The sequence below is a fragment of the Thermoanaerobacterium sp. R66 genome (assembly GCF_028895185.1).
Taxonomy (GTDB): Bacteria; Bacillota; Thermoanaerobacteria; order Thermoanaerobacterales; family Thermoanaerobacteraceae; genus Thermoanaerobacterium.
This window is the reverse complement of the sequence record NZ_JAEUWW010000001.1, coordinates 1-57,671: the sequence shown is the minus strand read 5'-3', so window position 1 is coordinate 57,671 and position 57,671 is coordinate 1. Positions and strand designations below refer to the sequence as shown.

50 protein-coding genes, 1 tRNA gene and 1 riboswitch (1 of these 52 running past the window's edge) are annotated in these 57,671 nt (G+C 36.6%); of the genes, 17 read left to right on the top strand and 34 right to left on the bottom strand.

Annotation, left to right across the window (positions count from 1 at the left end; translation table 11 throughout):
- From JJQ93_RS00255 to hprK, 7 genes are all read right to left on the bottom strand, one after another.
- On the bottom strand, positions 1–14 hold the 5' portion of the coding sequence (locus JJQ93_RS00255; RefSeq protein ID WP_274892331.1) for a sugar phosphate isomerase/epimerase family protein. 721 nt of this gene lie to the left of the window's left edge; 14 of the gene's 735 nt are visible here — the first part of the coding sequence; its start codon is at positions 12–14; its stop codon lies beyond the left edge, outside the window.
- Between the two features lie 5 nt (positions 15–19).
- On the bottom strand, positions 20–1,111 hold the full coding sequence (locus tag JJQ93_RS00250) for a Gfo/Idh/MocA family protein (protein ID WP_274892330.1): 1,092 nt from the start codon (positions 1,109–1,111) through the stop codon (positions 20–22).
- Positions 1,112–1,125: 14 nt separating this feature from the next.
- The gene (locus JJQ93_RS00245; RefSeq protein ID WP_085112283.1) at positions 1,126–2,118 is read right to left on the bottom strand and encodes a LacI family DNA-binding transcriptional regulator; all 993 of its coding nucleotides are present in this window, start codon (positions 2,116–2,118) and stop codon (positions 1,126–1,128) included.
- 270 nt (positions 2,119–2,388) lie between these two features.
- Positions 2,389–3,861: a long-chain-fatty-acid--CoA ligase gene (locus tag JJQ93_RS00240; RefSeq protein WP_274892329.1), complete on the bottom strand. Its 1,473-nt coding sequence runs from the start codon at positions 3,859–3,861 to the stop codon at positions 2,389–2,391.
- Between the two features lie 16 nt (positions 3,862–3,877).
- Positions 3,878–4,813, bottom strand: coding sequence for an ROK family protein (locus JJQ93_RS00235; RefSeq protein WP_085112296.1), 936 nt, complete (start codon positions 4,811–4,813; stop codon positions 3,878–3,880).
- An 18-nt stretch (positions 4,814–4,831) separates the two neighbouring features.
- On the bottom strand, positions 4,832–5,554 hold the full coding sequence (locus JJQ93_RS00230; RefSeq protein ID WP_274892328.1) for a phosphatase: 723 nt from the start codon (positions 5,552–5,554) through the stop codon (positions 4,832–4,834).
- Positions 5,555–5,612: 58 nt separating this feature from the next.
- Positions 5,613–6,527: an HPr(Ser) kinase/phosphatase gene (gene hprK, locus JJQ93_RS00225; RefSeq protein ID WP_085112298.1), complete on the bottom strand. Its 915-nt coding sequence runs from the start codon at positions 6,525–6,527 to the stop codon at positions 5,613–5,615.
- A 154-nt stretch (positions 6,528–6,681) separates the two neighbouring features.
- Between hprK and JJQ93_RS00220 the strand changes: the two genes are divergently transcribed.
- Together JJQ93_RS00220 and JJQ93_RS00215 are read left to right on the top strand one after the other, a co-directional pair.
- A complete protein-coding gene (locus JJQ93_RS00220; protein ID WP_274892327.1) occupies positions 6,682–7,662 on the top strand; it encodes a biotin--[acetyl-CoA-carboxylase] ligase in 981 nt (326 codons plus the stop codon).
- A gap of 240 nt (positions 7,663–7,902) precedes the next feature.
- Positions 7,903–9,234 (top strand): RNA-guided endonuclease TnpB family protein, encoded by a 1,332-nt coding sequence (locus tag JJQ93_RS00215; RefSeq protein WP_274892326.1) that lies wholly within the window; start codon positions 7,903–7,905, stop codon positions 9,232–9,234.
- A gap of 209 nt (positions 9,235–9,443) precedes the next feature.
- Here JJQ93_RS00215 and uvrC read toward each other — a convergent pair whose 3' ends face one another.
- The 13 genes from uvrC to JJQ93_RS00150 all read right to left on the bottom strand — a co-directional run bounded on the left by uvrC (position 9,444) and on the right by JJQ93_RS00150 (position 26,399).
- Positions 9,444–11,294, bottom strand: a complete 1,851-nt coding sequence (gene uvrC / locus JJQ93_RS00210) for an excinuclease ABC subunit UvrC (protein ID WP_274894016.1) — start codon at positions 11,292–11,294, stop codon at positions 9,444–9,446.
- Between the two features lie 35 nt (positions 11,295–11,329).
- Positions 11,330–12,757, bottom strand: a complete 1,428-nt coding sequence (locus JJQ93_RS00205) for a peptidoglycan D,D-transpeptidase FtsI family protein (protein ID WP_274892325.1) — start codon at positions 12,755–12,757, stop codon at positions 11,330–11,332.
- Positions 12,729–13,973: an FtsW/RodA/SpoVE family cell cycle protein gene (locus JJQ93_RS00200; RefSeq protein WP_274892324.1), complete on the bottom strand. Its 1,245-nt coding sequence runs from the start codon at positions 13,971–13,973 to the stop codon at positions 12,729–12,731. Before JJQ93_RS00200 ends, JJQ93_RS00205 begins: the two co-directional genes overlap by 29 nt.
- Positions 13,974–13,984: 11 nt before the next feature.
- Entirely contained in the window at positions 13,985–14,386 is a 402-nt protein-coding gene (locus JJQ93_RS00195; protein WP_014758136.1) for an FHA domain-containing protein, read from the bottom strand.
- 12 nt (positions 14,387–14,398) lie between these two features.
- A complete protein-coding gene (gene uvrA, locus JJQ93_RS00190; RefSeq protein ID WP_274892323.1) occupies positions 14,399–17,179 on the bottom strand; it encodes an excinuclease ABC subunit UvrA in 2,781 nt (926 codons plus the stop codon).
- 42 nt (positions 17,180–17,221) lie between these two features.
- Complete coding sequence (uvrB, locus tag JJQ93_RS00185) at positions 17,222–19,207, bottom strand: excinuclease ABC subunit UvrB (protein WP_274892322.1); 1,986 nt, start codon at positions 19,205–19,207, stop codon at positions 17,222–17,224.
- A 100-nt stretch (positions 19,208–19,307) separates the two neighbouring features.
- Positions 19,308–20,024, bottom strand: coding sequence for a 2-phosphosulfolactate phosphatase family protein (locus tag JJQ93_RS00180; RefSeq protein WP_274892321.1), 717 nt, complete (start codon positions 20,022–20,024; stop codon positions 19,308–19,310).
- Between the two features lie 12 nt (positions 20,025–20,036).
- The gene (locus tag JJQ93_RS00175; protein ID WP_274892320.1) at positions 20,037–21,269 is read right to left on the bottom strand and encodes a PDZ domain-containing protein; all 1,233 of its coding nucleotides are present in this window, start codon (positions 21,267–21,269) and stop codon (positions 20,037–20,039) included.
- A gap of 9 nt (positions 21,270–21,278) precedes the next feature.
- The gene (locus JJQ93_RS00170) at positions 21,279–22,478 is read right to left on the bottom strand and encodes a S41 family peptidase (protein ID WP_014758131.1); all 1,200 of its coding nucleotides are present in this window, start codon (positions 22,476–22,478) and stop codon (positions 21,279–21,281) included.
- Positions 22,479–22,601: 123 nt separating this feature from the next.
- On the bottom strand, positions 22,602–23,741 hold the full coding sequence (locus tag JJQ93_RS00165) for a murein hydrolase activator EnvC family protein (protein ID WP_014758130.1): 1,140 nt from the start codon (positions 23,739–23,741) through the stop codon (positions 22,602–22,604).
- A gap of 12 nt (positions 23,742–23,753) precedes the next feature.
- Complete coding sequence (gene ftsX, locus JJQ93_RS00160) at positions 23,754–24,641, bottom strand: permease-like cell division protein FtsX (protein WP_274892319.1); 888 nt, start codon at positions 24,639–24,641, stop codon at positions 23,754–23,756.
- A complete protein-coding gene (gene ftsE, locus JJQ93_RS00155) occupies positions 24,631–25,317 on the bottom strand; it encodes a cell division ATP-binding protein FtsE (RefSeq protein ID WP_013787318.1) in 687 nt (228 codons plus the stop codon). The genes ftsX and ftsE overlap by 11 nt, the downstream gene beginning before the upstream one ends.
- 32 nt (positions 25,318–25,349) lie before the next feature.
- Entirely contained in the window at positions 25,350–26,399 is a 1,050-nt protein-coding gene (locus tag JJQ93_RS00150) for a PucR family transcriptional regulator (RefSeq protein ID WP_085112311.1), read from the bottom strand.
- A gap of 312 nt (positions 26,400–26,711) precedes the next feature.
- Between JJQ93_RS00150 and JJQ93_RS00145 the strand changes: the two genes are divergently transcribed.
- The 5 genes from JJQ93_RS00145 (at position 26,712) to JJQ93_RS00125 (ending at position 31,841) form a co-directional block, all read left to right on the top strand.
- Positions 26,712–27,836, top strand: coding sequence for a class II glutamine amidotransferase (locus JJQ93_RS00145; RefSeq protein WP_014758127.1), 1,125 nt, complete (start codon positions 26,712–26,714; stop codon positions 27,834–27,836).
- Positions 27,833–29,338: a glutamate synthase-related protein gene (locus tag JJQ93_RS00140; RefSeq protein WP_274892318.1), complete on the top strand. Its 1,506-nt coding sequence runs from the start codon at positions 27,833–27,835 to the stop codon at positions 29,336–29,338. Before JJQ93_RS00145 ends, JJQ93_RS00140 begins: the two co-directional genes overlap by 4 nt.
- A 63-nt stretch (positions 29,339–29,401) precedes the next feature.
- Positions 29,402–29,842 (top strand): 4Fe-4S dicluster domain-containing protein, encoded by a 441-nt coding sequence (locus JJQ93_RS00135; protein ID WP_274892317.1) that lies wholly within the window; start codon positions 29,402–29,404, stop codon positions 29,840–29,842.
- Entirely contained in the window at positions 29,843–31,108 is a 1,266-nt protein-coding gene (locus tag JJQ93_RS00130; protein WP_274892316.1) for an NAD(P)/FAD-dependent oxidoreductase, read from the top strand.
- A gap of 1 nt (position 31,109) precedes the next feature.
- Positions 31,110–31,841, top strand: a complete 732-nt coding sequence (locus tag JJQ93_RS00125) for a GltB/FmdC/FwdC-like GXGXG domain-containing protein (protein WP_274892315.1) — start codon at positions 31,110–31,112, stop codon at positions 31,839–31,841.
- A gap of 45 nt (positions 31,842–31,886) precedes the next feature.
- Here JJQ93_RS00125 and JJQ93_RS00120 read toward each other — a convergent pair whose 3' ends face one another.
- Complete coding sequence (locus JJQ93_RS00120; RefSeq protein WP_013787311.1) at positions 31,887–33,002, bottom strand: ABC transporter ATP-binding protein; 1,116 nt, start codon at positions 33,000–33,002, stop codon at positions 31,887–31,889.
- 223 nt (positions 33,003–33,225) lie between these two features.
- Complete coding sequence (locus tag JJQ93_RS00115; protein ID WP_014758122.1) at positions 33,226–33,681, bottom strand: CBO0543 family protein; 456 nt, start codon at positions 33,679–33,681, stop codon at positions 33,226–33,228.
- A gap of 123 nt (positions 33,682–33,804) precedes the next feature.
- Positions 33,805–33,997: riboswitch (Lysine riboswitch) on the top strand.
- Positions 33,998–34,128: 131 nt separating this feature from the next.
- Here JJQ93_RS00115 and lysA point away from each other — a divergent pair.
- A complete protein-coding gene (gene lysA / locus JJQ93_RS00110; protein WP_274894015.1) occupies positions 34,129–35,451 on the top strand; it encodes a diaminopimelate decarboxylase in 1,323 nt (440 codons plus the stop codon).
- Between the two features lie 46 nt (positions 35,452–35,497).
- Here the strand turns inward: lysA and JJQ93_RS00105 are convergent, their stop codons facing one another.
- Positions 35,498–36,097 carry a 50S ribosomal protein L25/general stress protein Ctc gene (locus JJQ93_RS00105; RefSeq protein ID WP_274892314.1) on the bottom strand — a complete coding sequence of 200 codons (600 nt, stop codon included), beginning with the start codon at positions 36,095–36,097 and terminating at the stop codon, positions 35,498–35,500.
- A gap of 137 nt (positions 36,098–36,234) precedes the next feature.
- Here JJQ93_RS00105 and JJQ93_RS00100 point away from each other — a divergent pair.
- The 8 genes from JJQ93_RS00100 (at position 36,235) to JJQ93_RS00065 (ending at position 43,345) form a co-directional block, all read left to right on the top strand.
- Positions 36,235–36,310 (top strand) — tRNA-Arg (locus JJQ93_RS00100).
- A gap of 183 nt (positions 36,311–36,493) precedes the next feature.
- Positions 36,494–36,883 (top strand): YmaF family protein, encoded by a 390-nt coding sequence (locus JJQ93_RS00095; RefSeq protein ID WP_014758119.1) that lies wholly within the window; start codon positions 36,494–36,496, stop codon positions 36,881–36,883.
- 96 nt (positions 36,884–36,979) lie between these two features.
- On the top strand, positions 36,980–37,336 hold the full coding sequence (locus tag JJQ93_RS00090) for a hypothetical protein (protein WP_274892313.1): 357 nt from the start codon (positions 36,980–36,982) through the stop codon (positions 37,334–37,336).
- Between the two features lie 118 nt (positions 37,337–37,454).
- The gene (locus tag JJQ93_RS00085; RefSeq protein WP_274892312.1) at positions 37,455–38,438 is read left to right on the top strand and encodes an ABC transporter ATP-binding protein; all 984 of its coding nucleotides are present in this window, start codon (positions 37,455–37,457) and stop codon (positions 38,436–38,438) included.
- On the top strand, positions 38,404–39,111 hold the full coding sequence (locus JJQ93_RS00080; protein WP_274892311.1) for an ABC transporter permease: 708 nt from the start codon (positions 38,404–38,406) through the stop codon (positions 39,109–39,111). Before JJQ93_RS00085 ends, JJQ93_RS00080 begins: the two co-directional genes overlap by 35 nt.
- Before the next feature lie 12 nt (positions 39,112–39,123).
- The gene (locus JJQ93_RS00075) at positions 39,124–40,506 is read left to right on the top strand and encodes a GldG family protein (protein ID WP_274892310.1); all 1,383 of its coding nucleotides are present in this window, start codon (positions 39,124–39,126) and stop codon (positions 40,504–40,506) included.
- Positions 40,503–41,396 (top strand): DUF4340 domain-containing protein, encoded by an 894-nt coding sequence (locus JJQ93_RS00070; protein ID WP_274892309.1) that lies wholly within the window; start codon positions 40,503–40,505, stop codon positions 41,394–41,396. Before JJQ93_RS00075 ends, JJQ93_RS00070 begins: the two co-directional genes overlap by 4 nt.
- Before the next feature lie 194 nt (positions 41,397–41,590).
- Complete coding sequence (locus JJQ93_RS00065; RefSeq protein WP_274892308.1) at positions 41,591–43,345, top strand: cell division FtsA domain-containing protein; 1,755 nt, start codon at positions 41,591–41,593, stop codon at positions 43,343–43,345.
- A 39-nt stretch (positions 43,346–43,384) separates the two neighbouring features.
- Here the strand turns inward: JJQ93_RS00065 and JJQ93_RS00060 are convergent, their stop codons facing one another.
- Positions 43,385–44,371, bottom strand: a complete 987-nt coding sequence (locus JJQ93_RS00060) for an acyl-CoA dehydratase activase (RefSeq protein WP_274892307.1) — start codon at positions 44,369–44,371, stop codon at positions 43,385–43,387.
- 129 nt (positions 44,372–44,500) lie between these two features.
- Between JJQ93_RS00060 and JJQ93_RS00055 the strand changes: the two genes are divergently transcribed.
- Positions 44,501–46,021, top strand: a complete 1,521-nt coding sequence (locus tag JJQ93_RS00055) for an ATP-dependent metallopeptidase FtsH/Yme1/Tma family protein (protein ID WP_045409132.1) — start codon at positions 44,501–44,503, stop codon at positions 46,019–46,021.
- Between the two features lie 12 nt (positions 46,022–46,033).
- Here the strand turns inward: JJQ93_RS00055 and JJQ93_RS00050 are convergent, their stop codons facing one another.
- From JJQ93_RS00050 to JJQ93_RS00005, 10 genes are all read right to left on the bottom strand, one after another.
- Entirely contained in the window at positions 46,034–46,714 is a 681-nt protein-coding gene (locus tag JJQ93_RS00050) for a TIGR01906 family membrane protein (RefSeq protein ID WP_274892306.1), read from the bottom strand.
- 3 nt (positions 46,715–46,717) lie between these two features.
- Positions 46,718–48,208, bottom strand: coding sequence for a hypothetical protein (locus tag JJQ93_RS00045; protein ID WP_274892305.1), 1,491 nt, complete (start codon positions 48,206–48,208; stop codon positions 46,718–46,720).
- Positions 48,209–48,223: 15 nt separating this feature from the next.
- On the bottom strand, positions 48,224–49,204 hold the full coding sequence (locus JJQ93_RS00040; protein ID WP_274892304.1) for a coiled-coil domain-containing protein: 981 nt from the start codon (positions 49,202–49,204) through the stop codon (positions 48,224–48,226).
- The gene (locus JJQ93_RS00035) at positions 49,201–50,781 is read right to left on the bottom strand and encodes a HEAT repeat domain-containing protein (RefSeq protein ID WP_274892303.1); all 1,581 of its coding nucleotides are present in this window, start codon (positions 50,779–50,781) and stop codon (positions 49,201–49,203) included. Before JJQ93_RS00035 ends, JJQ93_RS00040 begins: the two co-directional genes overlap by 4 nt.
- Entirely contained in the window at positions 50,768–52,387 is a 1,620-nt protein-coding gene (locus JJQ93_RS00030; protein ID WP_274892302.1) for an Hsp70 family protein, read from the bottom strand. The genes JJQ93_RS00035 and JJQ93_RS00030 overlap by 14 nt, the downstream gene beginning before the upstream one ends.
- Positions 52,388–52,430: 43 nt before the next feature.
- The gene (locus tag JJQ93_RS00025) at positions 52,431–54,374 is read right to left on the bottom strand and encodes an MBL fold metallo-hydrolase (protein WP_274892301.1); all 1,944 of its coding nucleotides are present in this window, start codon (positions 54,372–54,374) and stop codon (positions 52,431–52,433) included.
- 80 nt (positions 54,375–54,454) lie between these two features.
- Positions 54,455–54,847, bottom strand: a complete 393-nt coding sequence (gene dhaM / locus JJQ93_RS00020) for a dihydroxyacetone kinase phosphoryl donor subunit DhaM (RefSeq protein ID WP_085112333.1) — start codon at positions 54,845–54,847, stop codon at positions 54,455–54,457.
- 17 nt (positions 54,848–54,864) lie between these two features.
- A complete protein-coding gene (gene dhaL / locus JJQ93_RS00015) occupies positions 54,865–55,506 on the bottom strand; it encodes a dihydroxyacetone kinase subunit DhaL (RefSeq protein WP_350494231.1) in 642 nt (213 codons plus the stop codon).
- A gap of 26 nt (positions 55,507–55,532) precedes the next feature.
- Positions 55,533–56,531 carry a dihydroxyacetone kinase subunit DhaK gene (dhaK, locus tag JJQ93_RS00010; RefSeq protein ID WP_274892300.1) on the bottom strand — a complete coding sequence of 333 codons (999 nt, stop codon included), beginning with the start codon at positions 56,529–56,531 and terminating at the stop codon, positions 55,533–55,535.
- 161 nt (positions 56,532–56,692) lie between these two features.
- Positions 56,693–57,671: sigma-54 interaction domain-containing protein (locus JJQ93_RS00005; RefSeq protein ID WP_274892299.1), on the bottom strand; the 979-nt coding region annotated here is incomplete at its 5' end.

Sequence of the window (57,671 nt, the reverse complement as noted above, 5' to 3'; positions counted from 1 at the left end):
AACGGCAAATCCATATAAATCACCCGATTTCATTAAAATATACTGGCTTACCAGTTTTTGAAGATGTATATATCGCCTCTAATATCTGTGATACTACGTATGCTTCCTCTGGCTTTACAACAGGTTCCGTATTGTTGATGATACTTTCTATCCACAACCTTGCCTCTAAGTCAGCAGCATCTTCTGCCTTTCCTTCGTAAAATGCCACACCACCTGAACTTAAATCGATTTTTGTAGTGTACAATCGTCCATTCATCTCTCCATTGATCCTAAGCCCATCTTTCATGTCTGCTCCACCTTCTGTCCCGCACAATGTGGTCTTTGCTTCATCCACATCGAGAGAATTTAAGGCCCAACTGGTTTCAAGAATGATCGTTGCACCATTTTCCATTGTTATAAAGCCAAAAGCCGAATCTTCCACCGTAAATTTATCAGGATCCCATGGTCCCCAAGCATTCGCTGCATTTCTTCTTTCAGCTAATTTGCGGTATGTATTTCCGACAACGTATTTAGGCTTATAGTTGTTCATCATCCAAAGGGTTAAATCAAGGGCATGTGTGCCAATATCTATAAGAGGCCCTCCGCCTTGCTCTTCTTCGTTTAAAAATACTCCCCATGTAGGAACAGCGCGACGCCTTATAGCATGTGCCTTTGCAAAGTATATCTCGCCTAAGACACCATCTTGACACAATTTGTGCAAATACTGAGAGTCCGGTCTAAAGCGGTTTTGATACCCTATGGTCAACTTCTTCCCAGTTCTTTTTGCAGCATCCAGCATCCTTTTAGCGTCATTAGCAGTCTTCGCCATAGGTTTTTCGCACATGACGTGCTTACCAGCTTCTAATGCATCAACTGTTATATCTGAATGTGATTTGTTTGGTGTACACACGTGCACTACATCGATGCTTTTATCCTCTAAAAGCTTTCTGTAGTCATTATATGTCTTAGCTCCATCTACGCCGTAATCTTTTGCAGCCTTTAATGCCTTCTCCTCTTTTACATCGCAAAAAGCAACAATTTCTACGTTGTCAAGCTTTGATAGGGACGGCATGTGCTTGCCATTTGCTATGCCTCCACATCCTATTATTCCAACTCTTATTTTCTCTCCCATAAAAATTTCCTCCTTCATTTTACAGTAGAATGCCTTATTATCAATTCATGTTCTAAAACTATGTTTTCTTTATTACCTCCTTTATTTTCTATTTGCTTTATGAGTAGCTCCATCGCAGTACAACCTATATCGTACTTTGGCTGAGACACCGTTGTAAGAGACGGATTGTACATGGGAGCAAAACTTATATTGTCAAATCCAACAATGCCAATGTCGTCAGGTACCTTCAAACCGTTTTCATAGCATGATTTAATTGCCCCAATAGCCATTATGTCTGATATGGCAAATATCGCTGTAATCTCTTTGTGATCATTTAAGAGACTTTGTGCTGCCCTGAAGCCGCTTTTAAATGAATAATCGCCATACCTTATGTAATCCGGATTAAATGAGATTCCTGAATCTTCTAAAGCACTTTTATATCCTTCTTCTCTGTGCTTTGTGGACAAAAAATTATTTTTGCAGCTAATAAGTCCTATGTGCTTATGCCCTAATCCAATCAGATGCTTTACCGCCTTGTACGATGCTTTGTAGTTGTCTATAGAGACGTGTGAAACATTTGCGCCTTCTTTGTACTCGCAGCACTGCACAACGGCATATTTTTCTCCTATCTCGTTTAGCTCATCCTTATCCATCTCAGGCGCCATAAAAATCACGCCGTCAGACAACCTGTTCTTTAAAAGCTCCAGGTACATCTTTTCTCTTTCAATGTTAGAATCTGTGTTGCAAAGCATCACGCCATACCCATTCTTTTGCGCCACATCCTCTATGCCTTTTACTATTCTTGCGTAAAATGGATTTGATATTGTTGGAAGCAACACCAGCACCATCTTAGTCTCCATCCTGCGAAGATTGCGCCCTAAAAGATTAGGATTGTAATTTAGCCTTTTTATGACAGATAAAACTCTTTCTCTCGTCTCATCCGAGACTCCAGGACTGTTATTCAAAACCCGAGATATTGTAGCAACAGATACGCCAGCTTCTTTAGCAACATCTTTTATCGTTATCATAGCAGCTCCTTCGTAATTGATTACTATAATTTTAAGTGAAATTTCCTTGATTTTAACCTATCAATAACCCTTACTAAAAATATTTTACGTAACGGATTACATTAATATCATAAATCAAGTTTTCCATCATGTCAATTTCAATAGCCGCTTCCAATTTTATATTTCCAGCAATTTGATGCATCTACCTTCAAATAACTTTTATTTGCTTCTATTTTTACACAATTGAAACTTGTCCTAAAAATAAAAGCCACGCTCGTGACGTGGCTTTACTCATTTAAGCAACTTCTTTAGCACTTTTCCAGTTGGACTCTTAGGAAGTTCATTGACAAACTCAAATATCTTAGGAATCTTATATTTTGCCAATTTGTCGTGCAAGAAGCTTTGAAGTTCTTTTCTGTCTGCAGTCATTCCATCCTCCAGCACGATAAATGCCTTTACTTCCTCTCCTTTGTATTTATCGCCAACTCCAATGACTGCTGCTTCTCTTACTGCAGGGTGCTCCATAAGGGCTTCTTCTACTTCTCTGGGATATACATTAAATCCTCCCAAGATAATCATGTCTTTAAGTCTATCAACTATGTAATAGTAGCCATCTTCGTCTTTTTTCGCAAGATCACCTGTATGAAGCCATCCATTTTGCAAAGTTTTTGCTGTCTCCTCAGGCATATTGTGATATCCTACCATTATGTTAGAACCTTTTAAAACAAGCTCACCTACTTCACCAACTGGCACTTCATTGTCGTCTTCATCTACTATCTTAGCTTCATTGCATGGAAGAGGTAGCCCTATAGAACCTGGCTTTCTTATTTCATCAGCTCCAAGGGGATTCAGCAATGCTACAGGCGCAGCTTCTGACAATCCGTATCCTTCAACAAGCGGAAAATTAAACTTTTCCTCAAATCCCCTTTGCACTTCTGGTGCTAATGGCGCACCGCCTGAGATAGCAAGCCTTAAAGCTTTAAACTGTCCTTTTTCTACCATCCTAATCAAAAATGCAAAAATGGATGGAACACCACAAAATACTGTTATATTTTCATTTAAAAGCGTCTCCAATGTATCCTTTGGCATGAAGCTATCTTTAATAGTAACTGTACTTCCAAGGTATAGTGCCAGCAGCACATTTACCGTCCATGAAAAGCTGTGGAAAAGCGGCAACACGCACAAAAAGTTGTCATCTGGACCTAAATCAGATATTTCATCCATCGCCACTACATCAGCTTCAAAATTCCTGTGTGTAAGCATAGCACCTTTTGGCTTGCCAGTCGTTCCTGACGTATATAGGTATGTGCAGACCTCATCATCATCTATCTCAACTTGCTTAAAATCGTCATGTTCCATTATCTTTTGCTTTGTATCATCATTTAAGACCACTATGTTTTTTAAATTTAGCTTGCCAAAAGCAGATACATCCACATTTTTAAGAACGACGGGATGCACAACGATAGTATCTGCTCCAGATTCTTTGACAACGTACTGGATTTCTTCCATCGTGTACATAAGGTTTAAAGGAATTGTAATAGCTCCAGCTTTAGCAGAACCTAAATACGCAAAAACAAATTCAGGGCAGTTTGGCATACTGAGTATGACTTTATCCCCTTTTTTGACGCCTAAAGATTGAAGATACGCTGCATAACTATTTACGTACTTTGGCAAATCGCTGTATGTTATTGTCTCACCTTTAAATTTTATCGCAACGTGATCTTTTAAACCTGTGTTTTTCTCAAAAAACTCATAAATCTTCACATTAAAACCCCTTTTCTTAAAGAATTGCTGCACCTATTATTCCTGCATCATTCCCAAGCTCTGCTTTTCTAATGTCAGCATAAGGCAGATCTTTAAAAAGTATATTTTTGCTTACTTCTTCTTTAAGCGGCTTTAAAAGGAAATCACCAGCATTGGCAACGCCACCACCTATTATGACTACTTCTGGATCAAGTATGTTTATGATATTGACAATTCCTATTGCTAGATACTTTACGTAATCATTAAATATAAGCATTGCCGTTTCGTCAAATTGTCTTGCAGCATCAATTACATTTTTAGCCGTTATGGACTCAATCTCACCGCCTGCCAATTTGAGTATGAGAGAATCGCTGTTTTTCATGACAGCCTTTTTGCCTTCTCTGATTAAAGCCGTAGCAGACGCAAAAGTCTCAAGACATCCGACTTTGCCGCAATTGCACAAAACCCCATTGTCACCAATTACAATGTGCCCCAACTCAGGAGCAAAATGGTGCGAACCGTTAAACACTTTGCCATTTAATATAAATCCAGAACCTACACCTGTGCCTAAAGTTATGGTAACAGACGAGTTCGTACCTCTTCCAGCTCCAAATACACCTTCAGCAAGCGCCGCTACATTTGCGTCATTATCCATGTTTATAGGCACATCGATGTATTTATGTATTTCCTTTACTAATGGCACCTTTGTCCAATAGAGATTTACAGCTCTTAAAACAATGCCTTTTTCATTATCAGCAACACCAGGAACGCCGATACCCATAGCCTCAATTTGAGATACGTCAAGCCCACATCTTTTCACAAGCTCCAATGAAATTTCAGCAATGTCTTTAGCTATAGCAGCATAACCTCTTTTAGGCTCTGTAGGTCTCGATCCTGTCGCTACTATTTTCCCATCCTTGTCAACTAAACCAACAGCTATGTTTGTCCCTCCTATATCAACGCCAATCCTCACATTACACTCCTCCTTAACTTAATTTCTAAGTTTTCCCTTTGATTTTAAATATGCTTTAAACTTACCTACATCTGTATTTAAAATATTTTCCTCTCTAATATTTGCGTTTTCAATTACTTCCGATGCCTTGTCAAATCTTCCTACATCAAACGATATATGTGCATCGCTTCCAACACAAATCTTCACATTTTTCATCGAAGCTTTTTGGGCTATCAAAAGGCAATTGTCATAACTTCCGACTCTGGAAGACACAAAAGAGCTGTTGTTTATCTCTATACATGTATCGTATTCCAATGCCGCCTCTATTACTTTATCGATATCAATTTCAAACAAAGGATTGCCAGGATGGCCAATGATGTCTACATAAGGGTTTTTCATCGCATTAACAATAGCTTCAGTATTTGATTCTACATCGCGATAAGGAAAACACACATCATGAAGACTGGCAATAACGACATCCAACTTCTTCAAGATTTCATCTGGAACATCGAGACTTCCATCTCTATCGATTATATTTGCTTCAACGCCTCTTAGTATTTCAACGCCATATATTTCTCTCGGCATTACTTTTAAATTGCCAAAGTGAAAAATATGTGGTCCACCAGGCATTTTAGGCCCATGATCGGTCATGCAGATAAGCTTAAGACCTTTTTCAGATGCTGCTTTGGCATTTTCCATTATTGTACTGTACGCATGTCCACTTGCTACCGTATGTGTATGTGTATCAAGTAAAAGGTTCATCAGACTTTGCATCCCTTTCAAATATAAAAATTAAAATAATCACTACAACAATTATATTTTATGTGGAAATCTGTTTCAACAATTTTTTATTAAGCTCATGGGCAGCGTTGTAACCCATTTGTTTCTGCCTGTGATTCATGGCTGCTACTTCCACTATTATAGCAAGATTTCGCCCTGGCCTTACAGGTATAGTCAGCTTTGGAACTTTTATGTCTAAAAACTTTATGTAATCGTCATCAAGTCCTAGCCTATCATAGTATTTATCCTCATCCCATTCCTCCAATTGTATAACCAAGTCGATGTTCATGTTGTCCCTTACTGAACCGACACCGTAAAGTGTCTTTATATCAAGTATTCCTATTCCTCTTATCTCTATATAATGCCGTATTATATCAGGTGAACTTCCTTGTAAGACGTAATCGCTGATTTTCCTTATCTCCGTTGCATCGTCAGCCACAAGCCTATGGCCTCTTTTTATAAGCTCAAGGGCTGTCTCGCTTTTTCCTATACCGCTTTCTCCCAATAAAAGCACACCAACACCATACACATCTACAAGATCTCCATGAATAGTAATCTGCGGTGCCAATTTTTCTTCCAAATAATTAATTAGTCTGCTTATGAATTTTGTAGATGATTCCTTTGTCCTCAATAGATAACGGCCATGCTTTTGTGCCGCATCTACGATTTCCCTTTTTATATTCAATCCCCTTGTGACGATTACACAAGGCACAGGGTATTCAAAAAATTTATCAGCCCTTTCTGCTAACAAATCGAGAGGCATTCCATCTATAAAAGCTGTTTCAACCATCCCTATAACTTGAACTCTCTCTTTAGCAAAATGCTCATAAAATCCTGAAAATTGAAGACCAGGTCTGTTTACATCACTTGTGGTTATATCGATCTTTTCCTTAGCTTCTACTATGACTTCTAAGTTCAGATCTTTAATTAAATCCTCAACAGAAACACTTAACAAATCTATTACCTCCTAACCGGCACTGCTGACCTTTACATTAATTATATTATTTTATATCAAATATGTAAATAAATTACCTTATCAACAAAACTATTTGTCGCAAATTATTTTTCTTGTATAATAGACTTGAATCTAAAATTGAGGGTGAGTAGCTTTGCTAAAAAATGATGTTTTGTTGATTTTGAAATCAAATAAAGGAAAATACATATCAGGTCAAGATTTGTGCGACAAGTTAAATGTTTCAAGGACAGCAGTGTGGAAGTGCATAAATGAGTTGAAGTCAGACGGCTACATCATAGATTCCAAACACAAATCAGGGTACATTCTTATGGAAGAACCTGATATCATAAATTACACTGAAATATCTCCACATCTAAAAACTGAATTTATAGGAAGAAACTATCTGTACTTCGATACAATATCATCCACAAATGACTATGCAAAAGAAATAGCTTCGGATTCTCCTGATGGAACGACAGTCGTTGCAGAAGAACAGACATCTGGAAGAGGTCGCATTGGCAGGCAGTGGCTCTCTTACAAAAAGCAGGGTATATGGATGTCTATTATACTAAAACCGGATATAGCACCTAATGACGCAGTTAAGCTGACACAAGTCGCAGCAGTATCATTGGTAGGCGCAATAAGAGAAACGACAAATTTGACATCTTACATAAAATGGCCAAATGACATAATCGTAAATGGTAAAAAAGCTTGTGGAATTCTGACAGAAATGAATGGCGAAATAGATAAGATAAATTTTATAGTAGTAGGCATAGGAGTAAATGTCAATGTTGTCAGTTTTCCGGTTGATTTGCAAAATAAGGCCACATCCCTTTTCATTGAGGCTTCAGAAAAAATAGATAGAAAGCTTTTAACGGCATCTATACTAAACAATTTTGAAAAGTATTATCGTACATTCCTTGATGAAGGATTTTTCAGCATTAGAAATCTGTGCAAAGAATACTCGTTGACATTGGAAAAAGATGTAAAAGTCATTATGAACAATAAGGAATATGTAGGACAAGCTATTGACATAGACGATGACGGCAATCTCATCGTCATGTTTAAAAACGGCGAAAAAAAAGCGATAACATCTGGTGAAGTATCGATAAGAGGTATAGCTGATTACGTCTAATATATATTTTTATATATTTTCAAATATACGCGTTACACACTGGAGAATCAATTTTTTTTAGTCGAATTTATTAACATTTGATAGAACCTTTTATTTATTTGTTTATTGAATATATAAGCAGTAACCCTATTTTCCACTTATAACAAAAGTTTAGACTAATAAAGTACCAAATCATTTGTTTTTCAAAATAAATTTATGATATTATTGATAATAAGAAGAATTTGTAAAGGTTGTGTTGATATGGAATGCATTAAAACAGTAAAATTTAAAATCAAAATAACAGATAAATCTTTCATTGATACTATAGCCATATACAATAAAGTATTATCGTATATAATCAGTATAATAAATGCTGAATGGAATACCATATCAACACTGCCATCTGTGAAAGATCAGTTAAACTTCATAGAAAAATTAATACACAATACAAAGAGAAACAAAGCAAAATACGATTTTGACAATGAATTCTACAAGTTTCCTTCATACTTAAGGAGAGCAGCTACAGCCGAAGCACTTGGTGCAGTAAAAAGCTATTATTCAAATCTCGAAAACTATCTTAAGAAAAAAGCTGAGTACGAGGAAAAAGGGAAAATACTAAAAGGTAAAATGCCTACATTAGGAACAAAAAGATATTCATATCCAGTGTTTTATAAAGACAATATGTTTGAGCGTACCAGAAATAATACAGCAAAAATTAAAGTTTACAAAAACAATGACTGGGTATGGCACGATGTAGAATTCAATACGAAAAATCTTAAGCATAGAGACATGACAAACTTCAAAGAAATGAATCCGACATTAGTAAAAAGCGGAAGAAAATATTATCTTCATTTCACATACAAAAAGACAGTTAAATTAAACAATGTTCCACTTAAAGACAGAACAATAATATCCGTTGATTTAGGATTAACCAATTCTGCCGTATGCAGTGCAATGAAATATGACGGAACTGTCATGGGAAGGATATTCATAAACCAGCCTATAGAAAAAGACCGTCTTTACCATAAAATCAACAAATTAGCAAAAGTACAAAAAATATCAGGCATTGGTAGAAAGCCTAACCTGTGGAGAAAAATAAACAACATCAAAAATCAGATTATTAATGATACTGTCCATCAAATAATAAAATTTGCAAAAAAATATAAAGCCGATGTAATAGTATTTGAGCATTTAGGAAAATTAAAATCAAAAGGCAATTATGCACGAAGAATGAGAATAAAACTGCAATACTGGGCAAAACAAAAAATACAGGAAAAAGTATGTGACATAGCACACAGCTATGGAATAAGAGTATCGTGGATCAATCCTAAAAACTCATCAGCATTAGCGTTTGATGGTACAGGAAAAGTGATAAGGAATAACAAAAAAGATATATGTGAGTTCACAACAGGCAAGAAATATCATGCGGATTTAAATGCATCGTACAATATAGGTGCAAGATATTTTATAAGAGAAATATTAAATCCTCTTTCTGAAAAGGAGAGGTTGCAGTATCAGGCAAAAGTTCCTGAGATTGCAGCGAGAAGTCGGCAGACCCTGTCTACATTAATTAGTCTAGTTAAAGCTATGTAATCATAATTGTGATTATATTGCGTGATTAGACTGTATTTATGACAGGCAGTTCTACTGTTAATGCAGTAGGAAGCTCCATCTATAACATTTCATGCTTAGATGGAGAGGCTTCACTAACATAAAGTAAAAGTTATTTATCACCTTTTCCATAGAATAGATAATTTTTGCTAATGATTATGGAAAATTATCAATGTTTTTAATTTAGTTTATCAATGACTTCTAAAATAATCATATACGGCATTAGCAGCCTTCTCATTCATTCCTTCAACTTTTTTAAGCTCATCGACTGTGGCATTTTTAATGCCATCAATTGTTTTAAAAGCCTTGTACAATGCTTTCATCCGCTTCTCACCAATGCCTGGTATGTTTAAGAGATCGCTTCTTAACTTTTTGCTTTTTGTATCTTTGTGGAATGTGATGGCAAATCTGTGGGCTTCATCTTGAATTTCAGCCACAAGCCTAAAAGCCTTGCCTGTCATAGGCATATCTATTTCTCCATCAGGTGAAACTAATCCTCTTGTCCTGTGTTTTGAATCTTTTACCATACCGTACACAGGAATCTCAACATTTAATTGTTGTAGCGCTTCTATTGCCGTTTTGACATGCCCCAATCCACCGTCAACAAGAATGAGATCTGGCATAATGTGGAACTTAGCCTTATCCTCTTTACGTTCACCAGTCTCAATCTGATTTTGCTCTTTAAGCCCGTGAGATATTCTCCTTGAAATGACTTCTCTCATGCTACCGTAATCATCTTGCCCCTCCACCGTCTTTATGATGAACTTTCTGTAGGACGATTTATGAGGTTTTCCATCTACAAATACGACCATCGACGCTACATTATCAGTTCCCCTTATGTTTGATATATCAAAAGCTTCAATTCTCTCGGCATAGTCAATTCCTATAAGATTGGATAACTCCGATACGGCATCGTTCTTCTGCCTTTCCATCTTTAAGTTTACGTCATTTTTTAAAGCTTCAAGGGCATTTTCATATACCATATCAACCAGATCTTTTTTCTTGCCTCTTGATGGAACGACGATAGACACTTTATTTCCACGCTTTTCAGAAAGCCATTCCATCAAAACATCCTTTTCTTCCATATCCACATCCAATATGATCTCTTTTGGCACATACGGTGCACTATCGTAAAATTGTTTCATAAAAGATGACATAATTTCACTTCTATCCATGTCATCAGTATTTTTCATAAAATAATGCTCTCTTCCGCTTACTTTTCCATCTCTTATAAAAAACACTTGAATACAAGCATCCTCTGCGCTTCTTGCCATAGATATTACATCTTGATCTTCTAAAGATGCAGAAACTATTTTCTGCTTCTCTGATGTCTTCTCAATTCCGTATATTTGATCTCTTAATTTTGCAGCCTTCTCAAATTCCATGTTTTCCGCTGCCTTTTCCATCTCTTCCTTTAGCTTTTTAAGCAGCACATCCCGCTTGCCTTCTAAGAACATCAAGACATCATCTGTCAGTTTTTTGTATTCCTCTTTTGTTATACGGCCTGTACACGGCGCTGAGCACAATCCGATATGATAATACAGACATTCTCTGTCTTTGCCCATATCTCTCTCTATGTTTCTGTTGCATGACCTTAAAGGAAACATATGTCTTAAAAGTTTTATCGTCTCCCTTACCGCAAACGCGCTGCTGTAAGGTCCAAAATACTTAGCACCGTCCATTTCAACTCTTCTGGTGAATACGATCCTTGGATAGTCTTCATTTACAGTTATCTTTATATAAGGGTAGTTTTTATCGTCTTTAAGCAGTATGTTGTACTTAGGCTTATGCTTTTTTATTAAGTTGCATTCTAATATTAGGGCTTCCAATTCTGTATCTGTCACAATGTACTCAAAATCTGCAACATGCTTTACCATTGTTCTGACTTTTGGAAGCTGATTTGACTGATTTTGAAAATACTGCCTTACGCGGTTTTTTAAGATGACAGCCTTTCCAACGTAAATAATCTTGCCGCTTGAGTCTTTCATTATATAGACGCCTGGTTTGTCAGGCAACAATTTTAATTTTTCTTCAATATTTATCATATCATCACCTTAAATGGTATATTTACACTATATCAATAGCCTAAATACGCCTTCATGATTTCTCTGGCAATAGGCGCAGCAGTAGCCCCACCAGCACCGCCATTTTCTATGATCACTGAGACGACGATCTTTGGATCGTCAGCAGGTGCAAATCCTACAAACCAAGCATGTGCTTGCCCATGTGGATTTTCTGCGGTACCTGTTTTGCCTGCAACAGTAATACCTGGTATCTGCGCAGCCGTACCTGTACCTTGCTGCACAACCCCTATCATAAGCTGTTTTATCTTATCAGCTACATCTTTTGTTATCGGATTTAGATATTTTTCTGGTGTCGTTTTTTCTAATATCTCCCCAGTGACTGGATTTTTGACGTAATCCATAAGATATGGTTTCATGATAACCCCACCGTTCGCAGGTGCCGAAGCCATTAAAGCCATTGTAAGCGGCGTGACTAAAATCTTGCCTTGACCAATGGAGCTTTCCGCCAATTGAACCTCGCCGTTTATCAGAGGAATTGATGGAAACTGATTCTTTTCAACAGGTATGTCAAATGGAACGCTGTCATTAATTCCATACTTGTTGGCCATAGCCTCTAAGTCTGAACGTCCCAATTGAAGTCCTATCTTTACAAAAGAAGTATTGGAAGAAACGTAAAATGCCTTTTGAAATCCTATAGTTCCATAGGCTATACTATCATAGTTTGTTATCTTGTTTCCATCAACCGTTACATATCCTACATCGTTAAATGTTTGATTGTAAATATCCGGTTTGTACGTCAAAGCGGCAGAAGCCGTTATGATTTTAAATATTGAACCTGGAGGGTACAATCCCTGTGTAGCTCTATTTAAGACGACATGATCAGGACTATTCATCACACTGCTCCAGTTTTCGCCTAAAGTATTTGGATCGTAGGACGGGGACGATGCTAACGCCAACACTGCACCTGTTTTTGGATCTAAAGCCACTACAGCACCTTTTCTGCCACCCAAAAGGCTATATGCTAAATCCTGCAGTTTTTTATCTACAGTCAGTACCACATCATCGCCAACCTGACTTTTTCCTAAGACAGTCTCTCTTAAAAAAGTCATAGGATCTGTATTGATCATTCCAAGCAGTTCTCTGTCGTACGTGTTTTCTATACCTGTACTGCCTTGTTGATATATCCTCCTGCTGTAGCCGATTATATCTGCAAAAGGCGCCCCATCAGGATACTGCCTAATTTGTTCACCATTTACAATAGTGCTTTTTGCCAGGATATTGCCATTTCTATCATAAATGCTTCCTCTTAAAATCTTTTTTTCCTGTTCAATCAGCCTTTTGTTATAGACGCTGTATGAACTTGTGATAAGTTTATTCTTTTCATATAACTGAAAGTAAGAAAGATACGCTATGAGGCTAAAAAAAAGGATTGAAAAGACGGCAAAAAGTATTTTAATGTTGCGGTTCATACTGTTCAACATCCTCATCCTCTCTCACTGCGATGCCGTTTAACATGCCCAATGTTATAAAGCTCATTACCATTGAACTTCCGCCGTAGCTTACAAAAGGAAGTGTCACGCCTGTCAATGGTATGAATTTTATGACGCCGCCTATTATTGTAAAAACTTGTAAACTGAATATGCTGGTAAGTCCTATAGCAATCAAAGCGCCAAATTCATCTTTGGCCTCTAAAGCGACTTTTATGCCTCTGTACATTATCACAAAGTAGACCAAGATTATAGCAACAGCTCCCAACATCCCAAACTCTTCACTAATGGCTGAAAAAATAAAATCGCTGGCCACAACCGGAATATATTCGGGATGCCCCATGCCAAGACCAGTGCCAAAAAAGCCTCCTGCACCTATTGCAAAAAGAGACTGAGCAATTTGGTATGTCTTCCCAGGTACATCCATCCATGGATTTAGCCATGCCTGTATTCTAACGCGAACATGATTAAAAAGAAAGTACGAAATGACGCCTCCAATTCCTAAAAAAGCTACACCTACGCCTGTGTAAAGCACGCTTGAAGTCGCCACAAATATCATAAACATCGTTGTAAGGTAAAACAGTAGTGCAGTACCAAGGTCTTTTTCAATCACTAAAACCCCTACAATCAAAATTGTTATTGCGCCTATTTTTATTATGTCGTTTGTGGTCTTATGGTCTTTTAAATACCTTGCAAGGTATATTATATAAATTATCTTAACCACTTCAGATGGCTGTACTGAAACGGAACCAAACGTAAGCCAGTTTTTAGAACCACCTATTTCCTTTCCAAATATAAATGTGGAAAACAACAAAATAAAGGATATTGCTAAATACACGTAGTCTCCGTACTTAACCTTGTAAAAAAAATCATAATGGAGAGAAGCGTATGATGAAGCAAAGTACAAAATAAAGCCTATAAATATCCAAGCAATCTGCTTCAATATCAAATCAGGCGCCACTCTGTATATCATTATGAGGCCCATCTCTGCCAAGAAAGAGCTTAGTATAATAAGCTGAATTTCTCCCATGGGAAAAAGCCTAACATGCAGATAATAAACAATGTAAATAAGCGGCAAAAAGGCTATCGTAAAGTAAATCGTATCAAACCCTTTAGGCTTATGATATATAAAAAGCAACATAAAGGCGATTACAAATATCAAAAAAACATCTTTCATAGCCTTCGAGCCAGTCTTAACATACTCTTCCATCAGATACCACCTTAAATCAAAAATCTGTACTCTTCATTCCCCAGTTTTATCACATCTTCATTTTTCAATCTGGCAATGTTTTTTACACGCCTACCATTTACAAATGTCCCGTTTGTGCTATTTAGATCTTGTATGATGTATTTTTTACCCTTTTTTCTGATCATGGCATGTTTACTGGATACATAAGGATTATCAACGACTATATCGCAATCATCGGCTCTGCCAATTGTTGTCACTTCAAAAAGGTTAAAGCTACCCATACCTGAAAGAGAAACCAACTTTGCCTTTGTAATCTCTCTTTCTTTTCTTACACCTTTAATGTCAAGGTAAATAATCTTAAAAACTCTGTACAAAAAAAGATATATAAGCAGTAATAATACATATTTTAATATGTTTGCTGCCAGTTGATACATAAAAACACCTCATTATCTGGCAAGAATTTTTTTCAAAAATTGCCCCGTATACGATAGGCTGTTTTCAGCCACTTCCTCTGGTGTTCCAGTAGCCACAATAGTTCCTCCTCTGTCTCCGCCCTCAGGTCCCATGTCAATGATGTAATCAGCAGATTTAATTACGTCAAGATTGTGCTCTATCACAATTACAGTATTGCCACCATCTACAAGTCTGTTTAGCACATCCAAAAGCCTGTCGACATCTGCAAAGTGAAGACCTGTAGTAGGCTCATCAAGTATATAAACCGTCTTGCCTGTAGAACGCCTTGATAATTCAGTCGCCAATTTGACTCTTTGGGCCTCGCCACCAGAAAGCTGCGTAGAAGGCTGCCCTAACTTAATATAACCTAATCCCACATCATTTAATGTCTCCAACTTGCTTTTTATCCTTGGTATATTGGCAAAAAACTCCAACGCTTCTTCCACCGTCATATTTAAGACATCAGATATATTCTTACCCTTGTATTTTATATCCAAAGTTTCTCTATTATACCTGTTGCCTTTACATACTTCACATGGCACATACACGTCTGGAAGAAAGTTCATCTCAATCTTTATTATACCATCGCCACTGCAGGCCTCGCACCTTCCACCTTTAACGTTGAAACTAAAGCGACCAGGTTTATAGCCTCTCATCTTAGCATCCGGCGTATTTGAAAATAGTTCTCTAATAGGATCAAATACACCAGTATACGTAGCTGGATTTGATCTGGGGGTTCTTCCTATAGGAGACTGGTCGATGTTTATGACTTTGTCTATATTCTCAATTCCTTCTAATGCAGCATATTTCCCAGGCAAGTCTTTTGCTTTGTACAATTTTTGTGCCAGCGCTTTGTAGAGAATTTCGTTTATAAGGGTACTTTTGCCTGACCCAGATACACCTGTTATACATATCAGTATGCCAAGCGGAAACGTGACATCTATATTTTTCAAGTTGTTCTCAGCCGCACCGCGAATTGTCAGGTAGTTACCATTAGGCTTTCTCCTCGTCTTAGGAACATCGATTTTTTTCTTCCCACTTAAGTACTGACCAGTAAGGGATTCTTCACATGCCATGATATCTTCCACTGTTCCTGCAGCAACGATTTTACCTCCGTGCTCTCCAGGACCTGGACCTACGTCGACGATGTAATCTGCAGCAAACATGGTATCCTCATCGTGCTCAACCACAATCAACGTATTTCCTTGGTCCTTCAACTTCTTAAGGGAATTTAAAAGCCTTTCGTTATCTCTTTGATGAAGCCCTATGCTGGGCTCATCAAGTATATAAGTAACTCCTACCAATCCTGAACCTATCTGGCTGGCAAGCCTTATCCTTTGAGACTCTCCACCTGATAATGTACCTGCATTTCTTGAAAGAGTAAGGTAATCTAATCCTACATCTTTTAAGAAATTAAGCCTAGCTTTAATCTCTTTAATTATCTGATGTGCAATAAACTCTTCTCTTTCTGTCAATTTAAGCTCATCCATAAATTGCAGAAGTTCTGTCACAGAAAAATCTGTCATCTTGTTTATAGATATGCCACCTACAGTGACAGCCAACACTTCGGGTTTTAGACGTGCACCATGACAGTCAGGACATACGATTGGCCTCATGTACTTTTCTATTTCTTCCCGCATAAAGCTTGAATTAGTAGAATTATACCGTCTCTCCAAGTTATTTACTATTCCCTCGAATCCATGCCTTTTGCCGTTTTTATCTTTCCCATACAACAATACATTTATCAAATCATCGCTGTACGCTTCTAATGGAGTATTCTCACTATATCCATAGCTTTCTACAAGGTTTAAAATATTTTGATACGTGTAACTTTCCTGTGATACGATAAATCCAGAAAACACCCCATCTTTTAACGACTTGCTTCTATCTCTTATCAGCAAATCCGGATCGATTCTCATAAATTCACCTAATCCAGCACACGTTGGGCAAGCACCATAAGGGCTGTTAAAAGAAAACATCCTTGGAGAAAGTTCTTCAATGCTTATGTTGCAGTCAGGGCATGAATACTTCTCAGACATCGTAAAGCTTTCTTGCCCTATGACATCAATTGTGACGATTCCATCTGACAGCTTTAGTGCAGATTCTATTGAATCTGTAAGCCTTGACTCGATATGTGGTTTTACAATTATTCTGTCTACAACAACCTCTATAGTGTGTTTTTTGTTTTTTTCTAATTTTATGTCTTCGCTTAAATCGTACATTATACCATCTATTCTCACTCTTACGTATCCGCTTTTCTTTACGTCTTCCATGAGCTTCTGGTACTCGCCTTTGCGTCCTCTTATGATAGGCGAAAGGACTTGTATCCTTGTGCCTTCATCCAACTTCATTATTCTGTCTACCATCTGATCAACTGTCTGCATGGAGATCTCTCTGCCACATTTAGGGCAATGTGGTATACCTATCCTTGCATACAATAGCCTCAAATAATCGTATATTTCTGTAACCGTCCCTACTGTTGAGCGAGGATTTCTGTTAGTAGTCTTCTGATCTATGGATATTGCAGGTGACAAACCTTCGATGTACTCCACATCTGGTTTGTCCATCTGTCCTAAAAATTGTCTCGCATAGGCTGACAAAGATTCTACATATCTCCGCTGTCCTTCCGCATATATCGTATCAAATGCCAATGACGACTTTCCTGAGCCAGAAAGCCCTGTTATAACGACAAATTTGTCTCGGGGTATTTCAACATCTATATTTTTTAAATTGTGGACTTTTGCACCTTTAATTACGATTTTATCTATTGCCAATTTGCTTCTTCCTTTCATGTGTGTGAAAAATTGCAATAGCAATCATATAGCATTTTTCATCATCTTTTGGAGTTCGAAAATCCTATCTCTGAGTTTTGCGGCTTTTTCAAATTCAAGGTCTTTTGCAGCTTTTTTCATCTCTTTTTCAAGCTCATTTATCATTTTCTCAATAGACACCTTGTCTATTACTTCTGCCTTCTTCACTTTATAAGTGCCCTTATCTTCAGCTACCTTTGTAGCCTCTATCACATCTCTTATGCCTTTTACAATCGTCTTTGGCGTAATGCCGTGCTTTTTGTTGTATTCCATCTGTATGGCTCTTCTTCTATTGGTTTCATTTATGGCGTTTTTCATAGATTCCGTTACAACATCTGCATACATGATGACTCTTCCCTCTGCATTTCTTGCAGCACGTCCTATAGTCTGTATAAGTGAAGTTTCAGAGCGCAAAAAACCTTCTTTATCTGCATCGAGAATGGCAACCAAAGCAACTTCAGGCAAATCCAAGCCTTCTCTCAATAGATTTATTCCGATTAAGACGTCAAACTTGCCAAGCCTCAAATCCCTTATTATCTCCATTCTCTCTATCGTCTCGATATCCGAATGGAGGTATTTCACTTTTACACCCATGTCCCTAAAATAATCTGTCAAGTCTTCAGCCATCTTTTTCGTCAAAGTCGTGACTAATACCCTGTATCCTTTTTCAACAGTCATTTTTATCTCGCTTAGCAGATCATCTACTTGCCCTTTAACAGGTTTAACAACTACTTCTGGGTCTACAAGCCCTGTTGGCCTTATTATCTGCTCAACAACCCTCTCAGAGTGCTCTAATTCATATGGCCCTGGCGTAGCAGAAACACATATAAGCTGATTTATCCTTTCTTCAAATTCCTCAAATTTCAGAGGCCTATTGTCAAATGCAGACGGAAGCCTAAATCCAAAATCTACTAAAGACTCTTTTCTTGCTCTATCACCATTGTACATGCCTCTAATCTGCGGTATTGTAACATGGGATTCATCGATGAACATCAAAAAATCATCAGGGAAATAATCTAATAGCGTATAAGGTGGGCTTCCAGCAGCCCTGCCTGATATGTGCCTCGAATAATTTTCTATACCGGAACAATAGCCAACTTCTTGAAGCATCTCGATGTCGTAATTGGTCCTTTGTTTAAGCCTTTCAGCTTCTAAAATTTTCCCTTGATCTTTAAGCTCTTTATACCTTTCTTCCAGCTCTTTTTCTATGCTTTCTATGGCTTTTTTCAACTTTTCCTTCGATGTAGCATAGTGTGATGCTGGAAAGATAGCCACATGGCTTCTTTCGCCGATTATCTCGCCAGTCAATACATCTATTTCTGTGATTCTATCGATCTCATCGCCAAAAAGCTCGATCCTGATTGCTTTGTCAGATGATGATGCTGGGAAAACCTCTATTACATCACCTCTTACCCTAAACTTGCCTCTTACAAAATTTATGTCATTCCGTTCGTATTGAATGTCAACAAGTTTCTTTAAAATCTCATCTCTATCTTTTATCATGCCAGGCCTTAAAGAAAGCATAAGCTCCTCATAATCCTCCGGATCACCTAATCCATATATACATGAAACACTGGCAACGATAATCACGTCTCTTCGCTCGAAAAGGGCTGCAGTAGCTGAATGCCTAAGTTTATCAATTTCTTCATTTATGGATGCATCTTTTTCAATATAAGTATCTGTCTGTGGAACATAAGCCTCTGGTTGATAGTAGTCATAGTAACTTACAAAGTATTCTACAGCATTCTCTGGAAAGAATTCTTTAAACTCTGCGCAAAGCTGAGCCGCTAACGTCTTATTATGTGCAATTACAAGTGTAGGTTTATTGACATTCTTTATGATATTTGCCATAGTGTATGTCTTGCCAGAACCGGTGACCCCCAATAGCGTCTGACACTTAAGGCCCATGTTTACGCCTTCTGTCAATTTTCTTATTGCCTCCGGCTGATCACCTGTAGGCTTATAATCTGATACAAGTTTGAACTCACTCATTACAAACACCTTCTATAAACATTCCCAAGCATTTTATAATATTATACCATATATAAAAAATCAACACAAACATATGTTTTTAGCCGGCACGGGCCGGCTTTCAACATATCTTTACTACACCATTTATGTATTTGGGAACAATTGAAAACATATCTATCGTTGTGCAAAACTCCACATCATCATGATAACCTAATTTTTCTATCCTGTTTAAATGATAACCGTATTTCATTATGTCTAAAACATTGTCTTTAAATGATTCATATAGAAAATATGACGCCTTTGACAAATCATCGCTTTCATACGGCTTTAGTTCTTTAAGCTTATGCAAAATAGCGCCAGCAGTTATAATATCATCGATAGAGAATTTTCCCTCGGTGCCAGCGCAGATGATTACTACATCTTTATCTTCTCTTTGGATGTATTCTGCAATAGATGAAACATTTAAAAGGCACCCAACAACGACATCATCTGATGAAGAAGCTTTTTTTAAAGCCCTCGTACCATTAGTAGTCGTCAATATGATAGTTTTTCCTTCTACAACATCTTTTGAATATTCCAAAGGCGAGTTGGAAAGATCAAACCCATCGATTTTGACGGCATTTCTCTCCCCACCTAATAATATTTCATCTTTGTCAAAATTGTAAGACAGGTTTACAGCTTCTTCAATATCTGCTACTGGTATGACCTCTTTTGAACCATTGACAAGGGCTGTCGTTATGACACTGGTAGCCCTAAGCGTATCTATCACAACCACCAATTTACCTTTCAATGTTTTATCAGAAACAGCATTGTATGTTTCATAAGTTTCTACAAACATCCGCTTTACCTCCTAATGCTTTTTCGTAAACTTCCGCAACAAGCTTTTTATCAAACCTCCATTTTCCATCTCACTTATGCTGTATAAATTATCCGGATACTGCGGTACGATAAGCAGTCCAAGCCAATTTATCCCTTTACAATTTCTGTATTCATATCTGACAAAACTGCCATCAGTCTCTCTTACTGTAATAAACAATATGGTTGGATTTGTTGAAAGCAGTCTTTTAATGTCATCTTCACTGTTAATCTGAATATCATTTATCTTTAAAACTACATCGCCTGGCTTTATCCCAATTTGTTCAGCAGGAGAATTTTTTACTACAGACAGCACCATCAAACCAGTATCTTGGTATTCAAAAAGCGGTTTTTTCGTCTTTTCTTCCCTCTGCCCAATTATAATGATTAACTCGTGCGCCAATGGTCCAAAGATAGCCGCAATCCATTTGAAAATATATATTTTAATGCTTAAAAGAGATAAGCCTATTAATATTAAGCTAAAGCCCAGAAGCCTTATGGACGATCTATGGGCTCTTTTCTTAGGCATCTCTGTAAGAGCTATATCTCCATATCCGAGTGCAGCAACTACAGGCATCATGATAAATACGATATTTTTCAGATTCGAAGAAGGCCCTAATAGAGGCCACCAATCAGGCATGTTTATGGATGATGCACCACCTAATATGGCTGTCGTCGTTGACAAGGCAATAAAAGGTATAGGCCAAAATTTCTGCATCGTATATCCACCGGCAACATTGCCGTTTTTTAGCCTTACAAACACAGGTATGCTGTTTGCTGAACCATCCAGGTAAATGAGTATGCTTTCCATGAGATGGAGAATGCCTACTATAGCCATAAGCCCCGATACATTTACGTTTGGATATCCAATCATCAAGCTAATAAGTGATACAATCCCACCAGCGTAAGAAAAGCATATATACCTCGGATTTATCAGCATAAGCAGTATTGCAAGCGGAAATACGTACTCTATGCCAATATTATCTATTGTTATTCCTAAAAAAACTATCACTATGCTACCCAAAATGCCTATCAAAAAGCCATATATGACAGAATCCAAAACCTGATCTTTAAGGGATGTTTGCTCTTTTCCCACCATCTGCCTTTCAATCTCTACATTCCTCTTGTACTGAAAGTAGATAAAAGCGACGACAAGCCACACGAAAGGGTTTAAGATCATCAACGCAATAGATTTAATTATAAGCCATATTAAATTAATATATATCATATAAACACCTTATTTGATCTCTGATTTTACTATGTCGTATGCTTTTATAAGCTGTGTATCGCCTTTCAAATCTGGTGTATCCGTCACGACATAGTTTTTTGGAAGCTCAACAACGTAGTTTGGCTCAATGCCCTTCCCTTGGATGTTTACACCGCTTGGAGTATAGTATCTTGCAGATGTATACTTAAGAGCAGTACCATCGCCAAAATCTATGACAGATTGTACCAAACCTTTGCCAAATGTCTTTGTGCCCACAAGCACTCCAACTTTTCTGTCTTTTATTGCACCTGACAGTATTTCAGAAGCGCTGGCACTTCCACCATTAACAAGGACAGCTATTGGCTTTTGCAATCCTGGCCCTTTTGCATATATCACTTGGTTGTCCTTGCTTTGTCTGCCTTTTGTAGATACTATAAGGCCCTTTGGCAACAGTTCATTAGCGATATTGACACATTGCTCCAATATGCCGCCTGGATTATCTCTTAAATCTATGATAAGTCCTTTTAATCCCTGCGATTTAAGACTATCAAGAGCCTTTGTAAAATCAGCAGATGTGTTTTCATCAAACATCGTCATCTTGATATAGCCTATGTTGCCTGGCAGCATAGTGCTGCTTACCGTCTGCAATTTGATTATTTCTCGCGTCAAAGTCTTAGTAATAAGCTTATTGTCTCTCATCAAAACAAGTGAAACCTTCGTGCCTTGAGGGCCTTTCATCAAAGAAACAGCTTTATCTAAATTATTTCCATTAACCTTAACATTGTCTACAGATACTATTATATCACCAGATTTTATTCCAGCTTTCTCTCCCGGCGTCCCTTTCATCGGTGAAACAACTACAATATGCCCATCTTTGTCAACTGAAACCACGATACCAACGCCTGCATAAGAACCTGTCGTCTGTGTCGTGAAATCTTGGTAATCTTTCTTATCCATGTAAACTGTATATGGATCTCCAAGGGAACTGGCAAGCCCCTTTATCGATCCATCCACAAGTTTAGATTGATCTATCTTATCGACATAATCATTTGTCAGTATGTTCTCAACTTGAAAAAGCTTGCTGTACTGCTTAATAAGGTTGTACTCTTCTCTCGGTACAATCACCGAACCACCGTATGCAAGTGGTACAAGCCTTGTGAGGTAAAAAGTCATTATGCTGCTTACAAATACAAGTAAAACCGCACCAGCAACCATTCTTTTTTTATTCATATATTTATCCATTCCTTTCTTTAAAGCCAAAATATTAAACTGCCAAATATCAAAACAGTTCTCTAAATTATATGATGTTACATCTTATTATACAATAATATGATGACAAAAAAAATAGACCGGTTATTTTAACCAGTCCATAGGATTTACAGGTACTCCATTTTTTCTTACTTCAAAATGGCAGTGAGGTCCTGTCGACAGTCCAGTGCTGCCAGCTTTTGCTATTTGTTGGCCTCTCTTCACCGTTTCACCGACTGTAACTAAAAGTTCAGAGTTATGACCGTATAAAGTAGTTATGCCACCGCCATGATCGATTATTACCGCGTTTCCGTATCCACCATAGTATCCTGCGTATATGACTTTGCCATCTGCTGCAGCAACTATAGCTGCTCCATATGATGCGGCTATATCGATTCCTGTATGCATTATATATTCATGCAAAATAGGGTGATACCTTGTGCCAAACGGCGATGTTATTGTTGAACTGCTGGGAACAGGCCATCCAAGCTTTCCCCCTGTATAAACTGTGTTAGAGGACTGCAATTTGGCTATGGTGCTCTCCAATTGCTTTGACTGCTCTAAAAGAGCCTTTTCCTGCTCCTCATATAGCTCTTGTTGCCTCTCTAAATCTCTCATGAATCCTTCCCTTGATGACAAGGCAACTTGAATATCTCTTTTTCTGGCCTCTACCTGATTTTTGTAATTTTCTGCATCCTGCTTTGCCACAGCTAACTGTTTCGTTTTTTCTTCAACAGTCTTTCTCTGCTGCTGATACGAATTTAGGAGATTGACATCAAACCCAACAAGCCTTTCTACTAAATCAAGCCTTGTTACAAAGTCAGCAAAGCTTTTTGCACTTAAAAGCACATCAAGATAACCTGTTTCTCCACCGCTTATGTACATGGCCCTTACTCTTTCTTTCAATATATCCCTTTGACTTTCTTCCGTCTTTTTGGCCGTATCAAGCTCTTGCTGTGCTATATTTAATTTCGCTATCGCATCGTTTAATTTCGCCTCTGCGTCATTAAGCTGTTTTGTGGTATCATTCAACTTCATGTCGAGATCTTGTATTTCCTTTTGTATATCCTGCTTTTGACTTGCAATCTGGTTCTGCTTAGCCTTGTTTTGATTTATAGCACTTTGAACATTGTTTAATTTGTTTTTTGCGTCTTGCAGTTGGTCAGCTCTGGGAAATGATGTCGTAAGAAGCATCACTGAAATTAATAATGTAAAAATTATCTTCCTCCATTTTCCTTCCCTCAATAATATACCTCCTCAGACATTTAAAAATCTCTTTATAGATATGCCACTGCCAATGGCGCCTATTAAGGAACCCATAGCCAAAAAGTACACAAGTGATTGCTTTATCACGACACCTGCAGGAAGAAGCGTAAATATAATCAATTTGTTGTTCACAAGGTCTGAAGCATATCCGTATATAAAGCCCAATATAGCTATAGCCAGCACTGAACCGACAAGCCCTAACACAATGCCTTCTACAAGGAATGGCCACCTGATAAACCAATCTGTAGCGCCAATATACTTCATGATGTTAATCTCTCTGCGGCGTGCAAACACTCCCAATTTAATTGTGTTTGAAATTATTACAACTGAAATTATAAAGAGAATAAGTATCACAAAGAGGCCAACAATCCTTATTATCTTTATAATTCCCAGCAGTTTATCTACCACATCTTGTCCATAGCTTACCTGCGTTACACCGTCAATCTTTTTTATCTCTTCTGAAACTTGCTTCATCATGTTTGCATCTGTCACTTTGACTATAAAAGACTGCGGCATCGGATTGTCATTTTCCAAGCCATTTACTAAATAGCTTTTGTCACCCAACTGTTTTTTAAAATTATTAAGAGCGTCTTTTTTAGACTCAAACGTTATGGATTTTACACCGCTTATTGCCTTTATCTCCTCACCCACTTTTGCCACTTTAGCAGCATCATAATTATCATTTATGAATGCTTTAAGCTCCAATTGCGATTCAACTTGGATGGCCATAGAATCCACGTTAAGTATGATTATCAAAAACAGCCCTAATATCAGCAGTGCCGCCGTAACAGAAGTAATAGATGCAACTGTCATCGCTCTGTTTCTTTTGACATTCGTAAGACCTTCTTTTATGTAATATGCTGCAGTATTAAGCTTCATATCCGTAAACACCTCTCATCTCATCTCTTACTATATTCCCTTTTTCAAGAGCAATGACCCTTTTCTTCATCGAATCAACAATATCTTTCGCATGTGTAGACATTATTACAGTTGTTCCCCTTTTATTGATTTCAGACAGCAATTTTACTATTTCCCATGACGTATCAGGATCTAAATTACCCGTAGGTTCATCAGCCACAAGAATCGAAGGCTCATTTACAATCGCCCTTGCAATTGACACCCTCTGCTGTTCGCCACCAGACAATTGCTGCGGATATGAATTGGCTCTTTCGCTTAATCCAACTAAAGACAAAACCATCGGTACCCTTCTTCTTATATACTTAGGCTCAGCTTCCACAATCTGCAGTGCAAATGCAATATTCTCATACACTGTTTTATTCGGCAAAAGTTTAAAATCCTGAAACACTACGCCAATATTTCTCCTTAAATACGGCACTTCTTTTCTTTTCAACTTTGTTATATCTTTTTTATCTACAAAGATACTTCCTGTAGTAGGAATTTCTTCTCTCAAAAGAAGCTTTAATATCGTAGATTTCCCCGCACCACTTGGCCCCACCAAAAAGACAAACTCGCCATTGTCAATCGTAAAATTGATATTTGAAACAGCGATAATGTCATTTTTGTACTTCTTTGAAACCCCAACAAATTTAATCATTTCCTGCAACATTCCTTTCGAAATTATTTTTACTATGGCAAAAATTTCGCAAACGTCATTAAAACCTTAAGTATTACGGCATCATTAAACTGTTTAGGATCAAATCCTGTCAACTTATGTATTTTATCTAATCTATAAACTAAAGTGTTTCTATGGATGTACAAATCTCTTGATGTCTCACTTAAATTCAAACTATTCCTGAAAAAAGCATTGAGAGTCGTAACAAGTTCATCGTCATTGAAATAATCCAAATTGCTATCTGTAAAAGCCATAAGAAACCTCTTAATGTCATCATCTGAAAGCTTCAATAACAACTCCTCTAAGGCATAGCTTCTGTAAAAGTAAATCCCCTTCTCATTGTTATCAATTTTTTTCCCAAATTTCAATGCTGTAGACGCTTCATCATAGCCTTTGCTTATCTCTTTAAAATTGTAGGCTTTGTTTGAAACACCCATATCTATCCTAATATATATTTCGGATTCTATTGTATCCTTTAAAGTTTTTGCAGCCATATCAATATCCGTTAAAGCTGTCTCTAAAAGCAAAACAGCAAATCTATTTTCACTTAGAATGATGGTTTGATAGCTGTTCTTTTCAAATATGTGCCCCACCATCTTATAGGCATCATAAATCTGCTCACTTGACTCAATTATTATAACTCTATAAAGTTCTTTTTCCTCGATTTTAAATTTTTGAAAGTAATACTCCATCTCATCGCCTTTTAAATCACCTAAAAGAAGCTTTAAAAGCAAGTCATCTTTCGACAACTGATTTGACATGTGTTCAAAGCTCATTGACAACAGCATGACAATGTTTCGAGCCTTCTCACCAGTACCTTTAACGCCGACAGTCAAAAAACGCCATCCGTTTACAAATATGTTGTAGAAAGTCATGGCTTGACATTCGTATACATCCTTTTTATCTATAAATTCTCTGTTTACGACAAAAATTCCTTCTTTTTTTAAAGAATTTTCTTCACCTGAAAAGATCAACTTGCCATCTTTATCGATGAGATATATTGGAACATCTACATATCTTTGAAAATCTCTAACGGCTTTTTTAATATTATCGTAAATACTCATACAATACCACCTTAATATAAAGTATATAATAATTATACAATATTTTGTAGTAGAAAAAATAGGTATTGTAGAAATTAACAAAATTTTGCCGTAAAATGTCACAAGCGTTTTTTGACAAAACTACTTTATGAATTTCTACATTTTTGTATTGCAATTTTCAAAAAATGTAATATAATATTGATAACACTCTTATCGAGCTAAAAATTTGGCTTCAAACGGTTTACTGTAAGAATATGCTGCAGTAAACTTTTTCTAAAAATTGCAGTTTACAAAAAAAATATTGCACATAAAAAATTTTAAGGGGGTTATAAAATGTTGAAAGAAGGAAATATAAGGATACCTTCTGGGTGCGCTATTAGCGGCATAATAGATAGATCTGGAGCGGTTTTTTCTGGCCAGATAATTGCCGATTCGATTGCAACGATGCATGATAGATCAAACGGCCTTGGTGGTGGTTTTGCTGCCTATGGCATTTATCCTGAGTTTAAAGAGCATTACGCATTCCACATGTTTTACGACAACACAAAGGCAAAACAGGAAACTGAAGAATTGCTTAAAGCAAATTTCGTCATAGCTTACGAGGAAAAAATACCTACAAGAAAAACAGAAAGCATAAAAAATGCTCCTCTTATCTACAGATACTTTGCATTGCCTAAACTTGAAGTGTTAAATGCCAATGAAATTACCGATGAAGATTTCGTCGTTAAATTTATCTTCAATGTAAATAAAAACGTGGATGGAGCGTATATTTTCTCCAGCGGCAAAAACATGGGTGTCTTTAAAGCAGTTGGTTATCCAGAAGACGTAGCTGAGTTTTACAAATTAGAAACTTACAATGGCTACATGTGGACAGCTCATGGCAGATTTCCTACTAACACTCCTGGATGGTGGGGCGGTGCACATCCTTTCAATCTTTTAAACATTTCAGTAGTGCACAACGGCGAGCTTTCTTCCTATGACACGAATAGAAAGTACTTAGAAGAATTCGGATATTCTTGCACGCTCCAGACAGATACTGAAGTCGCTGCGTACATCTTCGACCTGCTGTTGAGAAAGCACAATCTCCCAGTGTCTTTGGCAGCAAAAGTCGTAGCGTCACCTCTGTGGAATCAGGTAGAACGCATGTCTTTAAAAGAAAAAGAGCTTTATCACAGTCTCAAAATAATATACAGCAAGGCTTTATTAAATGGTCCTTTCTCGTTGATCGTAACATACGATAATGGTTTCATCGCCATCAATGACAGGATAAAATTAAGACCATTAACAGCCGCAAGCCACGGCGATGTAATTTACGTCGCAAGCGAAGAATCAGCTATAAGGCAAGTCTGCAAAAATCCTGATAGAGTGTGGATACCTAAAGGTGGAGAGCCTGTAATTGCAGAGATCGACCAGCAAAACGTATCTGAGATTTTCAATAAAAAGGAGGTTACTGCATGAGCCTTAATTACCTTACGCCAGAATTTAAAGTGATAAGAGATTACGATAAATGCATAAACTGCAAAGTCTGCATGAGACAATGTGCAAATGAAGTACACAGCTACGATGAAGACTTAGGCAAAATGGTAGCTGACGATTATAAATGCGTAAATTGCCAAAGATGTGTCGTAATGTGCCCTACACACGCTTTAACAATAGTAAAACATCCTCAAGTTTTCAGAGAAAACGCCAACTGGACTTACGATGCCATAAGAGATATATACAGACAAGCAGAAACAGGGGGAGTTCTTCTATCGGCCATGGGCAACGACAGGCCATATCCTATTTACTGGGATAAGATGGTGATTAACGCAAGTCAGGTTACAAACCCTTCTATAGACCCATTAAGAGAGCCAATGGAGTTAAAAATTTTCATAGGTAGAAAGCCAGATAAAATAGAATTGGACGAAAATTTAAACGTAACGACAAAAATGCCTCCGCAGCTAACATTAAATTACCCTATAATGTTTTCTGCCATGTCGTATGGTTCAATAAGCTACAATGCTCATGCATCACTGGCAAGAGCAGCAAAAGAGTTGGGCATATACTACAATACTGGTGAAGGCGGTCTTCATAAGGATTTTAGAAAATACGGTCCTAATACAATCGTTCAAGTAGCATCAGGTAGATTTGGAGTTGATAGAGAATACTTAAAAACTGCTGCAGCAGTTGAGATAAAGATTGGTCAAGGTGCAAAACCTGGAATTGGTGGTCATTTGCCTGGTGAAAAAGTAAGCGAGGACATTTCTGAAACAAGAATGATACCTGTAGGCAGCGACGCCATATCGCCTGCGCCACACCATGACATCTATTCAATTGAAGATTTAAGTCAGTTGATATATTCGCTAAAAGAAGCAACAGACTACAAAAAACCTGTCGGTGTAAAGATAGCTGCAGTCAACAATGTGGCAGCCATAGCATCTGGCATCGCAAGAGCCGGTGCTGACTACATCGCTATAGATGGCTTTAGAGGTGGTACAGGTGCGGCTCCAAAGCGCATAAGGGATAATGTAGGAATTCCAATTGAGTTTGCCATCGCATCAGTAGATTCAAGGCTTCGCTCAGAAGGCATAAGGCACACCATCTCCCTCATCGCAGCAGGCAGCATAAGAAGCAGTGCTGACATAGTAAAGGCAATTGCGTTAGGCGCTGATGCCGTTTATATAGGTTCTGCAGCACTTATTGCACTTGGTTGCCATATGTGCCAACAGTGTTACACCGGAAAATGCAATTGGGGAATAGCTACTCAAGATCCTAATCTCGTAAAAAGATTAAACCCTGAAATAGGATACAAAAGGCTTATAAACCTCATTACAGCTTGGGGCCATGAGATACAGGAGATGCTTGGCGGTATGGGTATAAACGACATTGAAAGCCTAAAAGGCAACAGGCTTATGCTAAGAGGAATAGGCATGACACAGAAAGAACTGGATGTATTAGGCATACTGGCAGCCGGAGAATAAAATCTTTTAATATTACATTTATCAACTATTAATCTATCATATTGAATGAAAGGATTGAAATATATGAAGAAGGTTTATGCCAAGGAAGAAGTTTGCGTCGGATGCAAACTTTGCGAGGTATACTGTATAACATCCCACTCCAAGTATAAAGATGTTTTGAAGGCATACAAACTCGACAGCAACCGTCCAGCTCCAAGAATCGTTGTAGAAGAAAATCGTCCATTATCCTTCTCGCTGCAATGCAGACACTGTGATGATGCTCCATGTGTAAAGGCTTGTATAACAGGTGCAATGCAAAAAGATCCTGTAATAGGTGTTGTAACTTGCGATACCGATAAGTGTGTAGGATGCTGGACATGTGTCCTCGTATGTGGATTTGGAGCAATCGTAAGAGACACAAACAATAAAATTGCTTCAAAGTGCGATCTGTGTGCAGAAGCTGGTGAGCCTGCCTGTGTAAAAAACTGTCCTAACGAAGCTCTCGTCTATGAAGGAGGTATATAGATGAATATAGTAATAATCGGAAACTCCGCTGCAATGGTTGGAGCAGTGGAAGCCATCAGAAAGTACGACAAAACGTCAAATATAACCGTCATATCTGATGAAAAATACCACGTGTATTCCAGACCTTTAATATCATACTACCTTGCAGGAACAGTTACAGAAGAAAAAATGGCTTACAGAAACAAGGATTTTTACCAAAAAAACAATGTGAAAGCCATTCTTGGTGTAAAAGCAGTATCTATTGATGAGAATAAAAAAAATGTCATGCTTGAAAATGGCGATTTTGTATCGTACGATAAATTGCTTATAGCAACAGGTGGCAAACCTTTCGTCCCTCCGATAAACGGCCTTGAAAAGAAGAACATCCAGACATTTATAAAACTTGACGAAGCAAAAAGCTTAAAATCCAGCGTCAAACCAAACTCAAAAGTGGTCATCGTCGGAGGCGGACTTATAGGATTCAAGGCTGCAGAAGGACTTCATGAATTAGGAGCAGACGTCACTATCGTCGAGCTTGCCGATAGAATTTTAAGCACTATCCTTGACAATGAATCTGCGTCTATAGTAACAAAGAGGCTTACAGGCGACGGTATAAAGATCAAGTTAAACACAACAGTAGATGAAATCATAGGTGACGACTATGTAAAAGAAGTCCATCTAAAAAATGGTGAAACATTGCCTGCCGACCATCTCATATTTGCAATAGGCGTAACTCCAAATGCAGACATCGTAAAAGGAACAGCTATAAAAGTCAACCGGGGTATATTGGTAGACAAAAATATGAAGACTAATCTTGACGATGTATACGCTGCTGGAGATGTCGCTGAAGGATACGATATGCTTATCGATTCAAATAGAGTCGTGCCCATATGGCCCAGTGCATACATGCAAGGAGAGATAGCTGGTCTAAACATGGTAGGCGTTGAAAGTACCACAAAAGGTACATTCCCTATGAATTCCATAGGATACAAAGATACCTACATCATTACAGCCGGAATCATAAATCCTCCAGATAGCTCTTACGATGTGATAACAAAAGCTGATTATGACAAAAACTCTTATAAAAAAATTGTGCTTAAAGGTAACAATATTGTAGGCTTCATACTGATAAACGATGCTGATAGAGCAGGAATATACACCGGACTAATAAGAGATAGAATCGATGTTTCGCCATTTAAAGATCATCTTATGAAAGATGATTTCGGATACGTGTATTTCCCTAAAGACTTAAGAAAGTCAAAAATGTTGGATCTGGAGGTGCATTAATGTGAAGACAATCGATGCAAAAGATATGCATTACAAAGACTTAAACGAAATGATAAAAGAACTAGTCAATGCAGGAGAAGATGTAATAAACTTAAAAAACGTAAACGGACAAAGGTATATAGGAGATAACTTAAATGGCAGTACAAAAATAAACATAGAAGGTACGCCAGGAAATGACTTAGCCGCATTTATGGACGGATTGACGATTGAAGTGTTTGGCAATGGCCAAGACGCCATCGGAAACACCATGAACGACGGAAGCATAATAGTCCACGGTCACGTTGGAGATGTTGTTGGATACGGCATGAGAGGCGGTTCCATGTATATAAAAAACGATGCCGGATACAGAGTAGGTATCCACATGAAGCAGTACAAAGACAAAGTTCCAGTAGTCGTAATAGGTGGAACGCCGGGAGACTTCTTTGGTGAATACATGGCAGGTGGATGCATGATAGTGTTAAATTTAAGCAACAAGAAAGATATCGTCGGTGAATACTGCGGAACAGGAATGCACGGCGGTGTCATATATTTAAGGTGCAACGACGTAGAAGATTACAAGCTTGGAAAAGAAGTAATAAAAGAAGAAGCGACAGAAGAAGATTTAAAGGAAATAAGCAAATACATCAAAAATTTTTCATCGTATTTCAAGTACGACTACGATAAAATCATGAACCACAAGTTTATAAAGCTGCATCCTGCAGGTCATAGACCGTACGGAAAACTGTATGCATAAATAAAACCCATAGGAAGAATAATCTCTCCTATGGGTTTTATTGCTTTATCTATTTAATATCGTCTGCTCTGTCTGCTTGTCAAACAGATGGAGTTTATTTGTATCAAGACCGATTTTGATTATATCGCCAGCCTTTGCTGTCGATCTTGGATCAACTCTCGCTGTAAGCGGCTGTCCTTGCAAATCAAGGTAGAGATATGTTTCAGAACCCATAAGCTCTGTAACATCTACTTTAGTCTCAATAACGCTATCTGGATATGCTTCAAGGAAAACTTCCTCGTCATGCAGATCTTCTGGCCTTATGCCCAATACAACTTCTTTGCCTATATAGCTTTCATCTTTTAACCTCTTTACGATTCCATCTGGAACCACAACTTTAAAGCCTTTGAAAGATGCATAAACTTTTCCGTTTTCACTTTCAAGCCTTGCATCTATGAAATTCATCTGTGGGCTTCCAATAAAACCTGCAACAAACAAATTATCAGGATGCTCATATATTACTTGCGGCTTATCTACCTGCTGTATAACGCCATCTTTCATGACGACTATTCTTGATCCCATCGTCATAGCCTCTGTCTGATCGTGTGTTACATATATAAATGTCGTCTGCAATCTGTCATGAAGCTTTGCAATCTCTGTCCTCATCTGAACCCTAAGCTTTGCATCCAAGTTTGAAAGAGGCTCATCCATGAGGAACACCTTAGGATTACGAACTATAGCACGTCCTAAAGCAACCCTCTGCCTTTGTCCTCCTGACAATGCCTTTGGCTTTCTCTTTAAATAATCTTCTATGCCAAGTATCCTGGCTGCTTCCTTTACTTTTTGGTCTATCTCTGCCCTTGGCACTTTTCTAAGCTTTAAGCCGAAAGCCATGTTGTCATAGACTGTCATGTGTGGGTACAGAGCATAGTTCTGGAACACCATCGCTATATCCCTGTCCTTTGGTGGCACATCATTTACTAATTTCCCGTCAATATATAACTCTCCTTGACTTATCTCCTCAAGACCAGCAACCATCCTTAATGTAGTAGATTTTCCGCATCCAGATGGTCCAACTAAGACTATAAATTCTTTGTCTTTAATCTCCAAGTTGAAATCTTTAACAGCCGTCACTCCACCCTGATATGTTTTGTATACATGCTTAAGAATAACATCAGCCATCTTTCGATATCCCCCTTAAATGGTAAACGTTTGATACTTATATTATAATATTATTTTTCAGTATTTCAAATATACAATACCTATGATATTTACATCTTTTTTTTGTACATTATTAATCATCTGTTTTTTCTCAAGCCATCTAAGTATCTAAACCACATGTAAACAAGTATTGAATCTATAGAAACAATTAAGATAAATTTAAGCACGCTTATCCTCCATTCAATTATCTTTCATTTCTCATCCACGGTGCCAATCTAAATATTGTAATCAGATTGCCTAAAGACATCAATGCCAAGACATCTATCGTAATGCTGTAAAAGTAATGCCAATGCACGTATTTAAGAGCACCAGACAATTTTAATGCGTACTCTAATCCAAAAAACAAAGCAGTAGACACAAAAACATTTATAAGCCTCAATATTCTATTCTCTGGATAAGTCTGTGCGTATAATATGCCTATCGTAAATGGCGCACCAAATGTAAAAAAGAATGATGAATTGAAAATTTTTAAAATATCGTGCCTAAAATCGTATAATTCTAAGTGAAATGCCATATTGTCAATTATTAACTGACAAATAGAAGCCATGACTCCTGCCCATATCGTATATTTTATCTGTTTAAAATCAATAAGCAAGATGAAAATTAACCAAGATGCTATAAAAGTCATCAACCACTGCATAACATCACCCCTTCAAAGTCTCATTATTGATTATTCCCTCAATGATTTATAAATATGTTGACACATTCAGTTTTTAATGATATCATATTAAAAAATAAATACTATGTACCTCATCTTCCTTGAAGGTGAGGTAGAGGAGCGGAGCATCAAGAGTAACATGTAATAGGTTTTAAGGAGCCGATGATTGCATGTGAAAGGGATAAATCCGCCGAAGCGTGTAGATACCTTAATATCTACACAGCTGGGCCTATGCATAAGATGTATAGGACTGTCACAAGTAGTTAACCCGGACTATTTGTGATGAGCTATCTCGCTAAGGGAAAGGAGGTATTTCTATGTCTATTGATACACAGCTAAAGAAAATACCTTAGCTGTTTTTATTTATACATTGATTTTGATATTTTAAATTAATAAAGTGATGGAGATGGTTTTGTGTTTCAAAAGAACATGCGTATAAATTCAAAAGGTCATTTAGAAATTGCTGGGTGTGATACTGTAAAGATAGCAAAGCAATACGGTACTCCCCTTTACGTCATAGATGAAGAACTACTAAGAGAAAATTGCCGTTCCTTCTACAACGGTTTTAAGAAAAATTATCCAGGAAATGAAGTGATTTATGCCAGCAAGGCATTTATGACAACAGCTATATGTAAAATCATAGAAGAAGAAAATTTAGGATTAGACGTAGTATCCGGTGGTGAACTCTATACAGCGCTAAAAGCCGATTTCCCTGTTCAAAATATATATTTCCACGGTAACAACAAATCAATGGATGAGCTAACAATGGCATTGGAATACAACATAGGCTGCATTATAGTCGACAATTGGTTTGAACTCAATATGCTAAACGAACTGGCTTTAAAGATGGGCAAAAAACCCAATATATACTTGAGAATTTCACCCGGTGTAGAAGCCCATACCCACGAATACATTAAAACTGGTCAAATAGACTCTAAGTTTGGATTCCCTCTTTTTAACGGGGATGCTCTCGATGCCATAAAGTACGCTTTGACGCTGGATAATGTAAATCTAACCGGTTTACACTGCCATATAGGTTCACAGATTTTTAGCTATGATTCGTATAAGGCAGAAATAGATATAATGATGAACTTCCTCAAAAAAGTAAAAGATACTACAGGTTGGGAAGTCGAAAATCTGGATTTAGGTGGCGGATTTGGAATAGCTTACGTTGAAGAAGATGACCCACAACCTATAGAGTTAATAGCAAGCGAGATAATGAAGACAGTTGAAGAATTTTCAAAAGAATTAAATATAAAAAGGCCTCACATAATCGTAGAGCCAGGTCGCTCTATAATTGGCAATGCAGGCACTACGCTTTACACTGTTGGAGCAATAAAAAACATCCCTGGCGTAAGAAAATACGTCTCAGTTGACGGCGGTATGGCTGACAATATACGGACAGCTTTGTACGGTGCTAAATACAATGCAATTGTGGCTAATAAAGCTCGCAAAATAAATCTTGAGAAAGTTTCTATTGCAGGGAAATGCTGTGAATCTGGTGACATGCTTATATGGGACATAGATTTGCCACAACTTGAAAGTGGCGATATAATAGCTGTCACATGTACAGGCGCTTACAATTACTCAATGGCAAGCAATTACAATCGCCTTCCCCGCCCTGCTGCTGTACTTCTAAATAATGGTGAATCAGATTTAATAGTAGCCAGAGAAACATATGATGACTTAATCAAAAATGATGTAATACCAGAAAGACTTTTAAGTGAAAAGAAAAAGATCATAAACTATTGAAAAATTAAAAGGAGCAAATGCTCCTTTTAATTTTTATCAAATATTCTTATTCATTTTCAGAAGCCGTTTCCGTAGACTCTTCTACTTCCACATCAGCATTCTTTGGCGCTACTATTGTCAATATGACTTCGTCAGAATCATCTACCTTTTCAACACCTTCAGGTACAACTACATCTTTTACAAGTATCGTATCTCCTATTCCTAAATTAGATACATCTACTACAATCTCTTCTGGAATAACCGTTGGCAGAGCCTCAACATTAAGCTCCCACTTCTGATGCTGCACTAAAAGACCTTTGCTTTCAATAACGCCTACACCTTCAAATTTAAGCGGTACTGCTGCTTCAACCTTCTCGTTCATAGATACTCGCTGAAAATCTATATGTATCAGCTTTCCAGTCAATTCATCCTTTTGTTCATCTTTCAGTATTGCTTGATGTGTAGCACCGTTAACTATCAAATTGAGGAGGACATTCCTGCCGTGTTTTTGTACTATTGTGCGAAGCTTACCGGTTTCAACAGCTAGTGGAATGCTCTCCATGCCTTTTCCGTATAGTATGGCAGGAATGTAGCCTTTTTCCTTCAGCTTGCGGGCCGCATTCTTACCCGGTGTTCTCAATACAGCTTCAAGTTCGACATTTTGCATTGTCTCTCCTCCTTCGTATTTATTTTGTTCAATTTTTAATTAATTATAGCACTATGCAGCAGAAATATCAAATTTATGTCAGCTAATACGGTTGACTTATGCCTTTTAAAAAGGATATAATGTAATATGAAGTTTGTGCGCCTGTAGCTCAGTGGATAGAGCGTTCGGCTCCGAACCGGGAGGTCGCAGGTTCGATTCCTGTCAGGCGCACCAGAATACTTGAAAATAGCAAATTTAGAATATACTATTTCTACCATTATTGACCATTTCGTTAACATAAACTTCTAAAGAATTCATAAAAGTCTCTTTATAGGCTTTAATTTTAATATCACACATTTTATACCACAAGCATATTATATCATTGTCATTACTCAATAATTTTTGGAGGTTGAATTTATGGAATTATCAATTGAAGAAATTAAAAACTATTTTGATCTTTACAACAATAAAAAAGATGAAGGTCAAACTCATAACCACGAATTTTTAGGAAGCACCATGTTAGCAGGTGAACACGAAGAAGAGGAGCACAATCACAGATTTGCTGGTGTCACAAGCCAAGTGATAAAAGATGGCGATAGTCATGTCCATGCAATATTAGTAAGTACAGATTTTTATGAAGATCATCATCATGAAATTGGTGTAATAACTGGGCCGGCTATTGAAGTGGGTGACGGCAAGCATGTCCATTTTGTAGAAGGCAAGACTACTGTTGATGACGACCACTATCATAAATTCGTCTTTGCAACCTTGATAGAAGATCCGATTTCAAAGCATAAACATTGCTAAGTTTTGAATCGAAATTCTAATGTACCCGGTAAAACCGGGTATTTTTCATAATACATATTTATCTTAATTAAGCCCAAAATATATTTGGGTGATTCTATGAAAATAAATGGATATTTTTACAGTTTAGAAAAGGCCAATAAAGCTTCCGCCTATTTAAAAAGCATGGGATATAAATCGTACATCGACATTATCGATAAATACGCAGATACTTATAACGACAAGCAAAACATAGCCGGCACAGAAACAGGGCCTACACTGGCATCACTTGTCTTAAAATCTGGATACACTTTCGACATAAGAAAAAGTCCTCTGTTGATGTCAGATCCCATGATAAGCGGAATGGGCTATTACGATGAAACCGCTGATGCTAATATACAGCTTAACGTAGAAGTCAGTGACGATAAGATAAACGATGTAGTAAAAGTTATCATCTCTTTTGGCGGCATAACATAGGGCTTTTTAAAGCTCTATGCTTTTTTTATTTTAAAATTCTCTTACATTTTATTAACAATTTGTTAATAAAAGTTGGTTATAATTAAGTAGTATATACAAAAAGGAGGTTTAGCCGCGTATGATGATTGAAGTAAACAACGTTACCAAAGTTTACGGAAGCCGCAAAGCCGTCGACAACATAAGCTTTTCTGTTGACAGCGGAGAAATCGTAGGGTTCTTAGGCCCAAATGGAGCTGGAAAAAGCTCGACAATGAAAATGATAACTGGTTTTATGCCACCAACATCAGGCACAATAAAAATTGCCGGATACGATATTATAGAAGATTCTATAAAAGCAAAAAAACATATTGGATATCTTCCGGAAGTTCCACCATTGTATTTGGATATGACTGTTGAAGCATATCTGGCTTTTGTCTGCGAATTGAAAGAAGTCTCCAATGACAAGAAAAAAGCCACAGTAGATAAAGTCATAGGTGAGGTTGGTTTAGCAGACGTAAGGAAAAGAATCATTAAAAACCTTTCAAAAGGTTACAAACAAAGAGTAGGTCTGGCACAAGCGATAGTAGGAGATCCGGATGTATTGGTGCTGGACGAGCCGACAGTAGGTTTAGATCCAAAACAAATCAAAGAGATAAGAGACATCATAAAGGAGTTAGGAAAAAAACATACAATAATTTTAAGTACGCATATTTTGCCGGAAGTAAGCATGATATGCGATAGAGTTATAATCATAAACAAAGGCAAGATTGTAGCGATAGATTCCACTGAAAACTTGACAGACACCATAGGAAAATCAAAAAGATATTTCCTAAAAGTAATAGGTTCTGTAGAAAAAATATCAACTACTTTAAGAGGAATAAATGGAATCAAAAACTTTAAATCAAAAGCAAATTCGAAAGAAAATTGCATCGATGTAGATGTTGAAACAGATGTAGACCATGACCTAAGAAAAGAGATTTTCTTTTCCTTTGCGAATCAAAGTTTGCCTATCATTGAATTTAGGCCGGTAAACTACAGCTTAGAAGAAGTCTTCCTACAGCTTACAACAGATGAGGAGGTAAATGATAATGAAAATGCTGACAATATACAAAAGGGAGCTTAAATCCTACTTTCTTTCGCCTCTTGCGTATGTGCTGGTAGGCTTTTTGCTGCTTATATCTGGATATTTCTTTGCGACATTTGTCCTTTCGACGCAGTACGCCTTGATGTCACCAGTTTTTGGAAATATGGTGTTTGTATTCATGTTTATAAGCCCTATTTTGACCATGAGGCTAATATCAGAAGAAATGAAAAATGGTACAGACCAATTGCTTATGACATCACCTCTTAGAATAACCGACATGGTTTTGGGAAAATACTTTGCTGCATTGACTGTTTATACATTATCTTTGGTGGTTTCTTTAATATATCCTTTGTACCTTAAAATATACAGCACTCCCGATTTTGGTCCAATCCTGACAGGATATATTGGGACATTTTTGATGGGTGCAGCATTTATTGCAATAGGCATTTTTGCTTCATCTTTAACTGAAAACCAGTTAATTGCAGGCGTCATAGGTTTTTCAATATTACTGCTCTTTTGGATAGTTAGCTGGCTTGGAGATGTTTTCCAAGGAACAGCAAAAAATATTGTAGACAACATTTCACTTTTACAAAGGTTCACTAATTTTCAAAACGGTGTTTTAAGCTTAAATGACGTTGTCTTCTACTTGAGTGTGATAATCTTCTTTGTCTTTGTAACCATAATGGTAGTTGACAAAAGACGCTGGAGTTAGGAGGTAATTCTATTGAACAAACTCAGATTAAAATACGGAAGCAACATGGTTTTATCTATCGTTATTTTACTTGGCATATTGATCTTTGGCAATTTAGTATTAGCTCAAAAACCTGTAAAATGGGATCTCACCAAGTCAAAACAGTATACACTTTCTGATAAGACGAAACAAGTATTGAAAAATCTGAAGACAGATGTGACAGTCTACGCTTTTTTCCAAAACGACAGTGCAAAGACGCAAGTCCAAAATCTTTTAGATGAATACACAGCATTGTCAAGAAGGATAAAAGTGCAATTTATTGATCCTGACAAAAATCCATCGCTCGCGCAAAAGTACGGAATTACAGATTACGATACAACGCTGTTTTTAAACAGCAAAGACGACAGCAAGAGACAGATCGTAAATTCATACGACATTTTCACACAGTCTCAAGAAACTGGCCAGAATATCTTTAGCGGTGAGCAACAATTTACACAGGCCATAATAAATGTCACCGAAGTCAACAAGACAAACGCCTACATCATCCAAGGCCATAATGAAGTAAACAGCACAGATTCACTTACTACGTTTAAGTCGGCTTTGCAAGGTGAAGGTTACAGCGTAAACGACCTTAATATTGGTCAAGCTGGTGGCATACCAAAAGATGCTGGGCTTATAATCATTGCCAATCCAAAGTCAGATTACACTCAACAAGAAATGAATGCTATAATGGATTATCTGAAAAAAGGCGGAAAGGCCTTCATCATGATGGGAGCTGAAAATGGCCCTCTTACTGAAAAATCGATCAATGATATTTTGTCAAATTGGAATGTAAAAATCGACAATGACATAGTTGTTGACCCTTCAAGAAACTACTTCATGGACGCTTTATCACCCGTGCCAGAGTATGGATACCATGACATCACTGACAAACTGGAATCAGCCAATTTGGCAACTGTTGCTCCAAGTTCCAGAAGCATAACTTACAAGGCGTCAGATAGCAGCAACATCTCGATTCAATCATTCTTGACCACCAGCGATAAAGCATGGGGAGAGACGAATTTCAACAGCAAGCAAGCATCTTACGACAAAAACGACATAAAAGGGCCTTTGACATTAGGCATTACCATATCTGACAGCAAAACAGGCATGAAGATAGTGGTGCTGGGCAACGACCTTATGGCTACAGATAGAGTTATAGGTTTAGAAGGAAATAGAGATCTCCTTATGAATAGCGCAAACTGGCTTACAAACAAAACGGTGCAGATTTCCATAAGTCCTAAATCTCTCGACTACGCAACATTGTTCATGACAGGAAAACAAGCTGACTACATGTTCATAGTCACAGTTATAATTATACCTTTGGTTATCTGGATCATAGGCGGCTACGTCTTCTTCAGGAGGAGAGCTTTATGAAGACTTTTAGAAACACTATAATAATGCTGGTCATTCTCGGCGTACTTGCAGGATACTATTACTACGCAAAAGCGACGAAAAAGCCTGCGCCGTCTACAAATATAATAAGCATAAGCAAAAGCAAAATATCCTCTATAGACATAAAAGATGCAGGCAATGAATTGGCTATTAAAAAGAGTGGCAGCACCTACAACGTCATAAAGCCTGTCAGTTATAAAGCAGATAGTACCAGCACAGATGATCTGTTTAATTCGATTTCAGGCCTTAAATACAGCAGAAAATTTACTGATACTGATGTGAAAAAATACGGTTTAGATAAATCTGATTTTACAATATCTGTATCATCTAATGATGGAAAAAAAGAAGACTTGATTGTAGGAAACAAATCGCCTGTTGGAGATTCGTACTATGCAAAGCTTAAGAATTCTAATTATATATACGTTGTAGATGCCAGCTCAATAGAAAATTTGCAGATAACCAGCAACGATACTTTGTTTAATTATTTGGACAAAGACGTGTACACAATATCAAAGGACAAGATTTCAAGGATAACATACACAGATTCCACTGGGACTTACAATATAGAAAAAAACAAAAGTGGAAAATGGATGTACAATGGCAAAGAAATAAGCAGCGATAATTCAGAAGCTCTTCTTAATGACATTGTTTTGTTGAATCCGACAGGCATCGACCCAAACAAAAAAATTGTTGGAAACAATTCAAGTTTTACACTGACAATATCTGACGGAAATAAAAGTGAAGAAGTCAAATTTTTGACTGATGACAATGCCACATACTATTTGCAAATGAATACAACTCAGATTGGATTGTATATATCAAAAGACCAATTAAGCAGTTTATTAAGCGATATAAAGAAAGTGATAAAATAAGGAGTCGTTGTACTCCTTATTTCTTTGTCGCTTTAATGACATCTTCTTTAATCATATCCTATCTCATTCTCTATAAAAATTACTTTTAAGCTAAATAAAAAAATTGTATAATGTATAATATAAAATAATGCATTTATCTAAAAATTATTTAAAATATATTTTTGTTTTACGATATATTTGTCGGGGGAATTTTGATGAATGATAATTTGATTTTTTCACTTGATATAGGTACACGAATTGTAGTAGGCATAGTAGGCGTGCCAGAAAATGATAAGCTGAAAGTCTTGGCTGTCGAACAAATGGAGCATACAGATAGAGTTATGTTTGACGGACAAGTTCACGACATAGACAAAGTGGCATCTGTTGCAACCAAGATAAAAGAAAAACTGGAGAAAAAGCTTGGAATAACGCTTAAAAACGTTAGCCTTGCTGCAGCAGGAAGATCGCTGAAAACTAAAATAGCAAGAGTCGAAAAAAACATTGAAGAAAATTACATAGTAAAAGACAGCGACATAGATAACCTTATACTGTCTGCATTAAATGCAGCAAAAGAAGAAATATCTCAGGAAAACCACACTTTAAAGTACCATATGGTAGGATACTCCATAAAAAGCTTTTATTTAGACGGCCTGCCTATAACAAACTTAAAAGACCATACAGGTAAGGAAATCTCTGTAGAGATAATAGCTACATTCTTACCGTATGATGTAGTAGAAAGCTTATACTCAGTGGCAAAAAAAGCAGGCTTGGAAGTGGCGTATCTTACATTGGAGCCAATTGCTGCAATCGGCGTTGCAATAATGCCACAAATTAGAATGCTTAACATAGCGCTTGTAGATATTGGAGCAGGTACATCTGACATAGCCATTTCAAAAGACGGGAATATCATATCATACTCAATGGTTCCATTTGCAGGCGATGAAGTAACTGAAACCATACAGCAACATTACCTTACTGACTTTAATACAGCAGAAAAAATCAAAACCACATCTAAAAAAGATATAAAATTCAAAGACGTCATAGGGCTGCAGCACCAAATATCCCGCTTAGATGTTTTAGATTTAATATCGCCTGTTGTCAAAAATCTCGCAAAGAAGATCTGCGATGAAATCGTAAAGTACAATGGAAAAAGTCCATCTGCTGTATTTTTAGTCGGAGGCAGCAGCAATCTTCCCAACATAGCAGAGGAAATAGCAAAAAATCTATCTATACCGATAGAGAGAGTTTCAGTAAGAGATGCCAGCACTATTGCCATCGTAGATTACAAATGCAAAAAATTAAAAGGTCCAGAGTACATAACACCTATAGGCATAGCATACTCCACTATGATGGACAGAAAAAAAGATTTCATAACAATTTATTTCAATGACGAAAAATTAGAATTATTAAACCTGAAAGAAATGACAATAATGGACGTACTTTTAAAAACCAACTTTGATTCAAAAAGATTAATCGCAAAGCCAGGTAAAAATTTGTCATTTTCCCTTAACGGTGAAAATATAATCATAAAAGGTCAAATAGGAATACCAGCTAAAATCTTAAAAAATGGCAAAGTCGCAAATCTTAAATCTAAAGTTGAAAACGGAGACAAAATAGTTGTCGAAAGTGGCATAAATGGCAGTGATGCATCTATCTCGATTCGAGAAATAAAAGAAAAGTACAACGCATCTAAAGTCACTGTCAATGATAAAATTGTAGATGACGATTATATGGTAAAAGATGGGGACGCAATTAAAACAATCATAGATGAAGAAGATTGCTTTTACGTATACATAAATGGCGATAAAAAAATTCTCACAGGTAAACAACAATATATTTTTGTGGATATATTTAACACTGTAGACTTCGACATGCCTAAAAACAAAATCCCTGAAATGACCTTAAACGGCAAAAAAGCATCGTATACGGACATCTTAAAAAAAGGAGATAAAATAGAAATACTTGTTTGATAATAAGGGCCAAATTCGGCCCTTATATTATAATAAGCATCACGATACACTTTGTGAAAAGATATTTTTGTTTGTTGAATTTGACCATTTGCCACACCTGTCTCCCCAGCGTGATACGACTTCTTCGTCTTTTATAAACTCAACAACTTCACAATTGTTTGAACATCCAGAACATATAAACCCCTGCGCTTTATAATCAAAATCGGCAATTTCAAATCCATTAAACTGTGTATATCCTTTTTTCTTTACAGCTTCTCTGGCAAGTATCGCAGCACCTATTGCACCCATCACTCCATAATATTTTGGCACGTATACTTTCATGCCTAAAGCTTTTTCAAAGGCAGCCTTTATGCCTTTGTTGGCCGCTACACCTCCCTGAAATACAATCGGTTCTTTTATATCCTTCCCTTTCCCTACATTGTTTAAATAATTTCTAACTAATGCTTCGCACAAACCGTTTATTATATCGTTAAGCGGATATCCCATCTGTTGCTTATGTATCATGTCAGACTCAGCAAACACTCCGCATCTGCCTGCTATCCTTACAGGATTTTTTGACTCCAACGCCAAATCTCCAAATCTTTCTATTGGTATATTAAGCCTGTACGCCTGTTGGTCCAGAAACGAACCTGTACCTGCGGCACAAACAGTATTCATGGCAAAATCGACTACAATACCATCCCTTAAAATAATTATCTTAGAATCTTGACCACCTATCTCAAAAATCGTATGAACATCTGGTATCAAGCTGGATGACGCAATTGCATGAGCAGTAATCTCATTCTTGATGATATCTGCACCTACCATAAGACCTGTCAACTGTCTTCCACTTCCAGTCGTACCGACTCCCTTTACATCTACATCACCATAAAACCTGTCTCTAATTTCCATCAAAGCCTTTTGAACTGCTTTAATCGGCTGTCCTTGTGTTCTAATATAAATATAATCAATAACCTCATTATTTGCGTCAATCAATGCCACATCTGTACTGACAGATCCGACGTCTATTCCCATGTATACATCCATTTAAATTACCTCCTTTGCAACAATTTACTATATATCCAAAATTACCCTCAATCTTTATAATTATTATTTACGCATAATTTACAATTGTGGGCAAAAACTATTGTTAGTAAATCACTGGGGGCGATGGCTATGAAAAAAAACTTATATATAATATTATTGACACTATCACTGTTAATAAACATTGTTTTAGGCATGTTGCATGGCAAAAATGGAAATTCAGCGCTTATAATAATTTCAATGCTGACCCTTTTGCTTATAGGGTACATGCTTTACAAAAACAAAGTATCTGAAATGATGCCTGTAAACCTAAAAAATGAATTCCCACCTAAAGAAAAGGAATCCAGCAAAAAGATCAATATTACATTCAGAGATGTAGCAGGACTTGACGAGGTTATTGACGAGCTTAAAATCATCATCGATTTTATAAACAACACTGAAAAGTATGACAGGATGGGTGCTAAAATACCAAAGGGAATACTTTTTTACGGTCCGCCAGGCACAGGCAAAACCTTGCTGGCAACTGCTTTAGCAGGTGAAACAAATTCTACATTCATATCTGCATCAGGTTCAGAATTTGTTGAAAAATACGTAGGCGTTGGAGCCAGCCGCATAAGAGCGTTGTTTGCAAGAGCTAAAAAATCAACACCAAGCATTATCTTCATAGACGAAATCGATGCAGTAGGAAGCAAGCGAAATAACGACAACAATTCTGAAAAAGATCAAACATTGAATCAGCTATTAGTTGAAATGGATGGGTTCAACAGCAATGACGGGATAATCGTAATAGGTGCTACAAACAGGCTGGACATGCTGGATGAAGCCCTTTTAAGGCCAGGAAGATTTGACAGGACTATTCACATAGGAAATCCAAACGTAAAAGCCAGATTGGAAATACTGAAAGTACATACGAGAAATAAGCCTTTAGACACTGACATATCGTTAGATGAAATTGCTAAAAAAACTCACGGCATGACAGGCGCACACTTATCGTCTATATGCAATGAGGCTGCCATTCTCGCTGTAATAAGGCACAAGCAGAGAATAGGAAGAGAAGAATTTGATGAAGCAATAGAGAGGGTCGTCGCAGGCCTTCAAAAGAAAAATCCAGAAGTATTGGAGAAAGAGCGCAAAATTGCGGCACACCATGAAGCAGGTCATGCCATAATCGGAAAAATATTAAACTCCAGCACAGTAGAAAAAATATCCATCGTGCCTCGAGGAGAAGCCTTAGGATACGTCTTAAATTTCCCAAAAGACGATGCCTTCTTGATGACAAAGACAGATTTAAAAAATAAGATAACCATGCTTTTAGGCGGCCGTGCCGCTGAGGAGATAATGTTTAATGAAGTATCAACTGGTGCAGAAAACGACCTAAAGGAAGCTACAAATATTTCATATCAAATGGTTTGCAATTACGGCATGAGCGAATTAGGTCACAGAATATATGACATTAGAATGACAAAAACAACGGATAAAATTGACGCTGAAGTAAATAAAATAATCAATAGCTGCTACACTAATGCAAAGAAAATCCTCTTAGAGAAAAAAGACAAGATAATTTTGATTGCAGATAGATTACTGTCTAACGAGACGATAACGAGAGAAGAAATAGACGAATTGATGAAAGACGAAAAACAAATGTGCATATAAAATAGGCCTTCATTATAGGCCTATTTTACTGTCTTTCTTCCCTTTTAATAAAAAAGATACAAATCCAATTATAATGTATGTAATGATTGAATTCCTGAAAGTCAAATACGATATATCACTGAAAAAACCTTCTGGAAGCATCTGAATTAACCTATCTCGAGTTACATCTAATTGCCATAAATTGTTGTCAAAAAAAATGTGATGAAAATATATAAACCATCTGTTAAAATCCAATGAAACTATGGCTCCTGTAACGAATAAAAACAATATCACAAAAAGCATACCTCGATATGTATGATAAAAAACATCCTCTTTTCTAAAATACAGAAACAAAAAAGCCAAAATATAAATAAATATCATTAAGTTTCTAATCAAAAAGCCATTCTCAAAAAGCTTTCTAACATCTCTCATATGTTCCAATTCCCTATCGTTAAAAACCTTCTGATTTTGTCCATCTATTACAGCGTCTATTTGAAGGTTTTCAGATTTCCCATAAAGATAATCTTGAATTCTTAATGCAACTTTGCTTAATTGCGATTTATCCATACCTGTAACGTACTTAACACCGTATTTGTCAAATTCATTTATATAGAAATTCAAATTAAACGCCAAGTACTGCAAATTCGAAAGTAAGACAATCAAAAATAAAAGCACAGTCATAATTATAGATACAGTTTTATTTGTAACTTTCATTCACTACAATCCTTCCTTGACGTTTTTTAAAAGAGCTTCATACAAAAGCTTGCTGTTTTTCATGTCCTTGTACAACTTTATCCTTTTGTCGACACTTTCCATTATGGCAGCCTTAACATTTGACGTCGTCTCAAACTCCAAAGAGCTTTTTAAATAGTTTAAAAACTCATTTTCAAAATTCCCAGGAACAGGTATAATTCCTAAAAGTCGCCTCATGCGCACCTTTCTGTAATCAGGATTCATGAACTTTATTATATCATCTATCATGGAAACAAGGTTATTTATTTCGTCTTCAACAATGCTTCCATCTATTATATCGCCTGTGATGTCGTCAAATTCGTCGCTGTCATCATTCATCAGATTTTCGTACTCAGCTAAAATTTCTATATCATTCAGTATATCTTCATCTATCAATGTATCTATCTCATTTTCAAGATAATTCACATCACTTAACAGTCTATTGTAATTGTAAAGCTCAAAATACCAATTAGAAATATTTTCGTTCAACATCTTTAAAAAGTCTTTGACTTTCTTTTTTGTATATCTTTCTTCGTATATACTGCTGTAAATGTCAAAAAAGATTTTTATTTTAGGTTCCTCATGCATAATATCTTCTATCTTTTTGTCTGATTTATAAAATATTAAAAGTCTATTTACGATCCTAATGAGCGAATAAACTATTTCTCTTACATCCTGTATCTTGCTTAAAAGCAATATTGTATCTTTTAAATACATCTCCAAATCATCTTTTGCAGCATTCTTTAAGTCCAATGTCTGAAGCTCATCTATCTTGTTGGCTATCTCTGCAAATTTATCCCCATAACCTTCTACCAATTTTCCATAAAAATTTTCCTCTATCTCAAAAATGCTCTCTAAAAGTTTCTCGTAGCCAGTGTATTCATGGATCAAACCACTTTTCATGTAATCAAAAAACCTCTTTCTGGAAAGGGCAAAAGGTATAGCTGATATGACTTCCTGAATCCTCTCAAATTTCTCATCTTCATTTTCAAATACAAACTCTTTAATTTTATCGTAAAACTCATCAATGCTTATATTAATTTCATTCTGATTAAAAATCTTTAATTTGTCATTAAACACATCACTGCAATACCTTGCTTCCACAAAATACCCAAATAGCACTTCAAGATCTGCTTCTAACTTATCCTTTTCCTCTTGAAGCGTTTTTATGATGTTATCTTTAATCTTCATGTCTATCTGTCTATAATGCCTAATCCTACTGACAATATCTCTGTAACTTTCAACAGTAACGTACAGTTGGTTATCTACACTTTTTATAAACTTTAAAACACCACTTCTCTTTAAAATGATGTCATATAGATATACAGATTCATATATAAGTTCTAAGACGCAAATTGTCATGATTATGCTTTTTTGCCTTTTAAATACTTCTTTAAGAGCTCTCGAAATATTAGTTTCATCATTGTTATCTTCAATTAGTATCTTTTTAAGTTTTTGAATCTCATCATGATGCATTGTTACACCTCGCAATTATGAATTTTTAAGCATTTTTGATAGATCGTCCAACAAAGAGTAATCATCGTCTTCTAAACTTACTGCCGATTGCAAGTGAGCGGTTCCTCCATAGTTAGATGCAATCTTCTTCTCAATGTTAAATATCAATTCCTTGATTTCAGAGAAGTTTTTCTTTATTTCCTGATTGTCTTGTTGTAAATCCATCAATATTTTATTTAAAGAAACCTTTAAATTTTCACTTTTTTTCTCCTTAGCCATGCTTTCATTAATGAGTTTTACTACGTGTTTATCGAATTCTACACCTATATGCTCCAGAGTCATTTCCAAATGCCTTTTTTCCTGTCTTAAATCCTCCAATCTTTTGTTTAAAGATGCTATTTCCTTGTCCTTATTTTCCAACGCCTTTTTTAAATTGTCCACCTCAATTATATTCTTTTTTTCTTCTTTTATCAATTTGTCCTGCAATTTTTCTACTTCTCTTTCAAGTTTTTTGACCTTTTTGAGTAAGTCTACGCTATCTTTTTGATTCACTATTCTATCATCGTCTTCTACCAATTTTTCATCAGCCACATCCACATTTAGCTCCATGGCTTTATTAATTATATCACCAAGTTCCCACCTATTGTCAATAAGAAGTGCAGAAACGACATTTTCACGTCCATAATTGCGGCATAACTCAACGATGTTTTCTCCTATTTCGTCGACATCCATCTGGCTTATCTTCTCATAAAGATCTTTTTTTAGAACCTTCCATGCATCTATCAACTCATCATAGTTAAAATTTCCTTTTAATATTTCTTGCCTTAGTATAGGAACGATTTTTGATGGAGGGCTGGATTTTTCGTTTAGTCTAAATCCGGCAAGCTTCTTCTGGAGATTTTTGTCATTATTAAAAGGTTTTATCAATACGCTGTATGGTAAAGAATACAAAAATATATCTAAACATTTGGCAATATCTATTCCATTTTTGTCTAACAAGGCACATCTTCCCTTCATGCTTTTATAAGTTTATCTTTTCCTTTGTAATTCCTCTCAATAATCTTTTGTGCAAGATATCTGATTCTGGTGCTATCGTTAAATGACGCATCAATAAAAATCCTCTCATTTATGATATTACTTAATAAACCTGTGTTCTTGCCTAAAATTTTGTAAATAGTGTATTGAATCTCCTCTTTCTTTGTTGTCTTGAGCTTTAAAATCAATTCTTCAGCCATGCTATCATCAATGTTGGTGTCTAAAATCCTTAATGCATTTAAGCATGCAAATCCATCATTATTTCTTATTAAGTATCTGACGCCATTGGTTATTTCCTTGCTTATCTTGCTGTCTTTAAAACCCTTAAGCCTTTTAAGCTCTTTGATTGCACATGATATATCGCTATAAGAATTATTTGGAGATATCAAATATTCAAATAAGCCTCCTAAGTATTTTATCTCACCTAACTGCACTAATGCAGACATAGTATTTATTCTAAGCTCCTTGTCATTCATATACTTTTTGATTATGTCCTTTGCCTCAAAAGCTTCCAAATTTGCCAATGACGTTATGATACAAGCCTTAACATCACTTTTGAAATTCTCATTCTCCAGCATGTTCATTAAATATTTTACAGCCTTTTTGTCCTTTGTATATCCTAAACCTATGATGATATTTATTTTATCTTCTATCAAAGGAGATTCCAATGCCTCAATAAGCCTATCTGTTGCACTTTCAATCCTCATCTTTCCTAATGTTATAGCGGCTTTTTGATTGTACTCATCATTGTAAAGCATCTTCGACAAGCTTTCTATCGCCATCTCCTTTGAACGAGATATAACATTTGAATAGACTGTGTTGAGGCTTTTATTCTCGTTGTTCATGTAGCACTTCAAAATTTCAGACAGTGCATCTTCTCCAAATCGCGAAAGTCTATCTATGAGTCTAAATGCCACATTTCTTTCATTCACACTGAACCCATTGAATTTATTCACCATGTTTAAAATAGGCCTTACACATCTTTCATCACCAATGTCCAAAAGACATTCCGCAGCTTCGATTTTTAAACTTTCATTGTCAAACAAAAGCAAAAGCGTATCAAAAGCAGACTTCTCCTTAATAGTTCTTATGACTTCTATTGCTATTTTCATCTGAATATCCCATGACCAACTCTTTAATACGCTTATAAGAGCATCTCTCCCTGCCTTGCTTAAATTGCACACAGATACTAAGATCCTCAATATAGATTGGTAAATATTCCTATCATTTAAATTCAGTGCTTTAGTGCAGTATAAAAACATTTCGATAGGGTTCTGCCCTTCCTCTAATATGCTTTTAAATAAATCTATGATTTCAACTTCTATTAAATTCACTCCTTTTTCGCTTGTTGCACCTAATTTAAGCGTTTTTTCATAGATAAGCCGTGCATTTACATCAGATATATAGTATTCAAAAACCTGTTCTTTAACTGATTCCACTTTTTCAGCATTTGCAGCAGCTCCTAAATATCCTTTGCCTTCTTTGATTTCTTCATTGTGTATATTAAAAAACAAATCTCTGTTTTCTTGAAGCAAAGCTCTCCAATTAACAGCCATCATACAACACCTCTTTATCAAATGTGACATCTATTCTCTGCTTAAAATTTCCAGTAACCCATGCTTCTAAATGCAATATCCTGTTTTTGTCAAAAGTCACTTTTATAGAAATAGGCGTACCAGGCTTTATAATGTCAGTAAACGTCAATTGAACTGATTTAAGCCTTTTCATCTTTGGATCGTAAATGCTTTTCCCTGATAAAATGTCAAGCTTTATTCCTGTAGCATTGTCTACTTTCACAATGCCTTCATACACTTTTTCATAAGGTGCTTTCGTTCCTTGTCCTACTAATAGAACTGGCAAATTATTTTTCACATCAAGGTAAATATTCTCTGCTACCACGGGATATATGATGATTTTCCCTTTTTCAATTTTCTTTTTGTTTTCGTTGTAATAATTATACAATGCAGCACCTTTTGCTACCGAATACATAGGATCTAAGTAGCTTATAGTTTTTTTGCCAAAAAAGTTCTCTATCGTTTCCCTAACAGTGCTGTAAGCCGTCATGCCTCCAACTAAGAAGACTTCGTCAATATCTTCTTTGCCTAAATTAGCTTTATTGAGAGTATCAATTATGGGATCTATTATATTGAATCCTAAATTGCCTCCTTTTGTAAGTAAAGGCTTTATACACTCATCATATTCTTTTTTACTTATTTCAAATTCAAATGACTGCCCACTATAGAAATTTTTCAAACTATTCTTATACACTACATCGCCGTATTCTTCACCTGTTAAACCACTGCCTATAGTTGAAAACATGATTCTGGCTTTCTCAATCTCCAGCGACAATACGCTAAATATATATCTCTTTGCATCAACATGATGCGGCATTCGCTTATGGTCGATATCGTTTAAAATAGAATACTTGTGCAATAAATACAAAACACCACATATATCAAAGTCAACACCCCCAAGCTGTGTATGTGGAGATATTGCCAATTCTTCAACTTTATAATCATCACCATTTATTTCCACATTCATTATGGATACGTCACAAGTGCCTCCACCTAAATCAAATACCAAAACTTTTTTTGGCTTGCTAAAATCGTGGATAGCGTATCGTTTATCGCTTATCTTTTCTTCATAAATTAGATCCAATAATGCCGCTGTAGGCTCTGATATAAAGATAAGCCGATCCTCTAAAAATCCTGCCGATTTAGCTGCATTTTTAGTAGACTCAATTTGATCATGATTAAAAGACGCCGGAACTGTTATGACAGCACCGTCTACTCTTTCACCATAAAATCTTTCAACGCTTGCCTTAGCAACAGACAAAATTTTTTCCGCCACATCTTCTGGAGTGTATTTTTTGCTGTCAATTTGCCAAACATGATTCCTATTACCAATGTAATTCTTGCTATTGTAGATTACGCGATCATATTCAATGTTTTTCATATTCTTAGCCAATTGGCCTATAAATTCATTCCCATTATCATCCACATAAATGCAGGATGGCAACGTTTTTTTTGTTGTTATACTGCCGTTTTTATCGGAAATTTGCTCTATATCTAAAATATCAATCTTCACATTGCCATCTTCTATATAATCAGCACACGCTACAACTGTATTAGTAGTCCCAAGGTCAATGCCAATATATGGTTTCATTTTTCCTCCTTTACTCCCTCATGGTAAAATAAATTTAGACACACTAAGGAGCCACAACGTCTACATCATCAAACAAATTCAAAATCTCCTCAATATTAAATGTACTATTTGTCTTTGCTCCTCTGTGAACAATATAAACCTTTTTAGGCGTCAATTTCAAAAATACTTCTAAAATATCCTGCAGTATCCCATGATTTATAATAGGAATATTCTCCTGCAACATAGATATAGGTTTCTTTATGTTGTTGCTTATGTTAAGCAAAATCGCATTGTCAAATGACATCAACTCCCGTCCGTACACAAAAGAAGTGCTGCCTTCGGTTAGATTGTCCGAGCTGGTCATTACCAGACAATTTCCAAGAGAGATTTCCTTTCGTATGAATTCCCTTTTGCTATCATACAATTTTATGTCGTTTGCATTTAACACGCCATTTCCGTAAATGGGGCCCATTAATTTTTCATATAGCATGGTTATATGTGACAATGCTCCATCTACATACACATTGTACGGCATGTATTCAAAGTTTTTCTTCATAAGAATCAATAGATCCTGAGCTTTTCCTACAGCAAATGCAGGTATAAAGCCAACGCCATGATTGGCTAATTCCCTTATCACTTCCAGAATCAACTTATCTTGAATTGCCTTATCGTATACGCTAAAGCTTGACGTATATCCAAACGTAGCTTCAGTAATCAGCACATCAGCGTGCATTCCATCTGGAATCGTAAGACCACTATTTGTCTCAACATCTTTTACAGTAAAATCACCTGTATAAAACACCGAAAAACCGTCGATTTCTACATAAGCCCCGCAAGCTCCCAATATATGTCCAGACGGCATAAGTTTCACTAAGACTTTTCTGCCTTTCACAGATTCGTCAAAAAGGCAATCGGTCAATGTCATGCTGTTTATTTTATTCAGCAACTTATAATCAGCATCATTTAGGTTCAAATCCTGCATATTGCTGTTTTTAGAAAAAAATCCGTTCAATATATACTTTGTCTCATAAGACATGATTACAGGGCAGCTTAATCCGCTTTTTATAAGGTTTACAATTCCTCCACAATGATCAAGATGACAATGGGTAATAACGAGCAAATCAATATCTTTAATATCAACGCCAATTTTTTTTAAATTATCATAATATACGTTATCATCTTTAAAGTTAATGCCACAATCTAATAATACATTGACATCATCGTACGTTATTAAGTAACTACTGCCACCTGTACCACCACCTTCTAATAAATTAAATTTAAACAGATTAAAATCACGACCTTTACCATCTACTTCGCTGTAAAGCTGGTAATACTTCTTTAAAATAAATTTATTTTCAGGAAAATACCTAAAATATTTAACCTTTCTAAGCTCATCATCTCCTTTGACGCCCCATTGTATCATAAGCCTAATCATTCTCAAATTGTCGTGATTAAGCTCATAAGCCTTCCTCAATTCAATGTGCCATCTCGCATCATCATCATCTTTATATGCCTCTGCCAATACAGTATGTATTAACGACCGAAAAAATCTGTCAGTATTTTTTTCTGCCATATATAGTAGTTCGTCCTCAATTGAATAATTCCTGCTTTTATTTTTAAAACTTAATATAAAAATATATAAATTTATCCAATTATTTTCTTCATCATAGTTTATCAATTGCTCATATATGCCATCTTTTTTTAACGACAATTCAAACATGTCAAGCAGTAGCACACATTCAATAAATAATGGTATGTTATTCTTAGATAAAATAATATTATCAAAAATGTTCAAAAAGTGCTCTTTCGCATCTTCAATAATACCGAGATAAATTTCAACTTTAACTTGCCATAAAATTAAGTATAAGTAAATACTTCTATCGAGATCGCTGACAAGATTCTTTTGTTTGAAAATGTATTTATACGCATCCATATACCTCCTTTCTTCTACGTATGCTTTAAGCTTGGTATCGTATTCAGAAACTATATGATCGTAAATTGGCTTCACCCCCCTCTGTATATTATATATTTTAATATTTTTTTATAAAAATTTCTACAAAAAAATAAAGCCTGGTTTCATCCAGGCAATTAAATCTTAACAAGATTCTTAGCTGCTTCTGCCACTTCTTTAACTTTTAATATGTCACTGCCTATTGAAGCTTCTACGCTTGCCGCAATCGTTCCTTCAACAAGAGGCGCATCTGCTATCTCAACTTTTCCCGCGTATTCTTCGTCAAGAAATTCTAACGCCATTTGAGCACTCATGACAGAACTTCCTAAATCAACTAAAATTAAAACGCCGTCACCGCTTTCGCACTTTTTTATTTCTTCTACGATTTCGTCTACATTTGTGCCTAATCGCCCATCTTTGGTGCCTCCAGATCTACCTATTCTAATTTTTCCTCCTGTCATCTGGTCAGCCAATTCGTACAAGCCATCCGCCACCTTCTTTGAATGAGACACAATAACTATACCTACCATTAGATCCAATCCTTTCCTCATTGTTGCAACTTATCTACATAATCAGCAACAGTTTTTATCATTAAATAAGCCGATGTCGCTCCAGGATCCTGGTGTCCAATGCTTCTTTCGCCAAGATAACTTGCTCTGCCTTTTTTGGCAGCAATGTCTTTAGTCATTAGAACACCATTGTATGCATCATTTGCCGCCGCTTCTATAGCTTCTTTTAAACCGCGTCCTTCACTTAATGTACTCTTTAACTCATTCAAGGCAGGTTCCATCGCGTCGATCATAGTCTTGTCTCCAGCTTGCGCTTTTCCTCTTTCTTTTATTCCAGAAAGGCCAGCCTCAAACATCGCGACAATATCATTTTCATCTAATGTGTTTTTACCTGATACTACATTGCCCATTCTCATAAAGAATGTTCCATAAAGCGGTCCAGATGCTCCACCTACAGTAGAAACTAAGACCATGCCAACATTTTTAAGTATTGCGCCTATGTCTTTGTCTGAAAATTGTGACATCTTATCTCGCACCGCTTTAAACCCTCTATCAAGGTTTATGCCGTGATCAGCATCTCCTATTGCAGCATCCAATTCCGTAAGGTATTGTCTATTGTCCTCTACTATCTTTACTATGTCATCTAAAATGTTTACTACATCACTTTTTGTCAACAACAATATCATCATCCCTTTCAGCTTATATCCTATAATTGCTTAAATGCAGGTGTATCGGCTGATGCATCTAAAAGCGCTTTAAGCTCATCATCAAGTTTTAAAAGTGTTATTGAAAATCCGCTCATCTCAAGGGATGTCATGTATTCACCAACGAAAGTCTTATAAATGTTGATATTTTTTCCCATAAGGTATTCATTCACTTCTTTGTTTGCTATGAAAAGCTCTGAAAGAGGTGTAGCACCAAGGCCATTTACCATCAATGCTACTTCATCACCGTCGTTAAACGGCAAATCAGAAACAATTTTGTCCATAAGTTCTGCAACTATCTCTTTCGCATTCTTTATATTCTCCCTATGTGTGCCAGGTTCACCGTGTATTCCAATTCCTATCTCAATTTCATCTTCATCAAGCGTAAAGCTTGGCTTTCCTGCTGCAGGCACAATGCATGGTGTAAATGCCATTCCCATAGACCTTAAATTCTTTATGACCTTTTCCGCAACTTCTTTGACTTCTTCAAGCTCAGCCCCTTTTTCAGCTTTAGCTCCCGCTATTTTATGAACGAAAACAGTGCCAGCAATACCTCTCCTTCCCTGCGTATATGTGCTGTTTTCAACAGCCACATCATCATTTACAATCACTTCTGAAACCTTTATACCATCCATCTCAGCCATCTCTTTTGCCATCTCAAAATTCATTACATCGCCTGTATAGTTTTTGATTATGAGCAAAACACCTTTTCCTCCATCTACAGCTTTTATAGCTTCATAGATTTGATCAGGCGTTGGCGACGTAAAAACAGCACCTAAACAAGCTGCATCCAACATGCCTTTCCCCACATACCCTGCATGTGCAGGCTCATGTCCACTGCCACCACCACTTACAAGCCCGACTTTCCCTTCAACAGGAGATGACTTCCTTACTACTACATCTACATTATCAAGCTTTCTCAAGTAAGTTGGATATGCGTAAAGAAGTCCTGACGCCATTTCCTTTACAACTTCTTCAGGATTGTTAATGAGCTTTTTCATGATATTAACCCCCATATTTTTTTATTTTTTTATATCTATTGCAAATTCTATGCCAATAAAAAAGGTCATATGCAGATGAAAATATCAGCATATGACCACTTAACTGAAAAGATTTTTTGTTTTTCTTGGTAAAAAGTATCAATCATAAATACATTTTGATATTAATTTTCAACCAAATGAAATTTCCTTGCCTTTGCAGCTACAGTTTTATGTGTCAATCCTAAAGCTTTTCCAGCTTTGTTAAAACTTTTATACCTGGATAATGCGGCTTTGATTATTTTATACTCATAATTTTCCATCTTTTCAATATCGTAATTGTCGCCTAAATATATTACCTCATCGTCTTTGCTGTCTTTCACATTTTTTATATACGATGGAAGATCATCGAAGTCAATGTACTCTTTATCGCTTAATGTAATACATCTTTCAATGAGATTTTCCAGCTCTCTTATATTTCCCGGCCAATCGTACTTTATCAAGGCTTTTATGGCTGTATTTGTAATAAACTGAACATTTCTTCCAAGTTTTTTGTTCATCTTTCTTATAAAATGCTCTACCAAAACGGGAATGTCTTCTTTTCTATCCCTTAAGGCTGGCAAAAATACAGGTATAACATTTAACCGGTAATAGAGGTCTTCCCTAAATGTGCCATTTTTCATGGCTTCTTCAAGATTTTTGTTTGTTGCCGCAATTATCCTTACGTCTACTTTTATAGTCCTTATCCCGCCAACTCGTTCAAACTCTTTATCTTGAAGAACCCTTAAAAGTTTTGCTTGAATTTCAATTGGAATATCTCCTATTTCATCCAGGAAGATCGTCCCTCCGTCAGCAAGTTCAAACTTCCCTATTTTCTGCATTATTGCGCCAGTAAACGCTCCTTTTTCGTGACCAAAAAGCTCACTTTCTAAAAGTGTGCTTGGTATAGCAGCGCAATTTACCCTTATAAAAGGTTTATCGTGTCTTTTGCTTGAATAATGTATCGCATTAGCAACTAATTCTTTTCCTGTCCCGCTTTCACCACGTATTATGACGTTAGAATCCGTTTCTGCCGCTTTAGATGCCACCGTCAATGCATCTTTCAATTTTCCACTGTTACCTACTATTATGTCAAAGGCTTTATCAAGTTTTCTGCTTCTTTTA

Excerpts from the sequence above, each read along its gene's own strand:
- JJQ93_RS00200 (WP_274892324.1), bottom strand. The coding sequence starts at position 13,973 with ATGGAAGAGTATGTTAAGACTGGCTCGAAGGCTATGAAAGATGTTTTT.
- JJQ93_RS00045 (WP_274892305.1), bottom strand. The coding sequence starts at position 48,208 with ATGCATCATGATGAGATTCAAAAACTTAAAAAGATACTAATTGAAGAT.
- JJQ93_RS00060 (WP_274892307.1), bottom strand. The coding sequence starts at position 44,371 with ATGGATGTATACATGGGAATAGACGTCGGATCTGTCAGTACAGATGTG.
- JJQ93_RS00095 (WP_014758119.1), top strand. The coding sequence starts at position 36,494 with ATGGAATTATCAATTGAAGAAATTAAAAACTATTTTGATCTTTACAAC.
- JJQ93_RS00130 (WP_274892316.1), top strand. The coding sequence starts at position 29,843 with ATGAATATAGTAATAATCGGAAACTCCGCTGCAATGGTTGGAGCAGTG.
- JJQ93_RS00145 (WP_014758127.1), top strand. The coding sequence starts at position 26,712 with ATGTTGAAAGAAGGAAATATAAGGATACCTTCTGGGTGCGCTATTAGC.
- JJQ93_RS00030 (WP_274892302.1), bottom strand. The coding sequence starts at position 52,387 with ATGAAACCATATATTGGCATTGACCTTGGGACTACTAATACAGTTGTA.
- JJQ93_RS00065 (WP_274892308.1), top strand. The coding sequence starts at position 41,591 with ATGAATGATAATTTGATTTTTTCACTTGATATAGGTACACGAATTGTA.
- lysA (WP_274894015.1), top strand. The coding sequence starts at position 34,129 with ATGCGTATAAATTCAAAAGGTCATTTAGAAATTGCTGGGTGTGATACT.
- JJQ93_RS00085 (WP_274892312.1), top strand. The coding sequence starts at position 37,455 with ATGATGATTGAAGTAAACAACGTTACCAAAGTTTACGGAAGCCGCAAA.
- JJQ93_RS00115 (WP_014758122.1), bottom strand. The coding sequence starts at position 33,681 with ATGCAGTGGTTGATGACTTTTATAGCATCTTGGTTAATTTTCATCTTG.
- JJQ93_RS00050 (WP_274892306.1), bottom strand. The coding sequence starts at position 46,714 with ATGAAAGTTACAAATAAAACTGTATCTATAATTATGACTGTGCTTTTA.
- JJQ93_RS00040 (WP_274892304.1), bottom strand. The coding sequence starts at position 49,204 with ATGAAGGGAAGATGTGCCTTGTTAGACAAAAATGGAATAGATATTGCC.
- JJQ93_RS00120 (WP_013787311.1), bottom strand. The coding sequence starts at position 33,002 with ATGGCTGATGTTATTCTTAAGCATGTATACAAAACATATCAGGGTGGA.
- JJQ93_RS00080 (WP_274892311.1), top strand. The coding sequence starts at position 38,404 with ATGAAAATGCTGACAATATACAAAAGGGAGCTTAAATCCTACTTTCTT.
- JJQ93_RS00205 (WP_274892325.1), bottom strand. The coding sequence starts at position 12,757 with ATGTTGAACAGTATGAACCGCAACATTAAAATACTTTTTGCCGTCTTT.
- JJQ93_RS00105 (WP_274892314.1), bottom strand. The coding sequence starts at position 36,097 with ATGCAAAATGTCGAACTTGAAGCTGTATTGAGAACACCGGGTAAGAAT.
- JJQ93_RS00180 (WP_274892321.1), bottom strand. The coding sequence starts at position 20,024 with ATGTTTGTAGAAACTTATGAAACATACAATGCTGTTTCTGATAAAACA.
- JJQ93_RS00135 (WP_274892317.1), top strand. The coding sequence starts at position 29,402 with ATGAAGAAGGTTTATGCCAAGGAAGAAGTTTGCGTCGGATGCAAACTT.
- JJQ93_RS00245 (WP_085112283.1), bottom strand. The coding sequence starts at position 2,118 with ATGATAACGATAAAAGATGTTGCTAAAGAAGCTGGCGTATCTGTTGCT.
- ftsE (WP_013787318.1), bottom strand. The coding sequence starts at position 25,317 with ATGATTAAATTTGTTGGGGTTTCAAAGAAGTACAAAAATGACATTATC.
- uvrB (WP_274892322.1), bottom strand. The coding sequence starts at position 19,207 with ATGAGTGAGTTCAAACTTGTATCAGATTATAAGCCTACAGGTGATCAG.
- JJQ93_RS00090 (WP_274892313.1), top strand. The coding sequence starts at position 36,980 with ATGAAAATAAATGGATATTTTTACAGTTTAGAAAAGGCCAATAAAGCT.
- JJQ93_RS00215 (WP_274892326.1), top strand. The coding sequence starts at position 7,903 with ATGGAATGCATTAAAACAGTAAAATTTAAAATCAAAATAACAGATAAA.
- JJQ93_RS00170 (WP_014758131.1), bottom strand. The coding sequence starts at position 22,478 with ATGAATAAAAAAAGAATGGTTGCTGGTGCGGTTTTACTTGTATTTGTA.
- JJQ93_RS00055 (WP_045409132.1), top strand. The coding sequence starts at position 44,501 with ATGAAAAAAAACTTATATATAATATTATTGACACTATCACTGTTAATA.
- dhaK (WP_274892300.1), bottom strand. The coding sequence starts at position 56,531 with ATGAAAAAGCTCATTAACAATCCTGAAGAAGTTGTAAAGGAAATGGCG.
- JJQ93_RS00230 (WP_274892328.1), bottom strand. The coding sequence starts at position 5,554 with ATGAACCTTTTACTTGATACACATACACATACGGTAGCAAGTGGACAT.
- ftsX (WP_274892319.1), bottom strand. The coding sequence starts at position 24,641 with ATGAAGCTTAATACTGCAGCATATTACATAAAAGAAGGTCTTACGAAT.
- JJQ93_RS00195 (WP_014758136.1), bottom strand. The coding sequence starts at position 14,386 with ATGTATCAACTGGCAGCAAACATATTAAAATATGTATTATTACTGCTT.
- JJQ93_RS00140 (WP_274892318.1), top strand. The coding sequence starts at position 27,833 with ATGAGCCTTAATTACCTTACGCCAGAATTTAAAGTGATAAGAGATTAC.
- JJQ93_RS00175 (WP_274892320.1), bottom strand. The coding sequence starts at position 21,269 with ATGATATATATTAATTTAATATGGCTTATAATTAAATCTATTGCGTTG.
- JJQ93_RS00070 (WP_274892309.1), top strand. The coding sequence starts at position 40,503 with ATGAAGACTTTTAGAAACACTATAATAATGCTGGTCATTCTCGGCGTA.
- dhaM (WP_085112333.1), bottom strand. The coding sequence starts at position 54,847 with ATGGTAGGTATAGTTATTGTGTCTCATTCAAAGAAGGTGGCGGATGGC.
- JJQ93_RS00035 (WP_274892303.1), bottom strand. The coding sequence starts at position 50,781 with ATGATGGCTGTTAATTGGAGAGCTTTGCTTCAAGAAAACAGAGATTTG.
- JJQ93_RS00250 (WP_274892330.1), bottom strand. The coding sequence starts at position 1,111 with ATGGGAGAGAAAATAAGAGTTGGAATAATAGGATGTGGAGGCATAGCA.
- JJQ93_RS00150 (WP_085112311.1), bottom strand. The coding sequence starts at position 26,399 with ATGAGTATTTACGATAATATTAAAAAAGCCGTTAGAGATTTTCAAAGA.